Below are 57671 nucleotides of genomic sequence, written 5' to 3'. Positions count from 1 at the left end.
CCGGTGACGTTGTGGTCGCGACCGGCCAGCAGCGCGTACAGCGTGATGGCACGGTGGTGTCCGTGGTGGACCTGGCCGCAAATGCTTCTGCCCGCGCGGGCAACGCAAAAGCTGCCGCTGCCGGTACTGCGCCCGCGGCAGCTGCCGCAACGGCCCCTGCGGCTGCGGCCACGCCGGCCAAAGCTGTGGCCGCCGCACCGCAAGCGCCGCCGGCAGGCCCCAACCCTTGTGGCGTGGTGGTGTCGGAGGCCCCAGGAGCCCTGGTGCCGGTGCGTAGCGTGGCCCCAGCCGAACGCCGCCCGGCCGGCCCGCCAGCGCGCGACCCCGCTTGAGCGGCCGCCGCGCCATAGCCCCCACAGGCCCTTATGCAACTCGCTGAAGTTTCCATACGCCGCCCGGTCTTTGCCACCGTGCTGTCCCTCCTCATCGTGCTGGTTGGCGCGGTGAGCTTCAACCGCCTTTCGGTGCGTGAGTATCCCAAGATCGATGAACCCGTTGTGACCGTGAGCGTGCGCTATGCAGGCGCATCCGCGGAGGTCATAGAAACGCAGGTGACCAAGCCGCTGGAAGATTCCATCGCAGGCATTGATGCTGTCGACGTCATCACCTCCATCAGCCGTGCCGACCAGGCGCAGATCAGCGTGCGTTTCAGGCTCGAAAAAGACGCTGACTCGGCTGCCGCTGAAGTACGCGACCGTACGTCGCGGGTGCGCAACCGGCTGCCTCAGGCGATTGAAGAGCCTGTGATCGCCAAGGTTGAGGCCGATGCCTTTCCGGTCATCCAGGTGGCTTTTTCCAGCGATTCACTGACGCCGCTGCAGATCAACGACCTGGTCAACCGCATCGTCAAGCCGCGCCTGCAGACCGTGACCGGCGTGGCCGACGTGCGCGTCTTTGGCGAGCGCAAGTACGCCATGCGCGTCTGGCTGGATACCGACAAGCTTGCCTCCTACAAGCTGACCACGCAGGACGTGGAAGACGCCATCAGCCGCAGCAACCTCGAGCTGCCGGCCGGCCGCATCGAGTCCCAGCAGCGCGAATTCAGCGTGACCTCGCAGACTGACCTCGTCAGGCCCGCGCAGTTTCGCGAGATCGTCATCAAGAATGTGAACGGCTTTTCCGTCAAGGTGCGTGACGTCGCGCGCGTGGAGGAGGGCGCGGCCGACGAGCGCACGGCGGTCAGGCTCAACGGCCGCTCCGCTGTGGCAGTCGGCGTCATCCGCCAGGCAACGGCCAACCCGCTGGACCTGTCCAGGGGTGTGCGGGAGGCCTTCCCCAAGCTGAAGGCCGACCTGCCGTCCGACATGCTGATTGACGTCGCCAACGACAACTCGGTGTTCATCGACCGTTCCGTGAACAACGTGTACCACACCATCGCCGAGGCGATTGTGCTGGTGGCCCTGGTGATCTTTGTGTTCCTGCGCACCCTGCGTGCCTCCATCATCCCCATCGTCACCATCCCGGTGAGCCTGATCGGCACCTTCGGCATGATGGCGCTGGCGGGCTTCACCATCAACACGCTGACCCTGCTGGCGCTGGTTCTGGCTATCGGCCTGGTGGTGGACGATGCCATCGTGATGCTGGAAAACATTTTCCGGCACATTGAGGAGGGCATGGACCCGTTCTCGGCCGGCATCAAGGGCGCGCGTGAGATCGGCTTTGCCGTGGTCACCATGACGGCCACGCTGGTAGCCGTGTATGCGCCCTTGGCGTTCACGCCGGGCCGCACCGGGCGCCTCTTTGTGGAGTTTGCCCTGGCGCTTGCCGGTGCGGTGGTGGTGTCGGGCTTTGTGGCGCTGACGCTGACGCCCATGATGTGCACCCAACTGCTCAAGCACAATCCCAAGCCCAATCGTTTTGACCGGTTCATGGAACGGGCGTTGACGTCGATCTCCGACCGCTACGGCTCAGTGCTGCGTTGGGTCGTCACCACACGTTACGTGCCCGTGGCGGAGGCTGACCCTGCCGGCCGGCCCTCGCTGGCCCAGCGGCTCAAAGGCATGGCCTTGCAGGCCCGCTGGCTTGTTATCGGCGTGATGGTGCTCAGTGCCCTGGCCATTGCACTGGTTTTCCCGAGCATGAAGCAGGAGCTTTCGCCCATTGAAGACCGCGGGGTAATTCTGGCCAACGTCAATGCCCCTGACGGCGCCACGCTGGACTACACCAACCGCTATGCCAGGGCGCTGGAAAAAATGGGTGAACCCTTTCCCGAGTTCGACCGTATTTTTGCCAACGTGGGCAACCCGACGGTGGCGCAGGCCAGCGTGGTGTACCGCACAGTCGACTGGGACAAGCGTACGCGCTCCACCATCGACATGGCACGCGAGCTGCAGCCCAAATTCAACGCACTGCCCGGTGTTACCGCCTTTCCGATCACACCGCCGTCCCTCGGGCAGGGCTTTCGCGAACGGCCGCTCAATTTTGTGATCCAGACCTCCGACAGTTACCAGAACCTGAACACCGTGGTGCGCCAGATGCTGGAAGAGATCGCCAAAAACCCCGGCATCGTCTCGCCCGACGTAGACCTGCGGCTGAACAAGCCAGAGCTGCGCATTGAGGTAGAGCGGGACAAGGCGGCCGACCTCGGCGTCAGCGTCCAGGTTGTCGCGAAGGCCATCGAGACCCTGCTGGGCGGGCGCAACGTAACGCGCTACAAGCGCGATGCCGAGCAGTACGACGTGATCGTGCAGACCGAAGCCAGCGGCCGCACCACGCCTGAAGACATCGACCGCATTTATGTGCGGGGCCGCAACGACGCGATGATTCCGCTGTCGGCACTGGTGAAGGTGCGTGAAAGCGTGTCACCTCGCGAGTTGAACCATTTCGGCCAGCGTCGCTCGGTGTCCATCACGGCCAGCCTTGCGGGCGACTATTCGCTGGGCGAAGCGCTCAAGTTCATGGACCAGACCGCCGCCAAGGTGCTCAAGACCGGCTACAGCACCGACCTGAACGGCACCTCGCGCGAGTTCAGAAACTCGCAGGGCGCCCTGGCCATTGTGTTTGTATTGGCACTGGTGTTTATTTTCCTGGTGCTGGCCGCACAGTTTGAAAGTTTTATCGATCCGCTGGTCATCATGCTGTCGGTGCCGCTGTCCATGATCGGGGCCTTGCTGGCACTCAAATGGTCGGGCGGCTCTCTCAATGTGTATTCCCAAATTGGTCTGATCACGCTGGTTGGCCTGATCACCAAGCACGGCATCCTGATTGTGGAGTTCACCAACCAGTTGCGCGGGCAGGGCATGGAAATGATCGACGCGCTGGTCAAGGCGTCATCGCAGCGCCTTCGCCCCATCATGATGACGACTGGTGCCATGGTGCTGGGAGCCTTGCCGCTGGCCCTGGCCAAGGGCGCGGGTGCCGAAAGCCGCACGCAGATCGGCTGGGTTATCGTGGGGGGCATGTCGCTGGGCACTTTGCTCACTGTGTTTGTGGTGCCCACCATGTACACGCTGTTTGCCCGCAAGGCGGTCCCAGGGGCCAACAAGGCCATTGCCAGGGAGCAACCCGATGAACACCTTGAACACCCGGAGTACGTGGCGAAATGATCATGAGGAACCGCGTGCCCCAGGCCGGGTCCCTGGCATGCTGATGAGAAAACCGGTTTGACCGCAAACCCAGCGGGCCGAATCCGTACAGTTGCTTCTTTTCTCCTGATTCCGTTCCTGCTTGCGCTGGCCCATACGGCTTCTGCGCAAGCCCAGGAAGCGCCTGGAACGGGCGCATATGGCGTGCAGTTCTTCTGTTCACCGTCCCAGCTGGAGCGGCTCGGCCCCCACATGTTCCGATATCTCCAGCAGCTCGGCATTCCAGCCCGCCTGGTTCAGGAAACTGTCGACAAGCCGCGGGGCACCATGACGTATTCCCTGCTGGGCTCAGGCGCGGCCGTGAGCACCCTGTTTTTGGCGCAACGCCCGGAGCTGGCGATCAAGGACGAGGTAGTGCTGGTGCCGGTGAGAAACAACAAGACACGCAAGCTCAAGACGGTTTCCAAAAAAGAAATCCTGTTGGCCCTTTTGCACCCGGGCCGATTGACCGAATTCAGGGGAAAGGCTTGCGATGTGCAGGCATTGGCCGACCATGTCGGGATTCGCCAGAACACCGTGATCTGGGCAGAGGTGCTGGAATGGGGCTGGCCAGAGGGTGGCCCTGCCAAGTGGAATGCCCGCTATTGGATCAATGGAACGCCCAAGCTTCGTACCCCTTTGCACAAAGCCCTCAATGACATGTTTTTTGAGCAGGGGAAATACGAGATAGGCTGCTACGCCGCGACCAAGGTGGTATTCGCCCAGGGTGCACTGGATTACTTCCGCCGCGTCAAGAAGGACGTGGGCAGGGCGCAAGGCGTGGAGCGGCGATTACTGGCCGACGGTGAGCCGCTGGTTGACCTGGAACCCGGCCGTATGTGGAGTTTTGAAACGGATTTTGATCCGCTGGAGCTTGAACGGCCAGGCAAGGTCTTGCGCATGGTGGGCGGTGTTGCCGCCGGCAACTTTGTCCCGGGCGATTGGGCTTATTTTCTGAACACCGACCAGCGCACCAGCCAGAAAACGGGGTATGAAGGCTCCAATGCCATCTATCTGGGCGGCAACCGGTTTGACGACTATTACAACGACAACGACCACCACTACACCTACGAGGAAAAACTCAGTGAGGTCTATCAGTGGCGTCATGATGTTTTCAGCCGGCAGCGCGATGCCGCAAAAATACAGCACCTGGCCGCGCATGACTACGAACGCCTGAACGCAACGCCGGAAAACGGCGGCTTGCTGATGAGCTTTCGGGTTGTGCCCTATTTTTTCGGCTACGAAGACCTACCCCCGTTAACGGGCACCCGGAACGACTAGGGTCTGCCAGCGCCGTGCATTCAAGGGATTTACAGGGCGCCCTCAAACATGAGGACGTCAACCGGGTCCCCTGCAGCGACATTGCCCTGCGCATGGTGAAGCACCATCAGGCCGTTGGCCTCGGCCATGGAGCGCAAGACGCCCGAGCCCTGGCTGCCGGTGGTCCGGACCTCCAGGGAGCCGTCGGGCGCGGTGGATACCCAGCCGCGCTGGTATTCGGTACGCCCCGGTTTCTTGCGAATGGGCTCCAGGCTGCGTGCCTTGAGCAACGGCGCCGGCGCGGCGCTGGCGCCCATCATCTGGAGCAGGGCGGGGCGCACAAAGGCCAGGAACGTCACCATCACCGCAACGGGATTGCCGGGCAAGCCAAAAAGGATGGCGCCGTTGGGGTTGGGATTTGGGTATGAGTGTGGGGCGCTATCTTTTTCATAGCTGCTTGCGCCTGTAACTATTGGGTTAGAGGTCGATTTCTCTATTGAAATCCGTCCCACGGCCATGGGCCGGCCTGGCCGCATCGCAATGCGCCAGAAAGCCACGTCGCCCAGCTTCTTCATCATGGCCTTGGTGAAGTCTGCTTCGCCCACGCTGACACCGCCGGAGGTGATGACAGCGTCGGCCTCGGTTGCCGCGCGTTTGAATGCGGCCTCCAGAAGCGCCGGCTCGTCACGCACCACGCCCATGTCGATGACCTCGCAGCCCAGCCGGCTGAGCATGCCGAAGACGGTGTAGCGGTTGCTGTCATACACCGCGCCTTCGCGCGGTGCTTCGCCCAGCGACAAAATCTCATCGCCAGTGGAGAAGTAGGCCACCCGCAGCGGCCGCCAGGTGGCCAGTGTTTTAAGGCCCAAAGAGGCTGCAAGCCCAAGGCGGGCGGGCGTAATACGCTCACCTTTTAATAGCGCCGGCCGGCCTTGCATGAGGTCCTCGCCGCGCAGCCGGCGGTTGTCGCCGGGCCGGAGCAAACCCGACGGGATGCTGATGCGCGAGCCCTGGCCATCCTGGTGCAGGGTGACAAACTCCTGCGGCACCACGGTGTCCAGGCCGGAGGGCATGATGGCGCCGGTCATGATCTTGACGCACTGGCCTGGCCCGGCGCTGCCTTGCCAGGCTTTGCCCGCCAGCGCTGTTCCGTCGGCCACCTGCAGCTCGAGCGCCTTGCCTGCAGCCAACTGCCCACCATCGAAGGCATAACCGTCCATAGCAGAGTTGTCGTGCGGCGGCACGTCAAACGGCGAAACCACATCCTGGGCCAGCACCCGCCCGAAAGCCTCCATCAAGGGCAGCTCGAGCTGCTCCTGCACCGGCATAACCAGCCGCGACAGGAAGTCCAATACCTGGTCGGCAGACAGGGCCTGGGGGTCGTAGCCTTGCAGCTCCGCGGCAATCTGGTCGAGTGTTTTCACGGCTGGCGGGATTCCAGCTGGTGCAGCTCGGCCAGTGTGTTGGCGTTGAAGAAGCTGCGGCTGTCGTCGCCGGGTTTGTCAAACGGCACGACGGCTGTTTTATGCTGCGCCGTCCAGGCGTCTATCTTGCGGCCGCCACTGTGGGTGAAGCGCACCAGGCTTTCCAGCATGTGGGTACCCATGAGGCAAAACACCGGTTGGGGCCTGAGCTGCCCATCTTCTTCGGGCGCCGCCGCCACGGCAAAGTCAGCACCGTCCTGCGCAAGTGCTTCGGCAAGCCGTGCCACCAGGTCGTCGGGAAACAGCGGGGTGTCGCAGGGCACAGTCAACAGGTAAGGGGTTTCACAACGCTCCAGGCCCGTCAGGAATCCCGCCAGTGGCCCGGCAAACTCGCCCAGCCCGGTACTGTCGGGCCACACCGGAACGCCGAATGATTCATAAGCGGACAGGTTGCGGTTGGCATTGATCATCACGTCACCGACCTGGGGCGACAGCCGCATCAGCGTGTGCAGGGCGAGAGGAACGCCGTTGAAGTTCTGCAGGCCTTTGTCGACCCCGCCCATGCGCGAACCACGGCCACCGGCGAGGATCACGCCGGTGATGGCCTCGGCGTGGATGGGCATGGTGTTGTGGTCGTGGGTTGTCAAATCAGCCGCCTATGTAGCTCATCTCAACGCGCTTGGCGTTGTTTGAATCGGGTGTGCTGGTGTCAGCGGGCATCGCAGCGCGCAACTCCGAATAGCGGTCATCGCGCCCTTGCCAGATATGGGCCACAGCCGCCGCGATCTGGTCGTCGCCGTAGCCGCCGCGCAGCAGGGCGCGCAAGTCCTGGCCCTGGCTGGCAAACAGGCATAAAAACAGCTTGCCCTCGGTCGATAGCCTTGCCCGGTTGCAGTCGCTGCAAAAAGCCTGGGTCACGCTGCTGATCACGCCAATCTCGCCAGCGCCATCGGCATAACGCCAGCGCTCGGCGGTCTCACCAGCGTAGTTGGGGTCTATGGCTACCAAGGGAAATTCGGCGTTGAGGCGTTCCACCACCTGGGCTGAAGGCAGGACCTCGTCCATGCGCCAGCCGTTGGTGGCGCCCACGTCCATGTATTCGATGAAGCGCAACACCGCCCCGCTGTGGCGGAAATGCCGGGCCATGGGTACGATCTCGGCGTCGTTGGTGCCGCGTTTGACCACCATGTTGACCTTGAGCGGCGCCAGGCCAACCTTTTGCGCCACTTCGATGCCCTTGAGCACGTCGGCTACCGGAAAGTCCACATCGTTCATGCGACGGAAGATGGTGTCGTCCAGCGCATCAAGGCTCACGGTGACGCGCTGCAGTCCAGCATCCTTGAGGGATTGGGCTTTTTTGGCGAGCAGCGAGGCGTTGGTGGTCAGCGTGATGTCCAGCGGCTTGCCCTGCGGCGTTTGCAGCTTCGCCAGCATTTCGATCAGTATCTCCAGGTGCTTGCGCAGCAGCGGCTCGCCGCCCGTCAGCCGGATTTTCTCGACCCCATGAGCCACAAAAATCTTCGCCAGGCGCGTGATTTCCTCAAAACTCAGCAGCGAGGTTTGCGGCAGGAAAGCGTAGTCCTTGTCGAATACCTCGCGCGGCATGCAGTAGCTGCAGCGGAAATTGCAGCGATCCGTCACGCTGATGCGCAAATCCCGCAGCGGCCGGCCCAGCGTGTCGCTCAGCAGGCCCGTCGGGGCAGACAACCGGGCAGGGATATGCGGTACGCGGCTTGCGTAGCGAATATCTGCCAGCGGAATGATTTTGTCGGTCGTCATCGTGAGGAGCCCAAAGGGAGAATTTACCCCATTGGCCCGGCTGGGGCACTAAAACCAGGCCTTATCCCCAAAGAGGGATTGGCTCACCCCCGTCCAGGCTCACTTCGTGTAGCCCGTTCCCCCCTCAAGGGGGCGGCGCCTGGGGCCGGCGAAGCCGAAAAATTGGCACACCCCTATCGGGCTCACTTCGTGTAGCCCTTTTCCCCTTGCAGGGGACGGTGCCTGCGGCCCGGCAAAGCCGGTTCCGCGGCACCCATTGGTGAAATACCTCGCACTGGTTACGCACAGAACTCTTAAACCCAGCATGAGCCGCGGGACTGGCTTTGCCGGGCCGCAGGCGAGCGGCCCCCTCGGGGGGCAGGGAGCTACACGAAGTGAGCGACCGTGGGGGCTCTACACACACCGGGCGCCGTCTACTTCCAGGCATACACCGCTGATGAAGTCCGCTTCGTCGCTGGCCAGGTAAAGCGCGGCATTGGCCACATCCAGCGCGGTCGAAAAACGTCCCAGCGGAATGCTCGCGCGAAACTTCGCCTTGCGTTCTTCATCCAGCGGGCCACCCGCGAATTCGGCCGAGAGGCCTGTGTCGGGGTTGAATACCGGGTTGATGCAATTAACCCGGATGTTATCGGGGCCGAGCTCGGCCGCCAGCGACTTGGAGGTCGTGATGACGGCCCCCTTGGAGCCGTTGTACCAGGTCAGGCCAGGACGGGGGCGTACCCCCGCCGTCGACGCAATGTTGATGAAACTGCCCCCGCCTTGCTCGCGAAATACCGGCGTGGCGTGGATGGTAGCCAGGTAAATGCTCTTGACGTTGATGGCGTAGCACTTGTCGAAATCGTCTTCGCTGACATCAAGTGCTGGCTGGTTGCGGTGCGTCCAGCCGGCGTTGCTGACCATCACGTCGAGCCGGCCGTAGCGCTGCACAGCGGCAGCCACCAGCGCCTTGACCTCGGCGGACTTTGTGACGTCGGCGGCAAAGAACGAAGCTGTGCCGCCGGCCTTGACGATGGCAGCGACGACTTTCTCGCCCAGCGCCACATTGATGTCGTTGACGATGACCCTGGCGCCCTCGGCCGCCAGCCGCCGCGCGATGCCTTCCCCGATACCGCCTCCGGAGCCGGTCACGATGATGGATTTGTCCTTGACCCGCATGATTTTGTCTTTCTCGTAAAGGTTGCTGCCGGCGCACGCTGCCGTACGGTGGCGTGCGGCTTCCATTGCTTATTGTTGCTGATCACGGTGGCGCGGGTTTTCCCTCTGTCTCTCTCGCTTGACGGGATTCGTGAAACATGAAGTTACATCTACAATGCGCTTTATAAAAGGGAGGGATTTCATGAGTTATCAATTTGCCCGCACCGGTGCGGGTGCAGCCTTGTGTGCGCTGGTGCTTTTCGCGGGGACAGCGCACGCGCAACAATCCAGCAAGAACCTGGCACCCGGATTCTCGGAACGCGCAGCGGCCTCGAAGCTGGTTGTCGTGCCCGCAGACCTCGAGCTCTTTTCCATCGGTGCCGGCGGCGTGCAGGAGCCCAGGGCCGACTGGACCATGGCTGCCCAGAAAAACGTCAAGTCCGGTCTGGCTTCGAGCAAGCTCAAGTTGGGTTCTGACGTGATCGGGCTTGAAGAAAAAGACATGGACGAACTCGCGGACATCAACTCCCTGCACGGAGCTGTCGCGCAATCTGTTTTTCTGCACCACATGATTGGTGGTGTACTCAAGCTGCCCACCAAGAACGATGCCCTGAACTGGTCACTCGGAGATGCCGTCAAGCCTCTCAAGGACAAGACGGGGGCTGATTACGCCCTGTTCATCTGGATGCGCGACAGCTATGCCAGCAGCGAGCGCAAGGCCGCGATGATCGCCATGGCTGTGCTGGGCGTTGGGATTGCCGGGGGCGCGCAGATTGGCTATGCCTCGCTGGTCGATTTGAATAACGGGCGGATTGTCTGGTTCAATGATTTGCGCCGGGCCTCAGGTGACCTGAGGGAACCTGAGCCAGCCAAAGAAACCATCGAAGCCCTTCTCAAGGGCTTTCCGGTCGCCAGATGATGGGCATGCCGGCTGGCGGGCGCCGCGCTTTTTTGCGGTCGGCCTGCAAGCACTGCGTGGGCATGGGCGCCCTGTTGCCAGGCCTGTCAGCCTTTGGCCAGGAGAACCCTGCAGCTGCCTCCATCCCGCCTTTGCCCGCAGAGCGCTTTGCCCGCCCCGCGCTGGAAACGGATGAGGGCGGCCTGTGGGGAATGATGGACCGCGAGGAAACGCGCCTGCGGCGCAGTCCATTTACCGTACGTGACCCGCAACTGAGCCAATATCTGCAAGACTTGGTATGCCGTCTTGCGGGAGACCACTGCCCCGATATTCGTGTGCATGTGGTGCGTACGCCGCTCTTCAATGCCAGCATGGCGCCGAACGGCATGATGCAGGTCTGGACCGGCTTGCTGCTGCGCGCGGAGAATGAGGCGCAACTCGCTGCGGTACTGGGCCATGAAATCGGCCACTACATCGAACGGCACACGCTGGAGCGCCTGCGGGACCTGAGAAGCCGGGCCGCCTTTGCCCAGTTCATCGGCATGTTCGGCCTTGTCGGCGCCATTGGCCAGCTTGGTGCGCTGGCCGGCGCTTTCGCTTTTTCCCGGGACCACGAGACGCGGGCTGATCGTCTGGGCATGCGCCTCATGACCCGGGCGGGTTACGACGGCAGGCAGGCTGCGCAAGTGTGGGACAACCTGCTGGGCGAACTCAAGATCACGGGCGGTGAAGACGTTGGCAAACGCAGTCCCATGATGGCGACGCATCCCCCGCTGGAGACGCGCCGTGATGATCTGCTCCGCCTGGCAGGCGACGGCGGCGGTAAAACGGGTGCAGCGGAATATCAGCAGGTTATGTCCCGGCACCGCTTCGGGTGGCTGCAGGATGAAATCCGGCGTGGCCAGTTTGAAGAAAGCCTGGTGCTGTTCAATCGCCTGCTGTCGCGCAATCCCGAAGATGGCCAGGCGCTGTATGCGCGGGGTGAGGTGTATCGGTTGCGGGCAGGCAAGGAAGATCTTCAGGAGTCCCTGAACGACCTGACACGCGTGACCGCTCTTGAACAGGCTCCGGCCGAGGCTTTCAGGGCGCTCGGCCTGGTGCAAAAGCAGCGGACCGACACCGCCTCGGCCGTACAGGCCTTCGAAAAATACCTCACCGTCGCGCCTGAGGCAGCGGATGCGGGTCTTATTAAAAATTACATTGCGGAACTTAAACCATGAAAAAACTCCTGATCCTTCTTGCCTTCGCTTTCCTGTCGGGCTGCATGTCCATCACCAAGGTTGAAGGTGAGCAACTGGTCAATAACCGGCTGGCCGTCAAGGTGACCGACGCCTGGAACAAGGTTTCCCCTCCCGGCACCAAGCAGCCTTTTGACATGTGGACCCAGGAGGGGCTGACGCTTGACCATTTGCGCCTGTGGGCGGCCATCAAGCCAGGCCAGGCACTGCTGGTCAGGCCTGCAGGCAGTGTGCCGGCCGGGCAGAAGGCCGCCCGTGTTCCAACCTATCAGGCAGGTATGCCACTTGACCAACTGGTCAATCTTTTCGAAATCATGTATTCGGCCGACGGTTCCATCGTCAGCATGACCAAGGTTGAGCCCTCGGTATTTGCAGGTGAAAAAGGTGCGCGGTTTGAATTCGCCGTGACGAGAAAGGGTGATGACGTGCAGCTCAACGGTGTCGGCTGGATCAGCCAGCGAAACGGTGAATTATTTGCCGCCACTTTCCTCGCCCCCAAGCTTTCATTCTTCCCGCGGCTTTTGCCAAAAGCTGAAAGCGTTGTGAAGACGGCGCAAATCAAAGGCTGACAGCGCAGAGCCGCCATGGTGGCGGCTTGCAGGTGGGTCGTGAACCTGGCTGGGTGCCGCGGCTCAGCTCAGGTTAACCATGCCGTATGGCCACTGTTTTCAGCGTGGTGAAGCCATGCAAGGCCTCAAAGCCTTTTTCACGGCCGTAGCCCGATGACTTCACGCCGCCGAAAGGTAATTCCACACCACCGCCGGCGCCGTAGTTGTTGATGAACACCTGGCCGCTTTTGACTCGTTTGGCCATGCGGAACTGGCGTGCCCCATCGCGCGTCCAGATGCCGGCGACCAGGCCGAACTGCGTGGCATTGGCAAGTTCCACTGCGTGATCCTCGTTTTTGAAGCTCATCGCGCACAGCACCGGGCCAAACACTTCCTCCTGCGCCAGCCGGTGCATCACCGGCACGTCGCGCAGCAGGGTGGGGGCCTGGTAAAACCCGGTGTCGGGCGCCTCGTCGACGATCTGGCCCTGAGCCACCATGGGAATGTTGGCAACCTGCGCATCGCTTAAAAAGTCCCACACGCGCTGCTGCTGGTTTTGCCGGATCAACGGGCCGACGTCCAGGTCCATGGCGGCGGGGCCGACGCGCAGGTTTTCAAAGGCTTCGCCCAAGCGCAGCAGCAGGGGTTCGTAAATCGCCTGCTCCACCAGCAGACGCGAACCGGCCGAGCAGGTTTGCCCGGCGTTTTGCACGATGGCGTTGATGATGGCCGGGATGGCGGCATCCAGGTCGGCATCGGCAAACACGATTTGCGGACTTTTACCGCCCAGCTCCAGCGTAACGGGGCAATGGCGCTCGGCCGCCACCTGCTGGATCAGCGTGCCCACCGTGGGGCTGCCGGTAAAGCTGATGTGGTCTATGCCCTTGTGGCGGGCCAGCGCGTCGCCGACCTCATGGCCGTAGCCGGTCACGATGTTGATGGCGCCGGCCGGAAAACCCACTTCGGCCGCGAGTTGCGCCACGCGAATCAATGACAGACAGGCATCCTCTGCCGGCTTGACCACGCAGACGTTGCCTGCGGCCAGCGCGCCGCCCACGCTGCGGCCGAAGATCTGCATCGGGTAATTCCACGGAATCACATGGCCGGTGACGCCGTGTGGCTCGCGCCAGGTCATCACGCTGTAGCCGTCCAGGTAGGGAATGGTGTCGCCGTGCAGCTTGTTGCAGGCGCCGGCGTAAAACTCGAAATAGCGCACCAGGGCCGCCGCGTCGGCGCGTGCCTGTTTGGTGGGCTTGCCGCAGTCGCGCTGCTCGATCATGGCCAGTTCTTCGGCATGCTCGGCTACCTTGGCGGAAAGCCGCATCAGCAGCCGCCCGCGCTCGGCGGCGCTGAAGCGGCCCCACACCAGTTCCAGACATTCCCGGGCGCTCTTCACGGCAGTGTCAATGTCGTGCGCGTTGCTGCGCTGGATCTCGTCAAACACCTGCCCGTCGGACGGGTCGATCATCGGGATGGTTTTGCCTGAAGAAGATGCGACGGAGGTGTTGGCGATGTAGTTGAGCTGCATGGCGCTATTGTGCTGAATTTGCCCCTGGCCGGAGGTTACCTCCTCCCACGGGCAGAAATGGGCCATGAGGGCAGGCCGGTCCGCGAGGTAACGCTCCCCAAAACCGTGCGTTTGTCACAGCCTCAGCGTTGTGTCCCGGCCAATTTACAAATCCTTTGCTGCGCCAGGATTGGCATTTATGTAGGATTGAACCTACACATGCACCTTGCCAATTCCTGCAGGGAACGGTGCTCATGTTACGCAGCGGCCCGGCCGTATTGGCGTGACGACAGCGGCAGGCAGCCGGCAACTGCGGGTCCACATTTTTGACGCATACCGCGATGACTGATCCCACCAAAAGCCCAGCCGATGTCCCACCCGGCGACGACGCGCCCACCACCAGCCTGCTGGCCTGGTTCAAAGCCTTTGTGGCCCGTTTGCGCGACTGGTTGTCGATCCAGGCCTTTGGCATGAAGTTCGCCGTTCTGGCCGTGGCATTGATGATTCCGGCAAGTGCTTATTACGCCTGGTCGACCCTGGAGCGGCAGGAAAAAATGGCGCTGGAAGTCAAGGCCATGGCCGCGTCGGGGCCGGGAGTTGAAGCGGCCTGGACTTACAACACCGCATTGCCGGTCGTCTTCGGAAGCGGGTCGGTCCTGAGCTTCCTCGAAGCCCATCCGGTCACGCGCATCACCATCATTTACCGGCCAATTTTGTGGACCGTTTCCGAGCGTTTTGTGCTGATTGAATCGGAGGGCAGGCAGTACGCCTATTACCCCTCGGACTTGGAAACCAAGATACTGGCCGACAAAGCCGTCACAGCGCCCTGGGGCGGCAAGCTCACCTTCGTGCCCCGGGGCGCGCTTGATGATGCGAGCAAGGACATGCTGGCGCGCCTTGAGCAACGTTTCGGTGACGCACGTCCGCAATCCGAACAGGATGCCTGGAAAGGCGGTGCCAGCGCGCTGGTATCAGCGACCTTGACGCTGGGGCTCATCGCCTTCCTCTGGTACCAGACAGGCGGGCAGCGCAAATCCCTCAAGTTCATTTCCCCGGGGCAGATCAGCGGCGACTTGGCGGACCTCGTCGGCATGGACGACATCAAGGCCGAGGTTGCGCAAATCCGCGACCAATATGAGCGCCGCCTCGAGTACGCCGCTTATGGCGTGAACAAGCCTTTCAACGTGATGTTCAGCGGCCCTGCGGGTACCGGCAAAACCAAGCTGGCCAGCTACCTCGCCAAAGAGCTGAACCTGCCGATTCTTTTCCATTCAGCTGCCAACCTTGAAACTGGCTATGTGGCCGGCGGCTCGAACACCTTGTCGCGCATCCTGGCGCTGGCCAAGCGGCGTAAACGCTGCATCGTCTTTCTTGATGAAGCGCAGGACCTTTTCATGCGGCGCGGCGGCAACCGCAAATATGACGACGATACGCAGAACATGTTGCTGGCCATCCTGGACGGTGTGCGGACCAAATCGGATACTGAAATCATCTGGATCGTGGCGTCCAACTTTAATTCGGCCAACCTGCAGATGGACGAGGCCATGCTGCGCCGCTTCCAGATGAAGGTCGACTTCCGCATGCCCAACCAGCAGGAGCGCCTGGCCATCACCGGCCACTACCTGCGCCAGCGTGCCGACAAGGTGCTGCCCGACATGGACCTGCGCCATTTTGTCGAACTGACGGAAGGCTGCAGCCCGGCAGACCTCGAAACCATGGTCAACCAGGCCGGCATCATCGCGGTGCAGGCGGGTCAGATGATAGGCGCGCATACCCTGATGCAGGCCGCCGAGCGTGTGCTGGTGGGCAATGTCAACGACAACACCACCAAAGAGCGCGAGCGTGACCGGCGCATCATCGCCGTGCATGAGTGGGGCCACTTCCTGATGGATTTCCAGCACCGGCGCAAGCTGGCCGGCGACAACTGGAACGCGCTGCTGGCCGACATGACCACCATCAAAATTTCATTGAAGGCCAACCCCCGCAACAATGCCCTCGGCTTTGTACTGCACAAGCAGGACAGCAACCTGCTGCAGACCAAGGGTGACATGGAGCATGAGGTGAGGGTGCTGCTGGGCGGCATGGCGAACGAGGAGATCTTCTTCGGCGAAGACGGAACCACGGGCGGCGCCCACAATGACATCACCCGTGTCACGCGGCTGCTGCACCATGCGGTGGCTGAAATGGGTATGTACCGCAAGACCCGGCTGAATTACGCCGCGCTCCTCAAGGACGGCGGCACGGCACCGCCGGACGAGGAAACCCGCAGCATCATGGAAGCCCAGAGCGAGCGGCTTTACAGTGAAACCAAGGCCACGCTGGCGCAGTACACCGCCTTGACGGAGTATCTGACCGGCTGCCTGATGAATGCCGGAGAGATGACACTGAGCGAAGCACTCCGCGAAATCAGGTACTTTGAAAGCCTGACTGCCGCACCGGATCTGGCGCTGCCTGGGCCGGGTTCCAGCCAGTGGATGCCAGCCTGAGTCAACGAACCTTTGCAGCTTCGTCCTCACCGCCCAAAGAAAAAGCCCTGCAATGCAGGGCTTTTTGCATGGGCCGGAGCGGTCTAGCGTGACGCTGGTGCGGCCGGCGTTGGGGTAGCCGCTGCATTGGGCGCCTGCGTGGGCGCGGGGGCCGGCATGGCGGGTGCAGTCGGTGTGGCGGCCGGTGCACTCATGGCAGCGGGCGCGGCCATGGGTGCTGCCGGGGCCGCCGCGGCTTCACCGCCGTGGAACTTCATCACCAGCGGCACGATCAGCAGCGCCACGATGTTGATGATCTTGATCAGCGGGTTCACGGCCGGGCCGGCTGTGTCCTTGTAGGGGTCGCCCACGGTGTCGCCGGTCACTGCGGCCTTGTGTGCCTCGGAACCCTTGCCGCCGTGATGGCCGTCTTCAATGTACTTCTTGGCGTTGTCCCAGGCGCCGCCGCCGGTGCACATCGAGATGGCAACGAAGAGGCCGGTGACGATGGTTCCCATCAGCAGACCACCCAGTGCCTGGGGACCGAGCGCCAGGCCGACCACGATGGGTACGACCACGGGCAGCAGCGAGGGGATCATCATTTCCTTGATGGCGGCTGTGGTCAGCATGTCCACGGCGGTGTCGTACTCGGGCTTGCCCGTGCCGTCCATGATGCCCTTGATGTCGCGGAACTGGCGGCGCACTTCAACTACCACGGCGCCGGCTGCGCGGCCCACGGCTTCCATCGCCATGGCGCCGAACAGGTAGGGAATCAGGCCGCCGATAAAGAGGCCGACGATGACCTTGGGATTGCTCAAGTCGAAGCTGATCACGTTGCCGTAGGCTTCGAGCTTGTGTGTGTAGTCGGCAAACAGCACCAGCGCGGCCAGGCCGGCGGAGCCGATGGCATAGCCCTTGGTCACGGCCTTGGTGGTGTTTCCCACGGCGTCCAGCGGGTCGGTAACGGCCCGCACCTCGGGGGGCATGTCGGCCATCTCGGCGATGCCGCCGGCGTTGTCGGTGATGGGGCCGTAGGCGTCCAGTGCGACCACGATGCCCGCCATGCTCAGCATGGAGGTGGCGGCAATCGCAATGCCGTACAGGCCCGCCAGCGAATACGCCGTCAGGATGGCGATACAGACAAAAATCACCGGCCATGCGGTCGAGCGCATGGAGACGCCCAGGCCGGCAATGATGTTGGTGCCGTGGCCGGTGGTGGAGGCCTGTGCAATGTGCTGCACCGGCTTGTACTGCGTGCCGGTGTAGTACTCGGTAACCCAGCACAGCGCACCGGTCAGGATCAGGCCGACCGCGCAGGCACCGAAGAGGCGTATCTGCGTGCCGCTTGCCGTGACGGCGTTGTCGGGCATCAACCACATCGTGACGAAGTAGAAAGCGATCAGCGACAGTACGCCAGCAATCGCCAGACCCTTGTACAGGGCCGGCATCACGTTCTTCATGCCGGGAGAGGCCTTGACGAAGAAGCAGCCGATGATGGAGGCGATGATGGACACGCCGCCCAGCGCCAGCGGGTAGACCGCGGCAGTGGCGCCCGCGCCTGAGAGCAGCAGGGCGCCCAGCACCATGGTGGCGATCAGCGTGACCGCGTAGGTTTCAAACAGGTCGGCGGCCATGCCGGCGCAGTCACCCACGTTGTCGCCCACGTTGTCGGCAATCACGGCGGGGTTGCGCGGGTCGTCTTCGGGAATACCTGCTTCGACCTTGCCCACCAGGTCGGCACCGACGTCGGCGCCCTTGGTGAAGATGCCGCCGCCCAGCCGGGCGAAGATGGAAATCAGCGACGAGCCGAAAGCAAAACCAATCAGCGGATTGAGCAGGTTGGCCAGCTTGAGGTCGGGTGTGTAGTTGCCATTGCCCACCAGGAACCAGTAAAAGCCGGTCACGCCCAGAAGGCCCAGGCCCACGACCAGCATGCCCGTGATGGCGCCGCCGCGAAAGGCGACGTCAAGCGCGGGGCCAATGCCTTTGGTGGCGGCTTGGGCGGTGCGCACATTGGCGCGAACCGACACGTTCATGCCGATAAAGCCGCAAGCGCCTGACAGCACGGCGCCGACGACGAAGCCGATGGCGGTTTTTCCGTCAAGGAAAAAGCCGATCAGTACGGTGAGGACGACGCCCACCATGGCGATGGTTTTGTATTGCCGTGCCAGGTAGGCGGCTGCGCCGGTCTGGATGGCGGCTGCAATTTCCTGCATGCGGGCGTTGCCCGCGTCCTGGGAAAGAATCCAGCTGCGAGCCCAGATGCCGTAACCCACGGCGACCAGCCCGCAGACGAGCGCAAGAATAAGCGCTGAGTTGCCTGTCATAGAAATCTCCTACGTTGTTTTTCGCTTGGAGGGGGTTTCAACGCTAGCAAATGGTGTCTTGACCCCCGCTGCGTTGCTTCCTCGTTGCTTGGTCTACGTAGAGACAAGACGATTGGCCAACTCGCGCAATTTACAGTGAAAACATGACAACTTTAAGAACCGTAAGGTGTGAATCAGTAAAATGAGGGTAAATACCGAGCAGTTGGCCTGTGCCACGGCTGCGCAGGTAGCCCATGTGTTTTAAGAATCTTCTTTTCTCCTTTCTTCCCTTCCTTTCTTCTTCCTTCCATAAAGAACTCAAGCGACCATGTCCCTCGATAAAGTTTCCCCCGGCAAAAACGTTCCCGAATCCTTCAACGTCATCATCGAGATCCCGATGAATGCCGACCCGGTGAAATACGAGGTGGACAAGGAGTCCGGCGCGATTTTTGTGGACCGCTTCATGAGCACGTCCATGCACTACCCGACCAATTACGGTTACGTGCCCAAGACCATCAGCGGCGACGGCGACCCGGTCGACGTGCTGGTGATCACCCCGGTGCCCCTGATTCCCGGGGTGGTGGTGACCTGCCGCGCCATCGGCATCCTGAAAATGACCGACGAAGCCGGTGAAGACGGCAAGGTGCTGGCGGTGCCCATCGACAAGAAATGCTCGCTTTACACCCAGTGGCAAAAACCTGAAGACATGAACCCGCTGCGCCTGAAGACGATTGCGCACTTCTTCGAGCACTACAAAGACCTGGAAGAAGGCAAATGGGTCAAGGTGCTGGGCTGGGAAGGCCCGGACGCGGCCAAAAAAGAGATCACGGATGGCATTGCCAACTATGCAAAGGCCGGCAAGGCTTGAAACCCGGGCCCCAGGCCTGAAAATTTAAGCATTTTGGCGCTGTAACTCGCTCAGGCCGTGCGCAAGCAGCTATAAAAAATATAGCAACGGTATTGAGGGACGCGTAAAAAAAGCGCCTGCAGACCACGTTGCAGGCGCTTTTTTACGCTTGGGTGAAATGGTGTGCGGCGGCGCCCGGCGCCACATTGGAACGTTACGCTTTTCGCGCAGGGTCCGGGAACACCAGGCCGTGCAGCTTGCCCTTGTCCTCGCGCGAAAACGGCTTCCATTGGCCTTCGGCCTGTGCCAGGCGGTCGGCCACGGCCCACCAGGCGCTGGGGTTCACGCCCATGCCGATGTGGCTGGCCAGCACTTCGATGTTTTCGGTTTGCGGATGGGCAGCGCTGGCAGCCTGGATGCTGGCCTGCCAGGCGACCACGCCGTCGCTGCGCGAATAAATGCTGGTGGTCGGCACAGGCGGGGCGGCCGGCAGATCGTAGCTTTCGGATTCGCGCTCGACGTTGCGGCCGCTGGTGAGTTCATAGATGCGCCAGGCGTTGGTGGCCTTGTGCGAGCCCGCGAAGGGCGTGCCCAGCGTGATCACGCCGCGCACCATGTGCGGCAGCTCCTTGGCCAGTTCGCGCGCATACACGCCGCCCAGGCTCCAGCCGATCAGGCTGACCTTGCGGCCTGTGGCGTCGAAGGTGCGAGCGAGGCTGTCGCGGGCTTCTTCCAGCACGCCGGCGCGCGGGCCGAAGTTAAAGCCCTGTTCCCAGCCCCAGGGCCTGTAATTGAGCGACTGCAGGTATTGGCGCAGCGGCACCGTGGTGGCGTCATTGGCCGACAGGCCCGGAAACACCATCACCGCATGGCCGTCGCCACGTGGCGCGCGGGCCAGCAAGGGCCAGGCGGGAAGCAATGCGCCGAATTCCCAGAATGCACGCAACTCAAGCGCCAGCAACCACGCGCTGGGCGGAACATCGTGCGGGGACGTTTCTGCTTGATCTTGAGGGGAGGATGAAGACGGATTTCGCCTGGATGACGGGCTTGCCATGGCTTGAAGCATTGATTGTCTTGTTGGAGTTCTGACTAGGGTCTGATAGCGCTGTTTTTGCAAGATGCGTTGCGAGTCAAAAAGGCCATGAGCAAGGCGCAAAACGCAGGCGGGGTGAACCCCGTCAAGGCTTTGCAACGCCGCGCAGGGCCTTTTTGATCGCAACCCGTAGGGAACGGGGTAAAAAAGGCGCCACTCGGCGTTGCGCTCCTAGCTCAGACGCCCGGTCTGAGCGTCGTCGCGCGCCTTGATTGGCGCCTTTTTTACCCCGTTCGCATTTGCAAAAACAGCGCTATTAGACCCTAAGAGTATGGAGGCGCTTACAGGTTTTTACAGAGGGAGGCACCTCTAACTTGAGCGCTTCGCCGTGGTTTTCGTCGCGTTCGTGACAGCGGCTTTGCGGGTTTTTACCGGGGCGGCCTTCACTGCGGTTTTAACTGAGACCTTTTTTGCCCCCTTTTTCGGCGCGGGCGCCGTGGCGGCGGGTGCAACAGGCGCCGTGCTCACCATCAAGGCTTGGGCCTGAGTGAAGGCCTCCTCGATTGCTTTCGCCAGATCCTTCGCATGCGGCAGCGCCTTCTTGTCGGCAACGATGCCGAAATCCACATGGCCGGCGTAAGTCTGGATGGTGATGTTGAGCGCCAGCCCATGCATGACGATGGATAGCGGGTGGAAGGTCAGGAACTTCGCGCCGGCCAGGTACAGCGGCACCGGCGGGCCCGGCACGTTGGAAATCGCCAGGTTGGCTACCATGGGCAGGCGGCTGGCGATGCCGCTTTTGCCGTAGGCGTTCAGCGCCATTTTGGCCGCGCCGCCCACCAGCCACGGCGCCAGCAGCGAAGGGTAGTCGGTCGGCAGCAGGCCCTTCAGGCTTTGCATCGACGTTTTCACCTTGGCGGTCGATGCCATGATGGCGTTCATGCGCTTGAGCGGGTGCGCCAGCTGCGTGCCCAGCTCCACCAGGCTCATGCTGACCTGGTTGCCCAGGTTGCTGGCGTCGGTGGCGCCGGCTTCGCGCAGTGACACCGGCATGGCCGCCACCAGCGATTTTTTCGGCAGGCTGTGGTGCTGCGTGAGGTAGCTGCGCAGCGCTGTTGAGCAGATCCACAACACCACGTCATTGAATGAGCCGCCCACCGCCTTGCCCATGGCCTTGCATTCAGCCAGCGGCAGGGTGGCCGTCACAAAGACACGATCCGTGGTGATGCCGGTATTGAATGGCGTTTGTGGCGCCAGCTTCATCGGCATTTTGGGCTTGATGCCCGTGGCCGAACTGGTGGTGGATTGTTTTGCCAGCGTGCTGCCAAAAGTGCTGGCCGCGGACGGCAGTGCCTTGGCGAGCTTGGCCAATTGGCCCAGCGAACTCGAAAACACCGAACCGATCATCTTGCCCAGCTTCAGGTCGGCCTCGGTTTTGCGGCGGCGGGCAGGGTCGGGCGGTGGCACCTCGCGCGGCACCGGGCTGAAATCGAGCAGGGCATTGGCCAGCATCACGCCGCCTTTGCCGTCCAGCGCCGCATGGTGAATCTTCGAGAAAAACCCCGCCACCACCTTGCCGCCCTGCGATGCGGGCAACTGGATGCGGTCAAAAATATAAAACTCCCAGAGCGGGAAATTGCGGTCGATGACCTCGCTGTGCAGTTGCGCGCACAGCTTGTGCACCTCGGCCAGCGTCATGGGTGCCGCACCTTTTTTGGCGGAGTCCGCGCGGCGGATGTGAAAGTCGATGTCGACCGAATCAGCCTCGACCCAGAGCGGGTGACCCAGATCCAGCGGCATGAACACCAGCTTGCGGCTGAATACCGGCGCCAGGTGCATGCGTTTGGCGATGTGCGCTTTGACCGCCTTGTGAAAGCTGCCCTTGAAGCCCTCCGGCAGTTCGCACAGGTTGAGTGAGCCCACATGCATGGGCATTTCGGGGGTTTCAAGGTAAAGAAAGGTTGCGTCCAGGCCGGTGAGGGATTTCATTGTTGTTGTCTCCGTGAGGGAGACATTAACCGAGCAGGACGGGTTGCGGCACTAGGGTTTGCCGTAGCGGCAGCTGTCACGCCAGGCTCAGCGCGCGGCCGTGATTGCGTTCAAGCTTCGCAGTCGCCGAGCATTCCCTGTTCGTCGTCATTGAGCCCGGCCACCGGTGTCGCCTTGGCCAGCGCCATCCATACGCCGAGCGGCAGTTGCTGGCGCGTGCGCCGCGGCGCGGCCCTGGCAACGGCCAGGCGCGCGTTGTCCAGCACCATCACACCGCATTCCAGCGGCACCTCGCTGGCATCGCCAATCGGCCGGCCCTTCGCATCGCAGCCCAGCACATACCAGCACTCGCCGCCCAGGTCGAGGTAGGCGGCGCGTTTTTCGGGGCGGCGCAGGTCGCCCAGCAGGTCGGAGCGGTGCACCTTGATTTCGTGCACGATCGGCTCGACATATTCCTGCACCGTGGTGTTGCGGATGGAAAACACATCGGGCCGGGCGATGCACCAGCGGACCTTGCCGCCTTCGACCTCGGGCGGCAGCTGGGCGCGCAAGCCCAGGCCGCGCCAGGTGATGCGGCCGGCCCGCACCATTTCGCAGGCCACCTGTTCGACCAGTGCCTCATGCTTTGAAAGCGCCGAGCGGTTGCGCACGAGCACGGTGGCCAGGTAGGCCACGCCGGCATCGGTCACGCGCAGGGTTTCGTGGCCTGCAGGGCCAGCCACGCGCTGCAGCATGCCGGTGGCCAGCAGTTCGATCTCCAGCAGGTCCTGGCAGGGCCAGCCGGCGGAGCGGTAGACCTCACGCAGGCGCCGGGCGTGCGGACGGCCCAGCGGGGGCGCAGGGTCGGCAGTCTGCGTTTCGGGGTTTTCGGGTGTAGCAGTCACGAGAGCATTCATGGGGAAATAGCGGTTTGAGCCGGCGGCAAGGTGGCCGCCGGCGCCTTGAAAACCGTTCGAAAACAGGCGTGAAAGACAGAGCTTAAATCAAGCTGTGGCTTAAGGGAAATGAACCGTTGGCGCAATACTGGCGGACGCAAGCAGCTATCAATACGATAGCGTTACGGCGTTTCCGCGTTCACCGCAGGCGGCGGTGGTTGCCCTGCGAAGCGGGCCGCCGGCCAAGCGGCCCAGGGGGTCAAAGCGGGAGGATCTCGAAGCGCGCGTTGTCCAGGTTGTCGCCCAGCGGCCGCATCGCCGCCAGAATCGCGTCGGTCTCGGCGTGTTGCCAGAGCGCGATGACCTGTTCTTCCGCCTCCGAGGCGTTCTCCAGCGGCAGGCCTTCGTGCAGCGTTTGCGTCAGCATGTAGGCCTGAAGCGAAGGCAGTACATATTCGGGGCCGCCCAAGGCGAATTCAAGCGCCATGCGAAAACGCAGTTCGGCCGCTGCGCGCTCGTCGGCGGTCAGGGTTGGGCATTCGACGAGGTTGACGGTGTACGTACGTTCGTTGGCGCGGTTTTTATTGCTCATGGAAATTCCTTTGAACGGGCTTTATAGCAAATAACGCTTGCCCGTGTGATGACAGGTATGACGGGGTTGCAGGTATGGGTGGGAGCGCGGCCAGTGCATGTTTTGCACAGAATATTTATGAAAAAAGTCCCTGAAACCCAAGATGGACAAGCGCAAGCAGCTATGAAAAACGTAGCACCTGCGGCCGCTGAAAGCCGGCACTTAAGCCGAGGTGCCCGGCGCAGCTTGCCTGAAAGGGCTGCGGCGTTCCAGGTCTTCCATGTAGTTGTCGATGCCGGCGCCTTCGCGCGCCAGGAAGCGCTCGACCGCATCGGCAAACGAAGGATGCGCCAGCCAGTGAGCGCTGGTGGTTTTGACGGGCAGCAGGGCGCGGGCCATTTTGTGCTCGCCCTGCGCGCCGCCTTCGAAACGGTGGTAGCCGTGCTCAATGCACCACTGCAGCGGCTGGTAGTAGCAGGCTTCAAAGTGCAGGCAGTCGACGCGGGCGAGGGCGCCCCAGTAACGGCCGTACGCAACCAGGGACTGGTTTTCGGCACTTTCGTCGCCGTGATCCCTTTCAGGACGGGCACTGACGGCGATCAGGCTTGTCGCGACGGGCCGCCGCTGGCCGTCGGCGTTGTGCTCCGCCACAAACAGCAGCCAGTTCTCCGGCATGGTGTCCTGCATGCGCTGGAAGAAGTCGCGGCTCAGGTAAGGCGCGTTGCCGTGCTCGTAATAAGTACGCTCGTAGCAGCGGTAGAAAAAATCCCAGTCGGCGTTGCTGATGTCCTTGCCCAGCGACCAGCGGAAAGTGATGCCCGCCTCGGCGACCTTGCGGCGCTCCTGGCGGATCTTTTTGCGTTTTTCCTGGCTGAGCGACATCAGGAAGTCGTCGAAGTTGCGGTAGCTGGAAGGTGGTCCAGTCCAGTGGAATTGGACTGTGTGGCGGAGCATTAAACCAGCTTCTTCACACGCCACCACGTCTTCATCGGTCGTGAACAGCAGGTGCAGGGATGAAAGGTCTTCTTCGGTGCACCAGGCCACCAGGGCCTTGATCAGCAAGCTGCGTTCTTCGGCCGCGCGGGCCAGCAGGCGGGCGCCGGGTACGGGTGTGAAGGGCACGGCGACCAGTGCCTTGGGATAGTACTCAAGCCCATGCTGCTGGTAGGCATTCGCCCAGGCGTGGTCGAACACGTATTCACCGTAGGAATGCTCCTTGAGGTAAAGCGCGCAGGCGCCTGCAAGCACCTTGCCCTGCCAGAGGGTGACAAAACGCGGTGTCCAGCCGGTTTCGGGCGTGGCGCTGCCGCTTTCGTGCAGCGCGGCCAGGTATTCATGGCGCATGAAGGGGTTTGCGGGCTCGCCCGGGCTTTGCGCCGCCAGCAGGGCGTTCCACTCGGCCGCATTCACCTCCAGCGGTGAATTCAGCACGCGAATGACATAATCGTTTGAGTTCTTTTTCACGTGTTTTCGGGGTTCTACTTCAACATGCCACTCAAAATCTGCGTTGCCCAATTGAACTATTGCGTCGGCGATATGCCGGGTAATGCGCAAAAGATCATCGACGCTGCCCGCACGGCCTATGAGGGCGGTGCCCGGCTGCTGCTGACGCCCGAGCTGGCCATTTGCGGCTATGCGGCAGAAGACCTGTTCTTGCGCCCATCGTTCATCCAGGCCTGTGATGATGCCGTGAATCTGGTGGCCCGCGAGCTGGCCGGGTTAAAAGGCCTGACAGTGGTGGTGGGCACGCCCACCCACGGCGACAACGGCAAGGGCCTGCGCACCAAAAGTGTGGAAGTGCAGCAGCGCCACAATGCGGCCAGGGTGCTGCGCGAGGGCCGCGTCGTCGACACCTATGCCAAGCGCGAACTGCCGAATTACCAGGTGTTTGACGAACGCCGCTATTTCACGCCGGGGCAGGGCACTTGCGTCTTCCAGGCCGGGGAAGGTGATGACGCCGTCAGCGTCGGGCTGCTGATTTGCGAAGACGCCTGGTTTGAAGAGCCGGCACGCCTGGCCAAAGAAGCGGGTGCCGAGTTGCTGGCGGTCATCAATGCCTCGCCGTTTCATGTCGGCAAAGGCGGCGAACGTGAGCAGATGATGCAGGTCCGGGCCCAAGCCACCGGGTTGCCGCTGATTTATGCGCACCTGGTGGGGGGGCAGGACGAAATCGTTTTTGAAGGGGCGTCTTTTGCGCTGCAGGCCGATGGCGCCCTGGCCGGAAGGGCTGAAAGTTTCAAGGAAAATCTGTTTGTAATTCAGACGGGACGAGCGCAAGCAGCTATTAAATTAATAGCAAGCACGGTGCCTGAACGCAGCCACGAGGCGGACCTGTGGGACGCGCTGGTGCTGGGCGTGCGCGACTACCTCGGTAAAAACGGTTTTCCCGGTGCCATCCTGGGGCTGTCGGGCGGCATTGATTCGGCCCTGGTCTTGGCGATCGCGGTGGATGCGCTGGGCGCCGACAAGGTGCGCGCGGTGATGATGCCTTCGCCCTATACGGCAGACATCTCCTGGATTGATGCGCGCGAAATGGCTGAGCGCGTGAAGGTGCGCTACGACGAGATTTCCATCGTGCCGGAGTTCGAAGCCTTCAAGGCGTCGCTGGCTGGTGAGTTCAAGGGTCTGAAGGAAGACACCACCGAGGAAAACATCCAGGCGCGTATCCGCGGCGTGTTTTTGATGGCGCTGTCGAACAAGTTCGGCTCCATCGTGCTGACCACCGGCAACAAAAGCGAAATGGCGACCGGTTATTGCACGCTCTACGGCGACATGGCCGGCGGCTTTGCGGTCATCAAGGACCTGCTGAAGACCACGGTGTTTCGCCTGGCGCGCTGGCGCAACGAAAACGACCCGTACGGCACGGGCAGCAACCCGATTCCCGAGCGCATCATCACGCGGCCGCCCAGCGCCGAGCTGCGGCCCGACCAGACCGACCAGGACAGCCTGCCGCCCTACGAGGTGCTGGACGCCATCCTGGAGCGCTACATGGAGAACGATCAGGGCGTGGACGCCATCGCCGCTGCCGGGTTTGACCGCGCGCTGGTCGTGCGCGTGGCCCAACTGATCCGCATCAACGAGTACAAACGCCGCCAGGCGCCCGTGGGTATCAGGGTCACCCACAGGAGCTTTGGCAAGGATTGGCGCTATCCTATTACCAGCAGATTCCGGCAATAGGGCCCCCACGCTCCCCACTGCGTGTGGTTCGCTGCCCCCCGAGGGGGCCGCTGCGCCTGCGGCCCGGCAAAGCCGGTTCCGCGGCCCCTGCTGGGTTTGGGAGAGGATGCCCTATGCTGACGATATTTAGAACGAATGGAGATATTCAGTGAAACAAATTACCGCCGTCCTCAAGCCCTTCAAACTCGAAGAAGTCCGTGAGGCCCTCGCAGAATGCGGTGTTACCGGCCTGACCGTCACTGAAGTCAAGGGCTTTGGCCGCCAGAAGGGCCACACCGAGCTGTACCGTGGCGCCGAATATGTCGTCGATTTCCTGCCGAAGGTCAAGGTCGAGGTCGTGGTGAAAACCGAAGACGTGGAACGCTGCGTGGATGCCATCGTGCGCGCTGCGCGCACCGGCAAGATCGGTGACGGCAAGATTTTTATCACCAGCGTCGAGCGGGTGGTGCGCATCCGCACGGGCGAAGAAGACGAAGCGGCGGTCTAGATAGGCCCCCACGCTTAAATAGGCCCCCACGGTCGCTCACTGCGTGTAGCTTCCTGCCCCCCGAGGGGGCCGCTGCGCCTGCGGTCTGGCGAAGCCAGTCCCGCGGCCCCGGCTGGTATGGGGAGGGGACCCCGGGGGTGTTCTCAGATTTGGTCGAGGCGGGTGTTGCCTGGCGTCATGCCGGCTGCCTGTACCAGCGTTTCAAGCAGTGATTCCGCGTCGCTGCTGGTGCGGATCAGGTCCATCAGCCAGTCATTCATGAAGCCGGTTTTCACCGAAGAGGCCAGGAACGCCAGCAGGGCGTCGTAGTAGCCGTTCATGTTGAGCAGGCCGACCGGTTTGTCGTGGTAGCCAAGCTGGCGCCAGGTCCATACCTCAAAAAACTCCTCCAGCGTACCGATGCCGCCAGGCAATGCCAGGAACGCATCGGCATGCTCGGCCATCAGGTATTTGCGCTCATGCATGTTTTCCACGATGTGCAGCTCGGTGCATCCGGTGTGGGCCCATTCTTTCTCTACCAGTGCCTTGGGGATGATTCCCACAACACGCCCGCCGGCCGCCAGCGCAGCGTCGGCCATGATGCCCATCAGGCCGTTGCGGCCGCCGCCGTAGACCAGTTGCCCGCCGCGCTTGCCTATCCAGGTGCCGACGAAGGCGGCAATGGCGGCGAATTCGGGCTGGTTGCCGGGACGGGATCCGCAATAAACGCAGAGGGAAAAAGCAGGTTTGGAGGCGGGTTTGGAGATATCGGTCACTTTATTGATGCTTGCATTCATGCGGCAAATCGCTGGAACAGCGCCAGGGCCCATGTACCGGCGCACAACAGCAGGCTGAGCAGGACGGCGGCGCTGCCCATGTCCTTCGCGCGCTTGGAAAGGTCATGCCATTCGGGGCCGATGCGGTCGATGGCGGTTTCAATGCCCGTGTTGAGAAGTTCCACGATCATGATGAGGATGACCGTGCCGGCCAGGAGCACCGTTTCGACCCAACTGCGGCCCAGCCAGAAAGCGGCGGGGATCAGCACAATCGATGCGATCGCTTCCTGGCGAAAAGCGGTTTCGTGCCAGCCTGCGCGCAGGCCGGCAACGGAATAGCCCGTGGCGTGCCAGACGCGGCTCAGGCCCTTGCGGTGTTTTTGGGGGTTGACGGGCTCATTGGAGCCCACTCGGGAGGTGGCGCCAGCAGGAGCGACATCAGCATCAGATGGCGGCGCTGGCACAGACATGGGAAACGGAACTTGTTCTGACATGGTGCCATTGTCGCGCAGCTTTATGGCACATTGATGTTAGGGCTGATGGGGCGCAGTACTGGCGATACCGGCCTTGTTTTTGGCCTTGCGCCCGGGTTTTTCGGGTGCGACCCAGGTGATGAGCCGCGTGCCTGCCCAGGCGTCGTGCCAAAACTGTTTTTGCGGATGAAAGCGCGCCAGGATGGCCCAGATGGCGACCCATCCCAGCGTCAGTACAGCGCCTTCCCGTCCTGGCAGCGCCATTGCCCAGCTCACGGCCAGGGGTGGCAGAAACCAGAGCCAGCTCAGCGCATAACGCAGCAGGGCGCGTTTCTGGGTGACGGGTTCACCGTTGACGTCGACTACGCGGATGTTCCAGGTTTTCATGGCCAGGGTCTGACCTTTGGCCCAGAACCAGACGAAATAAATACCGAAAATCACAAACACGAACGCCTGCAGGGCATGGCGATTGTCCAGGGCATTTCGGGTCTGGCTCAATGTGCTGAAAAGGTAACCGGCCAGAAAAACCACGCCGAACATCAGCATGCCTTCGTACATCCAGCAGGCCATGCGGCGGGGAATGGACGGAATGGGGAGGGTGTCTGTGACTGTCAAAGATGTCGCGATAAAGGTTGGCCACAGTGAACGGCAGCAGGCATGGGCCAAGCCCAGCCGCTGCGGGTAGCGTTTAGCGTTGGGGCGTAGCGCTTGTTGCGGCACCGCTTGCGGACGGCGCGGCGGGCGTAGCAGCTGAGGCAGGTTGCAAAGCAGTGATTTTAGGGCCAGGTTTGCTGGCTGCCTTGACCGGATGCGGTGTCACGGGCGCCAGCTTTTGCGGCGCCACTGGTTTCACCGCTGTTGCCGCTCCGGTAGGCTTTGGACTGGCCTTGGCGGCCAGCTTCTGCTTTTCTTCGGGGCTGAGGGCCTGGTAGGTCTCCCACTTGGCTTTTTTCTCTTCAGGCGTGAGCTGCTTGGAGAGTTCCTTGGTCTTGCCGAAGTTCAGCCGGGCTTGCGCACGCTGCTGGGGGCTCAAGGTGACCCATTCATTCATGCGGCTGTGCAGGTTAGCCTGCTCTTCCGGTGTGAGGGAGGGGTAATTTTTGGAGATTTCCAGCCATTTGCGCTTTTGCGCCTCGCTGACGGTATCCCAGCTTGAAGCCAGCGGTTTGAGCGCCTGCTGCTGCATGGGCGTGAGTTCGGCCCAGGTCGGTTTGGCCACGACGGGCTTGGCAGGAACGGCAGGCGGCTTCACAGCTGCGCTGGCTGGGGCTACGGGTTTAGGCGCCTGTGCAAGGCCCAGAATGGGCCAGGCCAGCAGGGTAGCCGTCACAAGCCCGAACGACAGCCATTGCAGCCTCAACCGCATTGAGCGGCCATCGACCGATGGGGCGCGTCGGGAGATTGCGCGCGGGATCATTGGGCCGTGGGGACTTGGCGTGTGGTTTTGAGGTACTGGACAAAACCCGGATCGGCAAAAGCAGCGGGCGGGAGTTCGTCCGTAAGCAACGCCACATCGACTTCTGCCAGTTCCTGGGCGCGGTTATCGTTCTGGATCGAATTGATGGCCAGCAGGCCGACAACCAGTGCAACAAGGGGAAGGACCGAACCAATCCGTGCCCACCAGCTCAGGCCGTCATCAGATCCCCATGACAGGGCGGCACTTGTGCCAACGCCGACGACGCTGGTGGCGGTTTGTGTTTTGGCGACTTTACGTTTTGAAACAGCTTGGGCGCGTGCGGCGCGCAAGCGCTCGGAAATGTCGTAAGGCAGGTCTGCAGCTCCTGCGGACAGGTAGGACGCGGTCTTCAGGCCAAAGCGGTCCTGCAGGATTTCGGCTCTTTTTTGTAGTGAGTTAGTCATAGTTTTATACCTTTGGCACTCAGGGCTTTGCTGAGGGCGTGAACTGCACGGGAACAATGTGTTTTGACACTGCCCTCCGAACAGCCCATGGCGGCTGCTGTTTCAGCGACATCCATTTCCTCCCAGTAACGCATCAGAAAGGCTTCCCGTTGACGGCCCGGCAATTCCTTTACCTGCAGTTCGATCTCATGCAATATTTGCGCCCGCTCAGTAGCATCCTGGGCGCTCTCTGTCCCCTCTGAGTTGGTAAGGCTCTCTAAAGTTTCCAGAAGATCGAAATCTCCGTCTTCTCCCTGCGATTCAAAGTCGCTCATGTTCGAGAAAAGCGCGTTCCGGGTCTTGCGGCGGCGGAACCAGTCCAGCGTGGTGTTGGCCAGGATGCGCTGGAACAGCATGGGTAGCTCGGCCGCAGGCTTGTCGCCGTAGTGCTGGGCCAGCTTCATCATGCTGTCCTGAACGATGTCAAGGGCCGCTTCTTCATCCCGCACGTGGTAGATGCTGCGCTTGAAAGCCCGTTTTTCAACGCTTTTCAGGAAATCCGAGAGTTCTTGTTCAGTTGCCAACGGTGTGGGGTTCCGGTTCGTCCAGCGCTGCACAGGGTGGTGGTCTGCGGGTACTCGCAGGGCCGATGCCGATAAGGCATGTGTCCAAGGATACAGCTGGAAAATTATCGCATCCCGGCCGGTCCCGGCTGCGATTTTTCACCGCGTGCAGCCATTGCGCAACGCGAAATGTCATAATACGGCCTGCAATTCAAAAGGCAAACGGGTCATGACTCGGCGGTTTATGTTTCCGCTCATGGTTTTGGCCTCAAGTCTCGACGCTGCTTCACAAGAGTGGGCGAAGAGGCACCCAAGGTATTTCGTTAGAGAAATTCACAAAGGTTCATCATGGAAATCTCCAAAGCGGAAATCGCTTCCGCGGCAGCTGCGTCTGCACAAACAAATTCTCAAGAACTCCGCGGCGCGGAAATCCTCATGAAGTCCCTTCAGGCTGAAGGCGTCAAATACATGTGGGGTTATCCGGGCGGTGCAGTCCTGCATATCTACGACGCCGTCTACAAACAGGACTCGATCCAGCATATCCTGGTGCGTCATGAGCAGGCCGCTGTGCACGCAGCCGACGGCTATGCTCGCGCCACAGGCGAGGTGGGCGTGGCGCTGGTCACTTCCGGCCCGGGCGTGACCAACGCCGTGACCGGCATTGCCACCGCCTACATGGACAGCATCCCGATGGTCATCATCACGGGACAGGTTCCTACCCACGCCATCGGGCTGGATGCCTTCCAGGAATGCGACACCGTCGGTATCACCCGGCCCATCGTGAAGCACAACTTCCTGGTCAAGGATGCGCGGCACATGGCCGAAACCCTGAAAAAGGCGTTTCATATCGCCCGCAGCGGCCGGCCCGGCCCTGTGGTCGTTGATATCCCCAAGGACGTGTCCTTCAACAAGGTGCCTTACAACGGCTATCCGCAAACCGTTGAGATGCGCTCTTACAACCCGGTGCGCAAAGGCCATGGCGGGCAGATCCGCAAGGCCCTGCAATTGCTGCTGGCGGCCAAACGGCCCTATATCTACACCGGCGGCGGCGTGTTGCTCAGCAATGCCTCGCAAGAACTGCGCACGCTGGTCGACATGCTGGGCTACCCCTGCACCAACACCTTGATGGGCTTGGGCGCCTATCCGGCCAGCGACAAAAAATTCCTCGGCATGCTGGGTATGCACGGCACCATAGAAGCCAACAACGCGATGCAGCATTGCGACGTGTTGCTGGCGGTAGGTGCGCGTTTTGATGACCGCGTGATTGGCAACCCCAAGCATTTCGCGCAGAACGAACGCAAGATCATCCACATCGACATCGATCCTTCCAGCATTTCGAAGCGCGTGAAGGTCGACATTCCAATCGTGGGCGACGTGAAGGATGTACTGACCGAACTGATTGCCATGATCAAGGAATCCGGCCTCAAGCCTGACGCGAACGCGCTGGGCGGTTGGTGGGACACGATTGAAGGCTGGCGCAAACGCGACTGCATGAAGTACAGCATGGGCAAAGGCGACGTCATCAAGCCCCAGCATGTAGTCGAAACGCTCTGGAAGCTGACCAAAGACGCGGATACCTACATCACGTCGGACGTGGGGCAGCACCAGATGTGGGCCGCGCAGTACTACAAGTTCGACGAGCCGCGCCGCTGGATCAATTCAGGCGGCCTGGGCACCATGGGCGTCGGTATTCCCTATGCCATGGGCATCAAGCTGGCCAAGCCCGACTCGGAAGTGTTCTGCATCACGGGCGAAGGCTCGGTGCAGATGTGCATCCAGGAGCTTTCCACCTGCCTGCAGTACAACACCCCGATCAAGATTGTCTCGCTCAACAACCGTTACCTGGGCATGGTGCGCCAGTGGCAGGAAATTGACTATGAAGGCCGCTACAGCAGCAGCTACATGGACGCGCTGCCCAATTTCGTGAAGCTGGCCGAAGCCTATGGTCACGTCGGCATGCTGATCGAAAAACCGCAGGACGTGGAGCCGGCGCTTCGCGAAGCCCGCAAGCTCAAGGACCGCACGGTGTTCATGGACTTCCGCACGGACCCGACCGAAAACGTGTTCCCGATGGTACAGGCCGGCAAGGGCATTACCGAAATGCTGCTGGGGTCGGAAGACCTCTAGGCCCCACGCCAACCACACCCATTCATTCACCGTCACCTGACGAATCTATTGTCTGCCGAGCCTGCGCATTACCGTGCGCAGGGGAGGGCAGCGAAAAGAGGAATCTTCTTATGAAACACATCATTGCAGTTTTGCTGGAAAACGAGCCGGGCGCTCTTTCCCGCGTGGTCGGCCTGTTCTCGGCGCGCGGCTACAACATCGAAAGCCTGACCGTCGCCCCGACGGAGGACCCGAGCCTGTCGCGCATGACGATACAGACCACCGGTTCCGACGACGTCATCGAACAAATCACCAAGCACCTGAATCGCCTGATCGAAGTGGTCAAGGTTGTCGACCTGACCGAAGGCTCCTACACCGAGCGTGAACTCATGATGGTCAAGGTGCGCGCGGTCGGCAAGGAGCGCGAAGAGATGAAGCGCATGGCTGATATATTCCGCGGGCGAATCATCGACGTGACGGAGAAAAGCTACACCATCGAGCTGACTGGGGACCAGTCCAAGAACGATGCGTTTCTGGAAGCCATAGACCGCAGCGCGATCCTTGAGACGGTGCGAACCGGCTCCAGCGGCATCGGCCGTGGAGAGCGGATTTTGCGGGTTTGATTTAAGTCGTCCGTGCGCGCGTTTCGACAGGCTCAACGCGAACGGATTTTGAGTGGCGATATGCGTTTACCGTTCGCCCTGAGCCTGTCGAAGGGCATTTTCGCCAATACCTATTCTGGAGAGAAACATGAAAGTTTTTTACGACAAAGATTGTGATTTGAGCCTGATCAAGGGCAAAACAGTCGCCATCATCGGCTACGGCAGCCAGGGCCACGCGCACGCGCAAAACCTGAACGACAGCGGCGTGAAAGTGGTCGTCGGCCTGCGCAAGGGCGGCGCTTCTTGGCCCAAGGTCGAAAAGGCCGGCCTGAAGGTCGCTGAAGTCGCGGACGCGGTCAAGGCCGCTGACGTGGTCATGATCCTGCTGCCCGATGAACAGATCGGCGCGGTTTACAAGAACGACGTGGCTCCCCACATCAAGCAGGGTGCTTCCCTGGTGTTTGCCCACGGCTTCAACGTGCACTACGGCGCCGTGATTCCGCGCGCCGACCTTGACGTCTGGATGGTCGCCCCCAAGGCACCCGGCCACACGGTGCGCAATACCTACGCCCAGGGTGGCGGTGTGCCTCACCTGGTCGCAGTGCACCAGGACAAGTCCGGCAAGGCCCGCGACCTGGCCCTGAGCTATGCCATGGCCAATGGCGGCGGCAAAGCCGGCATCATTGAAACCAACTTCCGCGAAGAAACCGAAACCGACCTGTTCGGCGAACAGGCCGTTCTGTGCGGCGGCACCGTTGAGCTGATCAAGGCCGGCTTCGAAACACTGGTGGAAGCCGGCTACGCCCCCGAAATGGCCTACTTCGAATGCCTGCACGAGCTCAAGTTGATCGTTGACCTGATCTATGAAGGCGGCATCGCCAACATGAACTACTCGATCTCGAACAACGCAGAATATGGCGAATACGTGACAGGCCCGAACATCGTGACCTCGGCCACGAAAGACGCGATGCGCAAGTGCCTGAAAGACATCCAGACGGGTGAATATGCCAAGAGCTTCCTGCTGGAAAACCAGGCCGGCGCGCCAACCCTGCTGAGCCGCCGCCGCCTGAATTCCGAGCACCAGATCGAAATCGTGGGCGAAAAGCTGCGCGCCATGATGCCTTGGATCGCGAAAAACAAGCTGGTCGACCAGACCCGCAACTGATCCAAGCCCGTCAGGGCTTTGTCCTGCAAAAAGCCGCGCAAAGGTCCTGCGCGGCTTTTTTTCTGACCAGGGCAGACTGGATGGGATGAGGTGAAGGTTTCTGCCGGGGCCGATCTTGGTATCCTTGGCGGCTTGAGTCGACGGCTTATTCCTTCAAGGAGGCCCGGCTTCTGGATGGCATCTACAGATGCTATGAATTTGATAGCTGTTTGCGCGCACCAGTTGTGCCTCAGGAGTGTTTTTATGCATGATGGTGAAGATTCGGCGTTCCCTACCGAAGCGGTGGTGATACGCAAGCGACGCAAGGGCATTTACATATTGCCCAATTTATTCACGCTGGCCGCCCTGTTTGGCGGCTTTTACGCCATCGTCATGGCTATGAACGGRCGCTTCGACCAGGCCGCCATCGGTGTGTTTTGCGCCATGATTCTCGACAGCCTGGACGGCCGCGTCGCCCGGATGACCAACACGCAAAGCGCTTTCGGCGAGCAGATGGATTCGCTCTCGGACATGGTGTCTTTCGGCGCCGCACCGGCGTTGATCGCCTACGTCTGGGCCTTGACCAGCCTGGGGCGCTGGGGCTGGATAGGCGCCTTTGTTTACTGCGCCTGCGCGGCGTTGCGTCTGGCTCGCTTCAATGTGAACACGGCCGTGGTTGACAAACGTTTCTTCCAGGGTCTGCCGTCGCCCGCCGCGGCGGCATTGGTGGCCGGCTTTATCTGGCTGATGACCGATGCGGGAGTCAGTGGACTGGAAGTGCGCTGGGTGACCTTCGGCCTCACGCTCTATGCGGGCCTCACTATGGTCACGAATGTGCCGTTCTACAGCTTCAAGGACGTGCAAATGAAGCGCAGCGTGCCTTTCGCGGCCATTGTGTTGATTGCGCTTGGGATCGCCGTTATCAATATCCATCCACCGACCGTGATGTTCGGCCTGTTTGTGCTGTACGGTTTTTCGGGCTACGTGCTGTACGGCTGGCGTAAGGCCAAGGGCCAGCAGACCAGCGTGATCTCGACGTCCACCGACGAACCCGACGAGCGCGGCCTTCACAAATAATTGTGGTACATTGACCGTATGAAACAAATTTCGCTAGCACTACTGCTATCTGCCAACGGGCGGAGACGGTAGCGCACGCGTACACCTGATTCAACGGCCCGTTTGCACCAGCAACGGGCCGTTTTTCTTTGGGTTGCTGGTTTTTTTGTAATCTTTGGGGTTGACGAGATGACCATGTTGAAAACACCTTCCAGCAAATACCAATCCTTCGCGCCAGTTCGACTGGCCGACCGCACTTGGCCCGACGCCGTGCTGACGCAAGCGCCCATCTGGTGCAGCGTGGACCTGCGGGATGGCAACCAGGCGTTGATCGAGCCAATGGATATTTCCCGCAAGCTCAGGATGTTCCACACCCTGGTGAAAATCGGCTTCAAGGAAATCGAGGTGGGCTTTCCATCCGCGTCCCAGATTGAATTCGACTTTCTCCGTCAGCTCATCGACGGTAATTTGATTCCCGATGATGTCACCATCCAGGTGCTGACCCAGGCGCGCGAGCCGTTGATCCGCCGCACTTTCGAGTCGCTCAAGGGCGCCAAAAAAGCCATCGTCCACCTCTACAACGCCACCGCGCCGGTCATGCGCCGCGTGGTGCTGGGCATGAATGAGGACGAGATTGTCCAGCTCGCGACCGACAATGCGCGGCTCTTCCAGCAACTGGCTGCGGCGCAGCCTGAAACGCAATGGACGTTCCAGTACTCACCCGAGATGTGGTCGGGCACCGAGTTGGCGTTTTCCAAGCGCGTTGTCGATGCCGTGACCGAGGTCTGGCAGCCGACGCCCGAGCGCAAATGCATCATCAACCTGCCGTCCACGGTGGAGCATTCCACGCCGAATATTTTTGCCGACATGATGGAGTGGATGCACCGCAACCTGGCTCGGCGCGACGCCATCGTGATCTCGGTTCATCCCCACAACGATCGCGGCACAGGCACCGCGGCCGGCGAGCTGGCCTTGATGGCGGGCGCCGACCGGATTGAAGGCTGTCTCTTCGGCAACGGCGAGCGCACCGGCAATGTGGACCTGGTGAATATCGCGCTCAATCTCTACACGCAAGGCGTGTCGCCCGGACTGGATTTCTCTGAAATCGACGAGATACGCCGCACAGTGGAGCACTGCAACCAGTTGCCCGTGCATCCCCGCCATCCTTATGCAGGCGATCTGGTCTACACCTCTTTCTCGGGCTCCCACCAGGACGCCATCAAGAAAGCCTTTGCCGCACGCAAAGAAGGCGATATATGGGACATGCCCTACCTGCCCATCGATCCCAAGGACCTGGGCCGCAGCTACGAGGCCGTGATCCGCGTCAACAGTCAGTCAGGCAAGGGCGGCATCGCCTACCTGCTGGAAAGCGAGTTCGGCCTCGAGCTCCCGCGCCGATTGCAGATCGAGTTCAGCCAGGTGGTGCAATCGGTGATGGATGCGACCGGCAAGGAGTTGACCGGCAAAGACATCTTTGCGCTGTTTGAGAAGGAATACGGCGTACAGACCGTAGCCGCACCGCAGCGTCTGGTGATTGAGGAAACCGGAAAAGCCGGCGGCGAGTCCTTCCACATCAAGGCCGAGGTTCAGCTTGGCGGCAGACGTCACGCCGTTGAGGGCACAGGCACCGGGCCCATTGATGCCTTCGTGGCCGGCCTGGCTGCGGCGACAGGCCACACGGTTCGCGTGCTGGACTACCACGAGCACGCCATCGGGGCGGGGGCGAGCGCGCAGGCCGTGGCCTACCTTGAGTTGCGCATCAACGACCAGACGCTTTTCGGCGTCGGCATGGATGGCAACATTGTCTCGGCATCGCTCAAGGCCATTGTTTCCGGCCTGCAGCGCAGCAAGGCCGGCCAGCCCGTCGGCGAGGCTACCATTAGCGGTTAACCCGGTTCAAGACCTTTCAAAAAAAAGAGCGCCCAACGCATCAGGAATCCCACCATGACCGACAAACTCATTATTTTTGACACTACCTTGCGCGACGGCGAGCAATCGCCCGGCGCCTCCATGACCAAGGACGAAAAGCTGCGGATTGCCCGCCAGCTGGAGCGCCTGAAGGTCGATGTGATAGAGGCCGGGTTTGCCGCCAGTTCCAATGGTGATTTCGAATGCGTGAAGGCTATTGCGGAGGTGGTGAGGGACTCCACCATCTGCTCGCTGGCACGCGCCAACGACAGGGATATTTCACGCGCCGCCGAGGCCCTGAAGCCCGCGGCCTCGGGACGTTTGCACCTGTTTCTGGCGACCAGCGCCCTGCACATGGAGAAAAAGCTGCGCATGACACCCGATCAGGTATTCGAGCAGGCCAAGCTCTCCGTGCGCTTTGCCAAAAACCTGATGGGTGATATCGAGTTCAGTCCTGAGGACGGTTATCGTTCAGATCCGGACTTCCTGTGCCGTGTGCTGGAAGCCGTGATCAAGGAAGGCGCGACCACTATCAACGTGCCGGACACCGTGGGCTACGCCATCCCCGAGCTCTACGGCAATTTCATCAAAAATTTGCGCGAACGCATACCCAACAGCGACAAGGCTGTCTGGTCCGTGCACTGTCATAACGACCTGGGCATGGCCGTGGCCAACTCTCTGGCCGGTGTGAAGATTGGCGGCGCGCGGCAGGTGGAATGCACCATCAACGGACTCGGTGAGCGTGCCGGAAATTGCTCGCTCGAAGAAGTGGTCATGGCTGTGAAGACCCGCAAAGATTACTTTGGCCTCGAACTCGGTATAGACACGCAGCACATCCTGGCCGCCAGCCGCATGGTGAGCCAAACCACGGGCTTCGTGGTGCAACCGAACAAGGCCGTGGTCGGCGCCAATGCGTTTGCGCATGCCTCGGGCATCCACCAGGACGGCGTGCTCAAGGCGCGCGACACCTATGAAATCATGCGCGCCGAAGACGTGGGCTGGAGCGCCAACAAGATCGTGCTGGGCAAGCTGAGTGGACGCAATGCGTTCAAACAGCGCCTGCTGGAGTTGGGCGTGGCCATGGAAAGCGAAGCGGACATCAACAATGCCTTCGCAAAATTCAAGGAGCTCGCAGACCGCAAGAGCGAGATCTTTGACGAAGACATCCTGGCGCTGGCGAGCGATGAAAGCGCTTCCCACGACAACGAGCAGTACGGCTTTGTGTCCCTGTCGCAGCACAGCGAAACCGGCGAACGCCCCCAGGCCAGCGTCGTGTTCACTGTGGCCGGCAAGGAAGTCAAAGGCGAATCCGACGGCAACGGCCCTGTTGATGCCTCCCTCAAAGCCATCGAGTCACACGTCAAAAGCGGTGCGGAAATGGTGCTTTACTCCGTGAACGCCATCAGCGGGTCGACGGAAAGCCAGGGAGAAGTCACGGTGCGCTTGCAGAACAGCGGGCGGGTGGTGAATGGTGTGGGCGCCGACCCCGACATTGTGGTGGCATCGGCAAAAGCCTATTTGAGCGCGTTGAACAAGCTCCAAAGTAAAGCTGACCGCGTGGCGGCACAGGGATGATGTAACAATTCGGAAAATAAAATCCTTTGTATTCAATGACTTAGCGTTGAATCTGGGTGCAGATGGGGCTTCAGGCGTTAAAAACGTCACAAAGTGATTGTATTTTTAGGAAAGTCGCGCAAGTTTTTGATATTGCGTGACTTTTTCTATTTGTATACACTCCAGCCATCCCATTCATTGCAATCCACGCAGGCAAGACCATCATGTCTCATCAGATTTTCAATCGCGCATTAAAAATCGTTGGATTCATGGCCCTGATCGCCGCCTTTGCAGTGCCAGCCGCGAATGCGGCAACCGCCAAAAAAACCATTGTCAAAAAGCAGCACGCCTCGTCCAAGGCGTCGGCTTCCCAAAAAGTTATTTCCACACGCAAGAGCGTACGTTTTGTTGCAGGTACAAAACGCAGAAGCATCATCCGCGTGTCCATTCCGGCCAAACCATCCTTCGGTCAGATTGCCGGTTTGCACGGCTCGCAAGATCCCCTTGAACTGAAGTCCAGCGTTGCGCTGGTGATCGACCAGGACACACGTGAAGTGCTGTTCAGCAAGAACGATCATGCTGTGTTGCCGATCGCATCCCTCACCAAATTGATGACCGGCGTCATCGTCAGCGGCGCCAAGCTGCCCATGGATGAGCTCATCACGATCACGCAGGACGACGTGGACACCGAAAAGGGAAGCAGTTCACGCCTGAAGGTCGGCACCACGCTCACGCGTGGTGAACTGCTCCACCTGGCCCTGATGTCCAGCGAGAACCGCGCTGCGCACGCCTTGGGCCGTACCTATCCCGGTGGCATGGGCACGTTTGTCAGCCTGATGAACGCCAAGGCCAAAATGCTGGGCATGACGGACACCAGCTATGTAGAACCCACCGGCCTTTCCAGCCGCAATCAGTCCAGTGCGCAGGATCTGGCGACGCTGGTCAACGCTGCACATGGCGACCCGATGCTGCGCGAGCTCTCCACGTCGACGGGTTATCAAGTCGCTGTCGGCACCCGCACGCTGCAGTACAACAATACAAATCGCCTGGTGAAGAATCCCGACTGGGATATCGGCCTGCAAAAAACCGGCTACATCTCTGAAGCCGGCCAGTGCCTGGTCATGCAGACCAAAATCGCGGGCCGCAAACTGATCATGGTGTTTCTGGATTCCGCCGGCAAGCTGAGCCGCTTGGGTGATGCCGAACGTGTACGCCGCTGGGTGGAGTCGAATCCGGTGGCCGAACCCAAGGTGAATGTCAGCACTTCCATCAAGCAGGTGAACGGCTGAGCATTCCCGAGGTGCGCAGCCTGCTATTGTATTGATAGCTGCTTGCGCCGGACCTGATTGGGCTGCAGCCTATTTTTACTTGGGTTTGTAGCCCAGTGCGGCTGAAATCTCATTCGCAGTCGCCTGCAGCTTGGGCAGCCAGTGTTCGTCCAGCCGGTCTGCCGGGGCCGAAATCGACAAGCCCGCTACCAGCTGGTTCTGGTCATCGTAAATACCTGCAGCCATGCAGCGCACTCCCAGCTCCAGTTCTTCGTTGTCGCGTGCGATGCCGTATTGGCGCGCTTTGGAAAGCTCGCGTTCCAGAATTGGCAGCTGCGTGATGCTGTTGCGTGTCTGCCCCGGCAGGCCGGTGCGCGTCGCGTAGGTCCGCAGGCGCTGCGGGTCGTCAAACGCGAGGAACAGTTTGCCCACAGACGTCAAATGCAGCGGCGCACGACCCCCGATGGCCCGCACCACCTGCATGCCGGAGCGTTCACTGTAGGCTCGCTCCACGTACACGATTTCATCGCCTTGGCGCATGCTCAGGTTGACCGGTTGCTGTGTGAGCTTGTGCAACTCGCGCATGGGCAGCAGCGCAGCGTCGCGGACGTCCAGACGGGCCTTGACGAGGTTGCCCAGCTCCAGCAGTCGCATGCCCAGCCGGTAGCTGCCCGCTGCGGGGCGATCCACAAAACGGCCCGTGGCCAGATCGTTCAGGATGCGATGTGCGGTAGAGGGGTGGAGCCCCGACTTCTCGCTGATTTCCTTGAGCGAAAGCGCTTCCTCGCGGTTCGCCAGGATTTCGAGCAGCGTGAACATCCTTTCAATGACCTGAACGGTCGGCGTGGCGGGAAGGGCTGAGTCGGGCTTTTTCATTTGCAGGCTTTCTGCTGCAAATTTTACCCTGTGAAATCCCGATGCGCTGGATGGGGTGCCTGGTTGGCCTATACCTATGCCTGGTCGGATGACCTGCCTGTATTTTCCACCGCAGGCTCTGCGGAAAGCACCCACTGCCCGTCGATCAGCACTTCGTTGGGCCTGAATCCGGCCTTGTAATTCATTTTTGGGCTTTCCGCGATCCAGTAGCCCAGGTACACATAGGGTAAATCGAGGCGCCGGGCCTGCTCGATCTGCCACAGCACGCTGTAGTTGCCGTAGCTTGCGCGGCCATCCGGCTCATAAAACGTATAGACCGCGGAAATGCCGTCTTCCAGCACATCAAGGATGGACACCATCTTCAGGGCGCCCGGTTCGCCGTCAGGCAGGCTTTCACGAAACTCAACCAGGCGCGAATTCACTCGGCTTTGCAGGAGAAACTGTGTGTACTGGTCAATGCTGTCATGGTCCATGCCGCCGCCTGCGTGACGGCCGTTCTGGTAACGCAGATAGAGCTGGTAGTGCTCCGGCATGAAGCAGAGCTTGAGGATGCGGGCCTGCAGCGTCTGGTGCCGCTTCCAGGCGCGGCGCTGGCTGCTGTTCGGGCTGAAGCTGCCAACAGGCACCCGTAGCGGGACGCAGGCCTGGCACCCATCACAGTAGGGGCGGTAGGTGAACATGCCGCTGCGCCGGAAGCCGTTGGTCACCAGGTCCGAATAAGCGTCGTTGTGGATGAGGTGGCTGGGTGTGGCAACCTGCGAGCGGGCCTGCTTGCCCGGCAGATAGCTGCACGGGTAGGGCGCCGTTGCGTAGAACTGCAAGGTTTGCAGTGGCAGGTCTTTGAGATGTGTCACGGTAGGTCCAGGGTTCCCTTCGTTCCCGTCGTCAGTATCTGATTCCAGTATACGGGCTCAAAGCGCCAGCCGGGTCCCGTTTTACCCACGCTTTGCCCGAGGTGGGCAACAAATTCCGCCCGGCTGATTTCCCCCGCGCCCAGGGACGCCAGGTGATGGGTATTTTGCTGGCAATCAATCATGGTGATGTGATGTTCACGGCAAAAAGCCACCAGTGCCGCCAGCGCGATTTTGGATGCATCGGTCTGGTGCGCAAACATCGATTCGCCAAACACCATGCGGCCCAGATTCACACAATACAGGCCACCCGCCAGCTCGCCGTCGATCCAGGTCTCCACGCTGTGCGCATGGCCTGCCTCATGAAGAGCGGTATAGGCCTGCACCATGTCAGGAACAATCCAGGTACCGGGTTGGCCGGAACGCGGCTTGCTGGCGCAGGCGTCGATGACGCGCTCAAAGGCGCTGTCGAACCTGATTTCGCAGCGAGGCTGTTCCTGAAAACGAACTACCGTTTTGCGCAGCGACCGGTGCAGCTTGAAGTGGCGAGTCTGCAGCACCATGCGAGGGTCAGGGCTCCACCAGAGCACGGGCTGGCCGAGGCTGTACCAGGGGAAAATGCCCTGCGAATACGCATGGACCAGGGTCGGCACATCCAGCGCTGCACCAGCCGCCAGCAAACCGGGTGCCGGGTCATGAGGTCCCCACGCGGTATCCAGCGAGGGAAAGTTTTCGCCGGCGGCAAGCCAGGGCACGGGGCGCGGGAGTTTACCCATGGTTTAAAAATGGACAGTCATAAAGCCATTAAAACAGTGGGCCGTGAAGGACATGCGCAAATGGTAGCCGAGCAGGCTACCGCGACATGGCCAACGCGTTGCCGAGATCAGTGATTCATAGAGATGCTATTGATTTGATAGCTGCTTGCGCATATCAAACAAGGGTCAGGGGCCAATAGGGCTTTGTGCTTTTTGCCCGTGCGGGGCCGGCCGCTCGCCATTCAGCAGAAACGGCATTGGCAGAATGCCGCGAGCTCAAAAAGCCAGAAAATTGACGCTATAATCTAAGGCTGTATTCCTCAATAGCTCAGTTGGTAGAGCGCCGGACTGTTAATCCGTAGGTCCCTGGTTCGAGCCCAGGTTGAGGAGCCAATAAATTCAAGGGCCTGCACGCAAGTGCGGGCCTTTTGTCTTTTCAGGCGTTGCGAATGTAATTTCCAGCCTCGTGTTCTGCCGCGGAGTGATCAATCGCCGGGTAGGTACCTAGTACCATCGTGATCATGAAAATCTTCGGACACGCAAGCCAACGAGCAGGACCGGATCAACTATATCCGCCTGTCCAGTTCAAAGTTGATCACTTCCGGACCATGGACAACATGCAAAGCTCCAACATCAAGCAGCGGGTATTCGGCGCCTTTCTGGTGCCTTTGCTATTTGTGTCAGCCAGCCATGCGCAAGTCTATAAGTGGGTAGATGCGAAGGGGCAGACGCACTATTCTTCGCGAAAGGATGATGCGGGAGCGGCCAGGGCGGATGAAGTGAAGCTGCCGCCTCAGCCAGCACCGTCTCCAATAGCCAAACCATCAGCCGAATACTTGCGCGGACAAAACAAGCAAACGCCACCACGCCTGGTGCCGGAGAAGGAGGCTGACAGCCCGCCCACGCCAAAACCGCCTAAATCGCTCTCCGGGGGAAAAGAAGATGGCACCGATGCGTCACGCTGCGCGCTGGCTCGGGACGTCCTTAGCGGCGCTGTAAGGCACCGCAATGGGCAACCCACGGACAAATATGATCGTGACGTTGCCCAAAATGATGTCCGGGCATTTTGCCGCTAGTGGCACCGCTGTTTAATTTTGTGGGTGTACCTTAGGGCTACGAAAACGAATGACTGCACTCGTGACTGAAACCACCTTTGACCACGAATACCCTCGCGTGTTGAGCATTGCAGGGTCCGACAGCGGTGGTGGGGCCGGCATCCAGGCTGACCTCAAGACCTTCGCCGCGCTGGGCTGCTACGGCATGACGGCCATCACCGCGCTGACGGCCCAGAACACGCGCGGTGTTCGCGCCATCCACGGCGTGCCGCCGCAGATGCTGCGCGACCAGATCGACGCTGTCATCGAAGACATAGGTACGGATGCGGTGAAGATCGGCATGCTGCACGCGCCCGACATCGTACAGACCGTGGCCGAGGCGATTGACCGGCATGCGTTGCAGAATGTGGTGCTGGACCCTGTCATGGTCGCCACCAGCGGCGCGGTGCTGATCGACAACCCGGCCATTGCGGTACTGGTGCGGGAGCTGTTTCCGCGTGCCATGGTGGTCACCCCAAATCTCGACGAAGCTTCGCTGTTGGTGGGCCGCCCGCTGGGCGATGAGCAGGCCATGCAGGCCGCCGCACAGGAGTTGCTGACGCAGGGCGCCCGCGCCGTGCTGCTCAAGGGCGGGCATTTGCCCGGCGATGTGGTCAGCGATTTACTGGCCACGCAAAGTGGCGAACTGCACTGGATGCGCGGGCCTCGCATTCCCAGCCCCAATACCCACGGCACCGGTTGCACGCTGTCGTCTGCGATTGCCGCGCACCTGGCGTTGGGGCACCCACTGCTGCAGGCCGTGCAGCTCGCACGTGCCTATGTGCGCGCGGCGCTGGAGGCCGGTGCGCGGGTGCGTACAGGTGCCGGTGGCGGACCGCTGAACCACGGCCACGCGCCCATCGCGATGCGGCTTAAGCTGCTGCGCTAGGGCTTGGATTTCCGGCGCGGGTGAGGCGTGCCAGCACAAAGGTCAGCACCAGTGTTGGCAAAGCCGCTCCCCAATCCGGCGCGAACTTGGCGCACAGGTGATAGCAGGCAATGCCCAGCACCCAGATCGCGACGGCGCTGGGGTTCACCTTGCGTTCGGCTACCAGCGAAGCGATATCGGCCGTGCCGGCCAGCCGTGCCAGGATCACGCCATACAAAGGTACAAACACCGAACTGAGCATCAGCAAAAAAGGCTCCAGGCTGTGCATGGGCAGCACCAGTGCCAGCGCGGTGCACAGCAGTGCCAGCCCCACGCCCCAGCGCCGCACGCTCCAGGCAGGTTTCAGGCTGTGGCCGGCTACCGAGCCCGAATAGAGATCGCCATACGCGTTGTCGACCTCGTCGATCAGGATCAGCCCCAGCGCGATCAGGCCGCCTTGCGCCAGCAGCAATGCGGCGACCAGGTCGGTGCTGGGTGCGGTGATGGCGACCAGCACGCCCAGCGCATAGCACCAGATATTGGCGACGGCGTAGCCCATCCAGGTGCCGCGCAGCGCGGCTTTGCCATCGCGTCCATGGCGCGCGAAATCGGCCACGAGGGGTAACCACGACACCGGCATTGCGATCACCAGGTCGAGTGCGGACAGCGTGCTCATGCCGCCTTCGCCTGGCCGCATCCACAGCGCGCTCAGGCCCTGGGCATTGGCCTTGGCCAGGAATTGCCAGCTCAGCCACAGCAACGAGGCGATGACCAGTGGCAAGCCGTAGCGGCCTATGAATTTGCGCACCAGCTTGACCATGGAGCCCGACAGCAGCGCCAGCAGCACCGCGCCCCACAGCAAAGTGGCCAGAAGCGGCCAGAAGGCACCTGCAAAGTTGCCGGACTGGCGCGCAATAGCCACTGTTCCGTCGCGCATCACCACAAGCTCAAACGTGGTCCAGCCGATGAGCTGCACAATGTTGAGCAGCACCGGCAGGCGCGCAAAGCTGCTGCCGTAGGTGGCATGCATCAGCCCGGCGCTGGAAAGCCCACTGTCGCAGCCGATCCTGGCCGTCCAGGCCAGCAAGCCGGCGCCAAGTACCGAGCCGCAGACGATTACCGTCAAGGCTGTCTGGGTGCCAACGGCCGGTACCAGGTAGGCGCCGATCTGCATGACCAGCAGGCCCACCCCGAGGCTGAGCCACAGTGCGGCATGGTCGCTCCAGCCGAACAGGCGGTCGCTGGAGGGCAACGGCGCAAGCGCGGTGTTGCCGGCGGCAGCAGAAGTAGAAGTCGTGGTCATCAGCAGTTCCGATCATCGATGCCAGGTCGGCCTGCTTGAAGCCCGCAAGAACAGCGGGCATCCGGAACATGCTTCCCTGCGCGAGGATTACCTCAAATCAGGTTCAAAGGGACTTTCTCAGCCGCCGCAACTCGCACGACGAATTGCAGCAACACCCCCAGCGAAAGCGCCTGTGTAGACGCCAGCCAAATTGTAGGGCGATTCCGGGCGGGCCTATTGCGTAAGCCGTACAGGCAACAAAAAGCCCGCACGCGGCGGGCTTTCAGGTGGAAGCGAGCCAGCTCGGCTCAGTCGTCAAACACCGGAGATTCAACGCCCAGCACCTTGTGCAGTTTCGGGCTGGTCGTGGTGTATTGGAGGTGGATCTTCTTGTCCGGGAAGATCAAGGGAGCCGCGCCAAAGGCTGCCAGCGCGCACTCGTGGAAGCCGCTCAGAATCAGCTTCTTCTTGCCGGGATAGGTGTTGATGTCGCCCACGGCAAAGATACCCGGAACATTGGTGGAAAACTTCTCGGTATCCACCTTGAGCTGTTTGCGCTCGATGTCCAGGCCCCAGTTGGCGATCGGCCCCAGCTTGGGTGACAGGCCGAAGAACACCAGCAGCACGTCCAGCGGCACCACGCGCGTGACGCCGTCGGAACCCGTGACCTTGGCACCGGTCAACTTGCCTTCTTTTTCTTCGTAGCCGGTGATCTGGCCCACGATGAACTGCATTTCGTAGGCGTCGCAAAGCTCGCGCATTTTGGCCACGCTGGCAGGCGCCGCCTGGAAGCCGTCGCGGCGGTGAATCAGGATCACGCTCTCGGCCTTGTTCGGGCCTTCGGCGACAAAGTTCAGCGTCCAGTCAAGCGCCGAATCACCGCCGCCCACAATCACCAGGTTTTTTCCGGCAAAGTCGGCCGGGCTTTTCACGCGGTAGAACAGCTGGCTGTCGTCGAACTTCTCCAGGCCTTCGACGCGCAGCAGCTTGGGCTGGAAGGCACCCACACCTGCCGCGATAAAAATCGTTTTGGTCAGAAAGCGCGTGCCTTTGGAGGTCTCGACGAAGAAGCGGCCGTCCTGCTGCTTTTCAACCACGCTGACTTCCTGGCCGAAATGAAAGGTCGCACCAAAGGGCTCGATCTGCTTGAGCAGGTTGTCGGTGAGCTCTTTGCCGGTGCACACGGGCACGGCCGGAATGTCGTAAATCGGCTTGTCGGGGTAAAGCTCAATGCATTGGCCGCCCGGGTAGGCCAGCGAGTCGATCACATGGGCCTTGATCTCAAGCAGCCCCAACTCAAACACCTGGAACAGGCCGACAGGCCCGGCGCCCACAATCACCGCATCGGTTTCGATGGGACCGTCGTGCTGCGCTGCGGTATTGATCACTTCTTGGTTCAGTTGAGGTTCCATGGTTCCTGGGGCGCTTTGCAAAGCGCGTGGCGGCCCGGGGAGGGCGAGGTGCCGGTGGCTTCAGGCCGGATGAACCGGCTTAGCGGACCAATTCGGACAGTTTGCCCGTCTTGTCTTTCCATTCCTCGGCGTCGGGCAGGGCATCCTTGCGCTTGGTGATGCTTTTCCAGCCCGCGGCACGGCTCAATTCCACATTGAGCTGGATGAATGCCACCTGGTCGGCCGGCACGTCTTCCTCGGCGTAGATGGCATTGACCGGGCATTCGGGGATGCAGACGGCGCAGTCGATGCATTCGTCCGGATCGATCACCAGCATGTTGGGGCCTTCCCGGAAGCAATCCACGGGGCAGACATCCACACAGTCGGTGTATTTGCAGCGGATGCACGATTCGGAGACGATGTGAGTCATGTTATTTGGGGCTAATCGGTGGAAACCCTCAATTTTAAGAGGATTCCGTGAGCAGGGTTAAGTCGTTGAAGGGCGCGGGGCTTGGATCCCGGTCAAAGGACCAGCACGGCACCTGAAGTCTTGTTTGAGGCGGTGTCCACCAGGACCAGCGAGCCCAGCATGCGCGAACGGGCATAGGGCAGGGTGGCCAGCGGTTCCTGCAGGCTCAGCTCGATGTGGCCGATGGCATTGGGCGGCAGCTCGCTGGCGTCTTCTTCGGCGAGGGTGTTGACATCGAGCTTGTGAACGATGCGTTTGACCTTGGCCTTGACCCAGCGGTGGCCGTGCAGCGCCCAGTAGATGCGCCCGGCGACCAGCGGCTCATCGTCCATCCAGGCCACGGTGGCCGAGATATCCCGTGAGGGCTCAAAGGTATCCGTGGCCAGCAGCCAGTCGCCGCGCGACACATCGACTTCCCGGTCCAGCACGATGCCTGCACTGTGGCCGGCCAGGATGGCCTTGGGCTGGCGGGCATGGTCCAGCACCTGGGCCACCACGGCCGTCTTGCCGCTGGGGAGTATGGTCACGCTCTGGCCCGGCTGTACGCCGCCCGAGGCAACGCGGCCCCAGAAGACACGCCGGCCCTGGGAGGTATCGGATGAGGACGAAAACTTTTCAACCCATTGCACCGGGAAGGCAAAGGCTTCGGTGGTCTCGGCCGGCGTGACGGGCAGGTGTTCCAGCAACTGCAGCAGCGACAAGCCTTCATAACCGCACCAGCCGGGCTGGGCGTCCACCACGTTAAAGCCCTTGAGGGCAGACACGGGAACGGTCGCTTTCACCGGGATTTTCGCGGCCCGGGCGAATGTTGCCAGCGCTGCTTGAATGTTCCTGAAAGCCAGCGTTGGGTCTTCCACGGCGTCGAGCTTGTTCACGGCGAACACGATGGACGGCACGCGCAGCAGGTTGACCAGCAGCGAATGGCGGCGGGTTTGCTGCAGCAGCTCCAGCGCGGGGTTTTTCCAGTCGAGCTTGGTCGCATCCACCAGCACGACGGCGGCGTCGGCACTGGAGGCGGCCGTCACCATGTTGCGGGTGTATTGCTCATGCCCAGGGGCATCGCCGATGATGAATTTGCGGCTTTCAGTGGCGAAATAGCGGTAGGCCACGTCAATGGTGATGCCCTGCTCGCGCTCGGCCGAAAGGCCGTCCGTCAGCAATGCCAGGTCGGTTTCACCCTGGCGCTGCACGCCGGCCAGGTGGTCCTGCAGCACGGCCTTGCTGTCCACCAGCAGGCGGCCGATCAGAGTGCTTTTGCCGTCGTCGACCGAACCGCAGGTGATGAATTTCAACGCAGGTTTCAGGTCATTTTGGCCTGCAACCGTTTCTGGCTGTGCGCCGTCAGCTATCAAATCAGTAGTGTGGGTACTTGTGGTCATCTCAGTCTCAAAAATGGTGGCAAGGTCTTTATCAGTGGGGGCCGCGGGTCCGGCTGTGCCGGTCCGCAGGCGCCGCCCCCTGGGGGGAGCAGGCGAAGCCTGTCCGGGGGAGAACTAAAAATACCCGTCTTTCTTGCGCTTTTCCATCGAAGCGTCGGAGGTCTTGTCGTCCATGCGCGTTGCGCCGCGCTCGCTCACGTCGGCGGCCAGCGTTTCGATCACGATCTCGGCGGCCGTGGCGGCCGGGCTGTCGACCGGGCAGGTGCAGGTGATGTCGCCGACGGTGCGGAAACGCACGGTCTTTTCAACGATCTGCTCCCCGTCGCGTGCCGGGGTGAGGTCCGTCACCGGTACCAGCAGGCCCTTGCGTTCGACCACCTTGCGCTGGTGCGCGTAGTAGAGCGAAGGCAGTGCGATTTGCTCCCGTTCGATGTACTGCCACACGTCGAGTTCGGTCCAGTTGGAGATCGGGAACACCCGGAAGTGCTCGCCGGGCTGCAGCCGGGTGTTGAACAGCGTCCAGAGCTCAGGGCGCTGGGCCTTGGGTTGCCATTGGCCGAAGCTGTCGCGGTGCGAAAAGATGCGCTCCTTGGCGCGGGCTTTTTCCTCGTCGCGGCGCGCGCCGCCAATCAGGGCGTCAAAGCGGAATTCGTCAATCGCCTCAAGCAGCGTGACCGACTGGTGCACATTGCGCGATTCGCCTGGGTGGGCCAGGCGCACCGTGCCGCGTTTCATCGAGTCTTCGACATTGCGCACGATCAGCTCGGCGCCCAGTTCTTTTGCGCGGAAGTCACGGAAGTCGGTCACTTCGTGGAAGTTGTGGCCGGTGTCGATCATCAGGAGCGGGTAGGGGATGCGGCCCACGCCGAAGGCCTTTTCCGCGCACTTGAGCATCACCAGCGAATCCTTGCCGCCCGAAAACAGCAGGGCCGGGCGCTCAAAGGCGGCGGCTACTTCGCGCAGGATGAAGATGGTTTCCTCTTCCAGCGCATCGAGATGGGAGTTGGACAGCCGCGCGATGGAGATCGCCGGGTCGGCTGGCAGCAGGTGGGATGGTGTGCGGGCGTTCATAGGTCAGTCAGTGCGCAAGGTGCAGGCCGCATTCGCGGTTGTCTTCGCCCTTGGTGGGGTCCACATAGTCAAAATTGTTGGGCAGGCCGTTGATCTCACAGTACTGGTAAAGGTCCTTGGACGACCAGTGCAGGAGCGGCGCGACCTTGATCAGTCCGTCGGGGTTGACGCTGACCGGGTCCATCTGGGCGCGTACCGCGGTGTCGGTGGCGCGCAAGGCCGTGAACCAGACCTGGGGCGCGGTTTCACGCAGGGCGCGGGCAAATGGCTCGAGTTTGACTTCTTCGGTGAAGGCAGCATGGCGTGGATCGTCCAGCGCCGGGGTCAGGCCTTCCACCGCCTCGCGGTGCGCACGGGAGCGGCGCGGCAGGTAAATATGCAGGTCCAGCTTGAGCAGCTTGGTCACTTCGTCGGCGAACTGGTAAGTGGCCTCGGTGTTGTAGCCGTTGTCCATCCAGACCACGGGAACGCGGGGATTGGCGCGCGTCACCATGTGCAGTATCACCGCCTCGAAGGGGCGGAAATTGGTGGTGACGATGGCAGGCCGGCCCAGTCCCACGGCCCAGCCCACCAGGCCCTGTGCGTTGTGGCCGAGTTCTGCGTTGATTTTTGCAAGGTCGAGGCTCATGGTGTTCAGGCGGCAGCCGCCTCCTTGAAGTGGGGTTGCACGTCTACCGCATCGCCCTGGTATTTGCCTGCTTTGTAGCCGGGGTAGCTGCTCAACACACGTTGGGCAACGGCCATGTCCTGGTCAGCACGCAGCACGGCAGTGTCAAAGCCGCTGCGCTCCATCTGGGCGAGCTGGTCCACCAGTACGTCGCCGGTGGCGCGGATTTCACCCTTGAACTCGCGGCGGCGGCGCAGCAGGAAGGCCTGGCTGTAGGCGCGGCCATCGGTGAACTTCGGGAAGTGCAGGTCAATGCGCGCGATGCCGTCGAGTGTGATCTCGAATGGATCGGCATCGTTCGCAAGGACCAGGGTACCGGGTTGTTCGGCGCCGCTTTGTTCGCTGAAAGGCAGTAATTTCATCGTGATTTCCTTTCCAGTGTTCAGTGCGCGACGGTGTTGGGGGCAAAGCGCGCATTCTTGGCGGCGGCCTTGTAGGGTTCGATGCCGACGCGGCGGAAAGTCGCAATGAACGTTTCGCCGTCTTCGCGCAGCTGGCGATAGGTGTCGAGCACTGCTTCAATGACTTCCGGCACTTCGGCGCCGGTGAACGAAGGGCCCACCACCTTGCCAGGCACCGAGGCGCCGCTCAGCGTGGAACCATCGGAGCCGCCCAACGACACCTGGTACCACTCAAGGCCGTCCTTGTCTACGCCCAGGATGCCGATATGGCCGCTGTGGTGGTGGCCGCAGGAGTTGATGCAGCCGCTGATGTGCAGGTCGATCTCGCCCAGGTCGTGCAGCTCGTCCATGTCCTGGTAGCGCTCGGTGATGGCTTCGGCAATCGGGATGGAGCGCGCATTGGCCAGCGAGCAGAAATCACCGCCGGGGCAGGCGATCATGTCGGTCAGCAGGTGGATATTGGGCTTGGCAAAACCGGCCTTGCGGGCGGCGCGCCAGAGTTCGGGCAGCTCGTCGCAACGCACCCAGGGCAGCAGCAGGTTCTGGTCGTGCGTGACGCGCACTTCACCGGCGCTGAACTGGTCGGCCAGATCGGCGGCGATGTCGAGCTGGTCGGCCGTCGCGTCGCCGGGCGCCTGGCCCAGGCGCTTGAACGACAGCGTCACGGCGCGCAGGTCGGGGTTCTGGTGCGGGGCCACATTGCGCTGCAGCCAGCGGCCGAACTCCACGTCGTCTTCGGCGGCGGCGCGCAGGATGTTGGCAATTTTTGTATCGGCGCTCTTGCGGTCGCAATTGAGCGCAGGCGGCACAAAGCAGGCTGTCACGCGGTCGAGTTCTTCCTGCGTGATGGTGTGCGGCGCGCCATCGTGTTCCAGGATCTGCTTGTATTCGGCCTCGACGTCGTCAATGTAGCGCTGGCCTTCGGCTTTCACCAGAATCTTGATGCGGGCTTTGTAGATGTTGTCGCGGCGGCCATAGCGGTTGTACACGCGCACCACGGCTTCCAGGTAATTCATGATCTGGTTCCAGGGCAGGAACTCGCGGATCACCGTGCCGATCACCGGCGTGCGGCCCATGCCGCCGCCCACCAGCACCTTGAAGCCCAGCTCGCCTTCGGCGTTGCGGATCAGATGCAGGCCGACGTCGTGCCAGGCGGTGGCGGCGCGGTCTTCGCGGGCGCCGCTGATGGCGATCTTGAACTTGCGCGGCAGGAAGGCGAACTCGGGGTGCAGCGTGCTCCACTGGCGCAAGATTTCGCCGAAGGGACGCGGGTCGGCAATTTCGTCGACGGCGATGCCCGCGCGCTCGTCGCTGGTGATGTTGCGGATGCAATTGCCGCTGGTCTGGATGCCGTGCATGCTGACACTGGCCAGCAGGTCCATTACCTCGGCGGATTTGTCGAGCGGGATCCAGTTGTACTGAATGTTCTGGCGCGTCGTGAAGTGGGCGTAGCCGGTGGTCAGCTTGGAGCTGACCGACAGGCCGTTTTTCAGGTTCACGGGGCCGAGCTTGTCCTGTTTGGACTGGGCTTCGTTGAACAGCGCGGCGTTGGGCTGGTCGTACTCGCGGGCGATTTTGGCCAGCACGCGCACTTGCGCGCTGGAGAGCTCGCCATAAGGCACCGCCACGCGCAGCATGGGCGCATAGCGCTGTACATACCAGCCGTTTTGCAGGCGCAAGGGGCGAAATTCGTCTTCAGGCAACTGGCCTGCCTGCCAGCGGGTCAGCTGGTCACGGTACTGGTTGGCGCGGGCCTTGACAAACTCGCGGTCAAATTCTGTGTATTGGTACATGGCTGTCGGGATTCAAACGTCGTGGGATTTTTATAAGGAGAGGGTCAGATCGAAATCAGTTTCACGCCGGCATAGGCCAGCAGCACGGACAACAGCGAGCGGATCACGCGGTCTGGCGTTTTGTGCACCAGGTGCGAACCGAGCCAGATGCCGGGCAGGGAGCCTGCCAGCAGCTTGATGAGCAAAGGCCAGTCTACCGAACCGATGGAGGCATGGCCCAGGCCGGCCACCAGCGTCAGGGGCACGGCATGGGCGATGTCGGCCGCCACGATGCGCGGCAGCGGCAGGGTGGGGTAGAGCAGCATCAGCACGATCACGCCGATGGCGCCCGCGCCGACTGACGTCAAAGTGACCAGCGTGCCGATGACCGCACCAAACAGCAGCGGCAGCGACCAGTGGCGCGCACGCGTGGCCTGGCCTATGAGTTCGGGCGCGATGGTGGTCGGGGCGGCCTTGCCGCGCAGCACCTTGTAGGCCGTGGCGCCGGCCGTCAGCAGTAACGCCAGGCCGAGGGTGGTGGTCATGATGGCTTGCGTAGCCGGGTTGGCGGGGCCCATGCGCTGCAACATATACAAGGTCGCCAAGGCAGCCGGAATGCTGCCGGCTGCAGTTTGCCCGACGATTTTCCAGTCGACCACACGGGCGCGGGCCAGGCTGACGGTGCCGCCCATCTTGGTAAAGGCGGCAAACAGCAAGTCGGTACCGATGGCCAGGTGCGGTTTGACGCCGAAAAAGAAGATCAGCAGCGGCGTCATCAGCGAGCCGCCGCCCACCCCTGTCAAACCGACGACGAGGCCGACGGCAAAACCAGCAAATACAAAGGCAAATTCATGCATAGCGGGAGAATGTAAGTGCGCGACTTATAAAAACAAACTACACATTTGTTCTGCCGTTATGCAGATAAGCTTATTCGCCAATAAATATGCGGGTTTCGAACGGTTTTTTCGTGTTGGCGGCATAAGGCTTGCATTCAGGTTGGCCGTTCACCAGCCGACCCGTCACAAAGCGCTGGTACAGTCCCTGCTCTTTCGGATGAGCTGCCCGGTTTTGGGCTTGCCGCACGAACCGAATTGCCCATTTTTGGAGAAAACCCGTGAAATTGATGAAGTCCGCCCTGATGGGCGGTTTGTTTCTGGCCTGCGCCACGGCGGTGACGCTCGCCCAGGGCAGCCCGAAGCCTCCCATCAAGATCGGCGAAATCAACAGCTACTCCGCCATTCCCCAGTTCGCCCAGCCTTACCGGCAAGGCTGGCAGCTTGCGGTCGAGGAAATCAATGTGGCTGGTGGTCTGCTGGGGCGCAAGATCGAAGTCATCTCGCGCGATGACGCCGGCAAACCCGAAGAAGCCCTGCGCCAGGCCGTCGAGCTGACCTCAAAGGAAAGGGTGGATGTGCTGGCGGGAGGGTTTTACTCTAGCGTCGGGCTGGCGCTGGCCGGCCATGCCCAGGCCAGCCGGCGGGTGTTTATCGCCAGCGAATCGCTGGCCGACGCCATTGTCTGGGAGCAAGGCAACCGCTACACCTTCCGCCTGCGGCCTAGTACTTATATGCAGGCGGCCATGCTGGTCGAAGAGGCAGCCAGGTTGCCGGCCAAACGCTGGGCCACGATTGCCCCCAATTACGAATACGGCCAGAGCGCAGTCACTGTATTCAAGGAGTTGCTGAAAGCCAGGCGCCCGGACGTCGAGTTTGTGAGTTACCAGTGGCCGGCCCTGGGCAAGATAGAAGCCGGCCCGACGCTGCAGGCGGCCATGCAGGCAAAACCCGAGGCGATCTTCAACGCGACTTTCGGCGCCGACCTGGCCAGGCTGGTTCGTGAGGGCAACCAGCGCGGCATTTTTTCCCGTATGCCGGTGGTGTCGATGCTTTCGGGGGAACCCGAGTACCTGGATGCGCTGAAAGACGATACGCCGAAAGGCTGGATCGTCACCGGCTATCCGTGGGACCAGATCGACTCCCGCGAGCATGCCAGCTTTGCCGCCAACTACTATCGCCGCTTCAATGAATATCCCAAAGTCGGTTCGGCGGTGGGCTACGCCACCATGCAGGCGATTTTTGCCGCCATCCGCAGGGCCAATTCCACCGACAACGAAAAGCTGGTGGTGGCGCTGCGTGGCCTGAAATTCTCCACGCCTTTCGGCCCCGCCGAATTCCGCGCCATTGACCACCAGTCCACCATGGGCGCCTATGTGGGCAGGCTGGACCTGCGCGGCCACAAGGGCACCATGGTGCAATGGCGCTATGCCGACGGCAAGGCCTATTTGCCAAGCGATGCGTATGTCAAGGCCCGCAGGCCCGCCGCGGCCATGAAGTGACGTTTTGACAACGCAGGCGCTGAATTCCTTGAAGCCTCCCCGGCGATCCCCCCATAATCGGGCGCAATGACGAATACGGGTGGTGAGGCTGTCAAGCGGGTTTTTGTAAAAGTGTTCGGGTTTGATGACGTTGAGCGTCATGCCCTGAACGCGGTGTTTCGCATTTCCGAAACACGACCTATCGCCTACACCCCCTGGACGCCCGACGCGCCCGAAGAGGCCTTGATGGCGCTGATTGACGGCGACAGCTGGGAAGCTGCGCTGGAGCTGGCCAACCCCGCGAATGACGACTTCACTCTGATCTGGATCGGCGACAACCCGCCGGCCAGGGCGCGCCTGGTGATTCCACGCCCGCTGCAGTGGACCGCCGTGATTGACGGCATGGACGAATTGCTGGCCGCTGAACGGCGGCAGGCCGCGCAGGCTCTGCCGCCGGGCAAAACGCGTGGTGAGAAGGACCTGGATCTCGACCTGCTGTCCGAATCCACCGCGCTGCTGGACCTCGATCTCGACTTTGATTCGCAGGCGCCTACCGCGCCGGCGCCGCTGGAAGCCCCGGAGCCCCTGCCGGAGCGCCCTCAAGTGTTGGTGGTGGATGCTGATCGCGACGCGCGTCTTTACCTGCGTGCCAGGCTGGCCATGGCCGGTTTCGTGAAGATAGACGAGGCGACCACCGGCACCGAAGCGCTCAAGCTGATTGACACGCATCTTTACAAGCTGGTGATTCTCGACATGGAGCTCCCCGACATTGAGCCCTGGGAAATGGTCAAGCGGGTGGAGGCATCGCGCCCTGCCATCGCCTATCTGATTTTGACCGGCAACCGTCTCTCCCCGCTGGACACCGTGCGCGGATGGTTCGGCGGCGCGCGCGGCAGCCTGCGCAAACCCCTGCACCCCGGAAAGCTCAAACGCCTGCTGCGCAGCGTGGAGTGAAGGCGCTCATTACGCCCTGAATGCTATCTATTTGATAGCTGCTTGCGCCCGTTCCCCCTTGGTTTCAGCCCTGTTTGGCTTAAAAATCTCAAATATTGACGATCAGCGCGGGCAGGGCATGCTGCGGCATCAGCGCCTCCGCCAGCCGCTGTTCAATCGGCAAAGGTTCGGCGTGCAGCTTCGCCGCCAGCAATTCCCCGCAAAGCGCGGCAAACGTCAGCCCGCGCGAGCCCATGCCGCTGCACACCCACAGGCCCGGGCTTTCTTCCAGCGGGCCCAGTGCGGGCAAGCGGCTGGGCGTGGCACAGCGCACACCCGCCCAGGACTGAACCTTCCCGGGCTCAAACTGTGCGGCCAGTGCACGGGCGGTTTGCGGCAGCAGGGTTTGCAGCCGGCTGAAATTGTGCTGGTCGTCCTGGGGCCGCGTTTCGGCCTGGGTGTTGTCGCGTTCAAAGCTGGAGCCCATGACCCAGGCCAGGCCGCCGGCCTTGCTGGGCAGGGGCACCGCGGGCACCAGGCTGCCATGGCCGTTCACGGGAAAGGGCGGCAGTGCGCTGGCCGCGCCGGGCTCATGCAGGCCCCAGCTCACTTGGCCCCGGATGGCCTGCAGTGCAAGGTCACCAGCCTTGTTCGTTGCGGCGCCGGCAGCCAGTTCGAGGCTGGCATAACCGGCCGCCAGCACCACGAGTTCGGCGCGGGCCAACTCCCGGCCCTGCGCATCCAGAACCTGCCACTGGCCCGAGGCCTGGTTCAGGCGGCTCACCACTGATCGGCCGTGCGATTGCACACCCGGCCCAGCCAGCCAGGCGTCGACCAGGGCGGCCGGCCGGATCCAGCCCGCCCGCGCATGCCACAACGCGGGCGTATCCGGCGGCAGGCCGCATTGCCTGAGCTGGGCAGCGTCGGCTGGCCCTGTCCAGTCCCCAGCGGCGTCGGCCCAGTCCGTTTGCCAGGCCTCGGGCTGTTTGCGCGGGTGCTCCACCGCATGCTCCAGTACGCCGGTGCGGCCCCAGTCGCCGGCCTGCAGCATTGCCTCGGCCTGCTGCAGCGTGGCGCGAATGCCATGGCGCGACAGGCGCGAGAGCGGGTTGTCGTCGGGCGAGACATGCGGCGCCAGCAAGCCGGCGGGCAGGCCGGACGCCCCGGTGGCGGGCTCTT

51 protein-coding genes and 1 tRNA gene (2 of these 52 running past the window's edge) are annotated in these 57671 nt (G+C 61.7%); 22 read left to right on the top strand and 30 right to left on the bottom strand.

The genetic code is table 11. The annotated features are described in order from the left end of the window. The 3 genes in view from ACXJKE_RS00545 to ACXJKE_RS00535 are tightly spaced (at most 57 nt apart) and all read left to right on the top strand, a layout consistent with a single transcriptional unit that may run on beyond the window. Positions 1-332, top strand: partial view of an efflux RND transporter periplasmic adaptor subunit gene (locus tag ACXJKE_RS00545; RefSeq protein ID WP_457278629.1) — the end only. Its footprint begins 1057 nt before the window's first position; only the last 332 of its 1389 coding nucleotides appear in the window; the start codon falls outside the window, past its left edge; it ends in the stop codon at positions 330-332. A 33-nt stretch (positions 333-365) separates the two neighbouring features. After that, positions 366-3545 (top strand): efflux RND transporter permease subunit, encoded by a 3180-nt coding sequence (locus ACXJKE_RS00540; RefSeq protein ID WP_457278628.1) that lies wholly within the window; start codon positions 366-368, stop codon positions 3543-3545. A gap of 57 nt (positions 3546-3602) precedes the next feature. Beyond that, on the top strand, positions 3603-4844 hold the full coding sequence (locus ACXJKE_RS00535) for a hypothetical protein (protein WP_457278627.1): 1242 nt from the start codon (positions 3603-3605) through the stop codon (positions 4842-4844). 29 nt (positions 4845-4873) lie between these two features. Here the strand turns inward: ACXJKE_RS00535 and moeA are convergent, their stop codons facing one another. The 4 genes from moeA to ACXJKE_RS00515 form a co-directional block, all read right to left on the bottom strand. After that, positions 4874-6247 (bottom strand): molybdopterin molybdotransferase MoeA, encoded by a 1374-nt coding sequence (gene moeA, locus ACXJKE_RS00530; protein ID WP_457278626.1) that lies wholly within the window; start codon positions 6245-6247, stop codon positions 4874-4876. Beyond that, a complete protein-coding gene (mobA, locus tag ACXJKE_RS00525; RefSeq protein ID WP_457278625.1) occupies positions 6244-6870 on the bottom strand; it encodes a molybdenum cofactor guanylyltransferase MobA in 627 nt (208 codons plus the stop codon). Before mobA ends, moeA begins: the two co-directional genes overlap by 4 nt. Before the next feature lie 25 nt (positions 6871-6895). Continuing rightward, a complete protein-coding gene (gene moaA / locus ACXJKE_RS00520; protein WP_457278624.1) occupies positions 6896-8026 on the bottom strand; it encodes a GTP 3',8-cyclase MoaA in 1131 nt (376 codons plus the stop codon). 393 nt (positions 8027-8419) lie between these two features. Next, positions 8420-9181, bottom strand: a complete 762-nt coding sequence (locus ACXJKE_RS00515; protein ID WP_457279763.1) for an SDR family oxidoreductase — start codon at positions 9179-9181, stop codon at positions 8420-8422. Between the two features lie 181 nt (positions 9182-9362). Here ACXJKE_RS00515 and ACXJKE_RS00510 point away from each other — a divergent pair, with 181 nt between their 5' ends. From ACXJKE_RS00510 to ACXJKE_RS00500, 3 genes are all read left to right on the top strand, one after another. Further along, positions 9363-10079 (top strand): hypothetical protein, encoded by a 717-nt coding sequence (locus tag ACXJKE_RS00510; RefSeq protein ID WP_457278623.1) that lies wholly within the window; start codon positions 9363-9365, stop codon positions 10077-10079. A gap of 62 nt (positions 10080-10141) precedes the next feature. Further along, entirely contained in the window at positions 10142-11278 is a 1137-nt protein-coding gene (locus ACXJKE_RS00505) for a M48 family metalloprotease (RefSeq protein WP_457278622.1), read from the top strand. Next, positions 11275-11865: a hypothetical protein gene (locus ACXJKE_RS00500; protein WP_457278621.1), complete on the top strand. Its 591-nt coding sequence runs from the start codon at positions 11275-11277 to the stop codon at positions 11863-11865. The genes ACXJKE_RS00505 and ACXJKE_RS00500 overlap by 4 nt, the downstream gene beginning before the upstream one ends. A gap of 73 nt (positions 11866-11938) precedes the next feature. Here ACXJKE_RS00500 and ACXJKE_RS00495 read toward each other — a convergent pair whose 3' ends face one another. Further along, positions 11939-13372: an aldehyde dehydrogenase family protein gene (locus ACXJKE_RS00495; protein WP_457278620.1), complete on the bottom strand. Its 1434-nt coding sequence runs from the start codon at positions 13370-13372 to the stop codon at positions 11939-11941. Between the two features lie 320 nt (positions 13373-13692). On the opposite strand from ACXJKE_RS00495, the gene ACXJKE_RS00490 reads away from it, so the two are divergent. Continuing rightward, on the top strand, positions 13693-15837 hold the full coding sequence (locus tag ACXJKE_RS00490) for an AAA family ATPase (protein ID WP_457278619.1): 2145 nt from the start codon (positions 13693-13695) through the stop codon (positions 15835-15837). Between the two features lie 83 nt (positions 15838-15920). On the opposite strand, the gene ACXJKE_RS00485 is transcribed toward ACXJKE_RS00490, so the two are convergent. Next, positions 15921-18143 (bottom strand): sodium-translocating pyrophosphatase, encoded by a 2223-nt coding sequence (locus ACXJKE_RS00485; protein ID WP_457278618.1) that lies wholly within the window; start codon positions 18141-18143, stop codon positions 15921-15923. A gap of 307 nt (positions 18144-18450) precedes the next feature. Here ACXJKE_RS00485 and ppa point away from each other — a divergent pair, with 307 nt between their 5' ends. Then, the gene (ppa, locus tag ACXJKE_RS00480) at positions 18451-18990 is read left to right on the top strand and encodes an inorganic diphosphatase (RefSeq protein WP_457278617.1); all 540 of its coding nucleotides are present in this window, start codon (positions 18451-18453) and stop codon (positions 18988-18990) included. Between the two features lie 193 nt (positions 18991-19183). On the opposite strand, the gene ACXJKE_RS00475 is transcribed toward ppa, so the two are convergent. The 5 genes from ACXJKE_RS00475 to ACXJKE_RS00455 all read right to left on the bottom strand — a co-directional run bounded on the left by ACXJKE_RS00475 (position 19184) and on the right by ACXJKE_RS00455 (position 24901). After that, a complete protein-coding gene (locus tag ACXJKE_RS00475) occupies positions 19184-20023 on the bottom strand; it encodes an esterase/lipase family protein (RefSeq protein WP_457279762.1) in 840 nt (279 codons plus the stop codon). 348 nt (positions 20024-20371) lie between these two features. Then, positions 20372-21991, bottom strand: coding sequence for a wax ester/triacylglycerol synthase family O-acyltransferase (locus ACXJKE_RS00470; RefSeq protein ID WP_457278616.1), 1620 nt, complete (start codon positions 21989-21991; stop codon positions 20372-20374). 110 nt (positions 21992-22101) lie between these two features. Next, the gene (locus tag ACXJKE_RS00465; RefSeq protein WP_457278615.1) at positions 22102-22887 is read right to left on the bottom strand and encodes a hypothetical protein; all 786 of its coding nucleotides are present in this window, start codon (positions 22885-22887) and stop codon (positions 22102-22104) included. A gap of 238 nt (positions 22888-23125) precedes the next feature. Next, positions 23126-23458 carry a hypothetical protein gene (locus tag ACXJKE_RS00460; protein WP_457278614.1) on the bottom strand — a complete coding sequence of 111 codons (333 nt, stop codon included), beginning with the start codon at positions 23456-23458 and terminating at the stop codon, positions 23126-23128. Positions 23459-23659: 201 nt separating this feature from the next. Further along, the gene (locus ACXJKE_RS00455; protein ID WP_457278613.1) at positions 23660-24901 is read right to left on the bottom strand and encodes a GNAT family N-acetyltransferase; all 1242 of its coding nucleotides are present in this window, start codon (positions 24899-24901) and stop codon (positions 23660-23662) included. A gap of 24 nt (positions 24902-24925) precedes the next feature. Between ACXJKE_RS00455 and ACXJKE_RS00450 the strand changes: the two genes are divergently transcribed. Both ACXJKE_RS00450 and ACXJKE_RS00445 read left to right on the top strand, forming a co-directional pair. Further along, positions 24926-26614, top strand: a complete 1689-nt coding sequence (locus ACXJKE_RS00450; RefSeq protein WP_457278612.1) for an NAD+ synthase — start codon at positions 24926-24928, stop codon at positions 26612-26614. A 148-nt stretch (positions 26615-26762) separates the two neighbouring features. After that, positions 26763-27101, top strand: coding sequence for a P-II family nitrogen regulator (locus tag ACXJKE_RS00445; protein WP_007869659.1), 339 nt, complete (start codon positions 26763-26765; stop codon positions 27099-27101). A gap of 143 nt (positions 27102-27244) precedes the next feature. On the opposite strand, the gene ACXJKE_RS00440 is transcribed toward ACXJKE_RS00445, so the two are convergent. From ACXJKE_RS00440 to ACXJKE_RS00415, 6 genes are all read right to left on the bottom strand, one after another. Next, entirely contained in the window at positions 27245-27856 is a 612-nt protein-coding gene (locus ACXJKE_RS00440) for an LOG family protein (RefSeq protein ID WP_457278611.1), read from the bottom strand. Positions 27857-27873: 17 nt separating this feature from the next. Beyond that, the gene (locus ACXJKE_RS00435) at positions 27874-28350 is read right to left on the bottom strand and encodes a diacylglycerol kinase (RefSeq protein WP_457278610.1); all 477 of its coding nucleotides are present in this window, start codon (positions 28348-28350) and stop codon (positions 27874-27876) included. Between the two features lie 36 nt (positions 28351-28386). Beyond that, complete coding sequence (locus ACXJKE_RS00430; RefSeq protein WP_457278609.1) at positions 28387-28944, bottom strand: RDD family protein; 558 nt, start codon at positions 28942-28944, stop codon at positions 28387-28389. Between the two features lie 73 nt (positions 28945-29017). Further along, positions 29018-29695 carry a DUF3106 domain-containing protein gene (locus ACXJKE_RS00425; RefSeq protein WP_457278608.1) on the bottom strand — a complete coding sequence of 226 codons (678 nt, stop codon included), beginning with the start codon at positions 29693-29695 and terminating at the stop codon, positions 29018-29020. A 47-nt stretch (positions 29696-29742) separates the two neighbouring features. Beyond that, a complete protein-coding gene (locus ACXJKE_RS00420) occupies positions 29743-30189 on the bottom strand; it encodes a DUF3619 family protein (RefSeq protein ID WP_457278607.1) in 447 nt (148 codons plus the stop codon). After that, a complete protein-coding gene (locus ACXJKE_RS00415) occupies positions 30186-30752 on the bottom strand; it encodes an RNA polymerase sigma factor (protein ID WP_457279761.1) in 567 nt (188 codons plus the stop codon). Before ACXJKE_RS00415 ends, ACXJKE_RS00420 begins: the two co-directional genes overlap by 4 nt. A 327-nt stretch (positions 30753-31079) precedes the next feature. Between ACXJKE_RS00415 and ACXJKE_RS00410 the strand changes: the two genes are divergently transcribed. From ACXJKE_RS00410 to pbpG, 7 genes are all read left to right on the top strand, one after another. Beyond that, positions 31080-32858, top strand: a complete 1779-nt coding sequence (locus ACXJKE_RS00410; protein WP_457278606.1) for an acetolactate synthase 3 catalytic subunit — start codon at positions 31080-31082, stop codon at positions 32856-32858. A gap of 110 nt (positions 32859-32968) precedes the next feature. Beyond that, complete coding sequence (gene ilvN, locus ACXJKE_RS00405) at positions 32969-33460, top strand: acetolactate synthase small subunit (RefSeq protein ID WP_011483239.1); 492 nt, start codon at positions 32969-32971, stop codon at positions 33458-33460. A gap of 127 nt (positions 33461-33587) precedes the next feature. Next, positions 33588-34604 carry a ketol-acid reductoisomerase gene (gene ilvC, locus ACXJKE_RS00400; RefSeq protein WP_348050421.1) on the top strand — a complete coding sequence of 339 codons (1017 nt, stop codon included), beginning with the start codon at positions 33588-33590 and terminating at the stop codon, positions 34602-34604. 243 nt (positions 34605-34847) lie between these two features. Continuing rightward, positions 34848-35660: a CDP-diacylglycerol--serine O-phosphatidyltransferase gene (pssA, locus tag ACXJKE_RS00395; protein ID WP_457278605.1), complete on the top strand. Its 813-nt coding sequence runs from the start codon at positions 34848-34850 to the stop codon at positions 35658-35660. A gap of 174 nt (positions 35661-35834) precedes the next feature. After that, positions 35835-37529, top strand: coding sequence for a 2-isopropylmalate synthase (leuA, locus tag ACXJKE_RS00390; RefSeq protein ID WP_457278604.1), 1695 nt, complete (start codon positions 35835-35837; stop codon positions 37527-37529). 54 nt (positions 37530-37583) lie between these two features. Next, complete coding sequence (locus ACXJKE_RS00385) at positions 37584-39122, top strand: 2-isopropylmalate synthase (RefSeq protein ID WP_457278603.1); 1539 nt, start codon at positions 37584-37586, stop codon at positions 39120-39122. Positions 39123-39325: 203 nt separating this feature from the next. Further along, positions 39326-40390, top strand: coding sequence for a D-alanyl-D-alanine endopeptidase (pbpG, locus tag ACXJKE_RS00380; protein WP_457278602.1), 1065 nt, complete (start codon positions 39326-39328; stop codon positions 40388-40390). Positions 40391-40465: 75 nt separating this feature from the next. Here the strand turns inward: pbpG and ACXJKE_RS00375 are convergent, their stop codons facing one another. The 3 genes from ACXJKE_RS00375 to aat form a co-directional block, all read right to left on the bottom strand. Beyond that, complete coding sequence (locus ACXJKE_RS00375) at positions 40466-41245, bottom strand: IclR family transcriptional regulator (protein WP_457278601.1); 780 nt, start codon at positions 41243-41245, stop codon at positions 40466-40468. A gap of 74 nt (positions 41246-41319) precedes the next feature. Further along, entirely contained in the window at positions 41320-42099 is a 780-nt protein-coding gene (locus ACXJKE_RS00370) for an arginyltransferase (RefSeq protein WP_457278600.1), read from the bottom strand. Then, positions 42096-42872, bottom strand: a complete 777-nt coding sequence (aat, locus tag ACXJKE_RS00365) for a leucyl/phenylalanyl-tRNA--protein transferase (protein WP_457278599.1) — start codon at positions 42870-42872, stop codon at positions 42096-42098. The genes ACXJKE_RS00370 and aat overlap by 4 nt, the downstream gene beginning before the upstream one ends. A gap of 296 nt (positions 42873-43168) precedes the next feature. Between aat and ACXJKE_RS00360 the strand changes: the two genes are divergently transcribed. From ACXJKE_RS00360 to thiD, 3 genes are all read left to right on the top strand, one after another. After that, a tRNA-Asn gene (locus ACXJKE_RS00360) sits at positions 43169-43244 on the top strand. A gap of 128 nt (positions 43245-43372) precedes the next feature. Further along, a complete protein-coding gene (locus ACXJKE_RS00355; RefSeq protein WP_457278598.1) occupies positions 43373-43927 on the top strand; it encodes a DUF4124 domain-containing protein in 555 nt (184 codons plus the stop codon). 49 nt (positions 43928-43976) lie between these two features. Next, positions 43977-44834: a bifunctional hydroxymethylpyrimidine kinase/phosphomethylpyrimidine kinase gene (gene thiD / locus ACXJKE_RS00350; protein ID WP_457278597.1), complete on the top strand. Its 858-nt coding sequence runs from the start codon at positions 43977-43979 to the stop codon at positions 44832-44834. Here thiD and ACXJKE_RS00345 read toward each other — a convergent pair. The 9 genes from ACXJKE_RS00345 to ACXJKE_RS00305 all read right to left on the bottom strand — a co-directional run bounded on the left by ACXJKE_RS00345 (position 44818) and on the right by ACXJKE_RS00305 (position 54102). Beyond that, the gene (locus ACXJKE_RS00345) at positions 44818-46116 is read right to left on the bottom strand and encodes a purine-cytosine permease family protein (RefSeq protein WP_457278596.1); all 1299 of its coding nucleotides are present in this window, start codon (positions 46114-46116) and stop codon (positions 44818-44820) included. The genes thiD and ACXJKE_RS00345 overlap by 17 nt on opposite strands. Before the next feature lie 287 nt (positions 46117-46403). Further along, positions 46404-47507 (bottom strand): NAD(P)/FAD-dependent oxidoreductase, encoded by a 1104-nt coding sequence (locus ACXJKE_RS00340; protein WP_457278595.1) that lies wholly within the window; start codon positions 47505-47507, stop codon positions 46404-46406. Positions 47508-47586: 79 nt separating this feature from the next. After that, complete coding sequence (gene fdxA, locus ACXJKE_RS00335) at positions 47587-47916, bottom strand: ferredoxin FdxA (protein WP_457278594.1); 330 nt, start codon at positions 47914-47916, stop codon at positions 47587-47589. 92 nt (positions 47917-48008) lie between these two features. Next, on the bottom strand, positions 48009-49334 hold the full coding sequence (locus ACXJKE_RS00330; RefSeq protein ID WP_457278593.1) for a sulfate adenylyltransferase subunit 1: 1326 nt from the start codon (positions 49332-49334) through the stop codon (positions 48009-48011). 114 nt (positions 49335-49448) lie between these two features. Further along, positions 49449-50405, bottom strand: a complete 957-nt coding sequence (cysD, locus tag ACXJKE_RS00325; protein ID WP_457278592.1) for a sulfate adenylyltransferase subunit CysD — start codon at positions 50403-50405, stop codon at positions 49449-49451. Positions 50406-50412: 7 nt separating this feature from the next. Continuing rightward, positions 50413-51033, bottom strand: a complete 621-nt coding sequence (locus tag ACXJKE_RS00320; RefSeq protein ID WP_457278591.1) for a phosphoadenosine phosphosulfate reductase domain-containing protein — start codon at positions 51031-51033, stop codon at positions 50413-50415. A gap of 5 nt (positions 51034-51038) precedes the next feature. After that, positions 51039-51434 carry a DUF934 domain-containing protein gene (locus ACXJKE_RS00315; RefSeq protein WP_457278590.1) on the bottom strand — a complete coding sequence of 132 codons (396 nt, stop codon included), beginning with the start codon at positions 51432-51434 and terminating at the stop codon, positions 51039-51041. Between the two features lie 20 nt (positions 51435-51454). Beyond that, on the bottom strand, positions 51455-53266 hold the full coding sequence (locus tag ACXJKE_RS00310; protein WP_457278589.1) for a nitrite/sulfite reductase: 1812 nt from the start codon (positions 53264-53266) through the stop codon (positions 51455-51457). A 44-nt stretch (positions 53267-53310) separates the two neighbouring features. Beyond that, positions 53311-54102, bottom strand: coding sequence for a sulfite exporter TauE/SafE family protein (locus ACXJKE_RS00305; protein ID WP_457278588.1), 792 nt, complete (start codon positions 54100-54102; stop codon positions 53311-53313). Positions 54103-54368: 266 nt separating this feature from the next. Between ACXJKE_RS00305 and ACXJKE_RS00300 the strand changes: the two genes are divergently transcribed. Further along, on the top strand, positions 54369-55580 hold the full coding sequence (locus tag ACXJKE_RS00300; RefSeq protein WP_457279760.1) for an ABC transporter substrate-binding protein: 1212 nt from the start codon (positions 54369-54371) through the stop codon (positions 55578-55580). 66 nt (positions 55581-55646) lie between these two features. Continuing rightward, entirely contained in the window at positions 55647-56513 is an 867-nt protein-coding gene (locus ACXJKE_RS00295) for a response regulator transcription factor (protein WP_457278587.1), read from the top strand. Positions 56514-56601: 88 nt separating this feature from the next. Here the strand turns inward: ACXJKE_RS00295 and mnmC are convergent, their stop codons facing one another. Next, on the bottom strand, positions 56602-57671 hold the 3' portion of the coding sequence (gene mnmC, locus ACXJKE_RS00290) for an FAD-dependent 5-carboxymethylaminomethyl-2-thiouridine(34) oxidoreductase MnmC (RefSeq protein WP_457278586.1). It continues 844 nt past the right edge of the window; 1070 of the gene's 1914 nt are visible here — the last part of the coding sequence; its start codon lies off the right edge, out of view — the gene reads right to left on this strand; its stop codon occupies positions 56602-56604.

The organism is Polaromonas sp. P5_D5 (assembly GCF_054049435.1).
The sequence above is the reverse complement of the archived record's forward strand: the minus strand, read 5'-3'. Positions and strand labels throughout refer to the sequence as shown.

Coding starts and splice junctions, on each gene's coding strand:
- ACXJKE_RS00410 (WP_457278606.1), top strand. CDS start 31,080: ATGGAAATCTCCAAAGCGGAAATCGCTTCCGCGGCAGCTGCGTCTGCA.
- ACXJKE_RS00510 (WP_457278623.1), top strand. CDS start 9,363: ATGAGTTATCAATTTGCCCGCACCGGTGCGGGTGCAGCCTTGTGTGCG.
- ACXJKE_RS00420 (WP_457278607.1), bottom strand. CDS start 30,189: ATGACTAACTCACTACAAAAAAGAGCCGAAATCCTGCAGGACCGCTTT.
- ACXJKE_RS00470 (WP_457278616.1), bottom strand. CDS start 21,991: ATGAAATCCCTCACCGGCCTGGACGCAACCTTTCTTTACCTTGAAACC.
- ilvC (WP_348050421.1), top strand. CDS start 33,588: ATGAAAGTTTTTTACGACAAAGATTGTGATTTGAGCCTGATCAAGGGC.
- ACXJKE_RS00345 (WP_457278596.1), bottom strand. CDS start 46,116: ATGACCACGACTTCTACTTCTGCTGCCGCCGGCAACACCGCGCTTGCG.
- ACXJKE_RS00490 (WP_457278619.1), top strand. CDS start 13,693: ATGACTGATCCCACCAAAAGCCCAGCCGATGTCCCACCCGGCGACGAC.
- moaA (WP_457278624.1), bottom strand. CDS start 8,026: ATGACGACCGACAAAATCATTCCGCTGGCAGATATTCGCTACGCAAGC.
- ACXJKE_RS00320 (WP_457278591.1), bottom strand. CDS start 51,033: ATGAGCCTCGACCTTGCAAAAATCAACGCAGAACTCGGCCACAACGCA.
- cysD (WP_457278592.1), bottom strand. CDS start 50,405: ATGAACGCCCGCACACCATCCCACCTGCTGCCAGCCGACCCGGCGATC.
- ACXJKE_RS00465 (WP_457278615.1), bottom strand. CDS start 22,887: ATGAATGCTCTCGTGACTGCTACACCCGAAAACCCCGAAACGCAGACT.
- ppa (WP_457278617.1), top strand. CDS start 18,451: ATGTCCCTCGATAAAGTTTCCCCCGGCAAAAACGTTCCCGAATCCTTC.
- ACXJKE_RS00300 (WP_457279760.1), top strand. CDS start 54,369: ATGAAGTCCGCCCTGATGGGCGGTTTGTTTCTGGCCTGCGCCACGGCG.
- fdxA (WP_457278594.1), bottom strand. CDS start 47,916: ATGACTCACATCGTCTCCGAATCGTGCATCCGCTGCAAATACACCGAC.
- ACXJKE_RS00540 (WP_457278628.1), top strand. CDS start 366: ATGCAACTCGCTGAAGTTTCCATACGCCGCCCGGTCTTTGCCACCGTG.
- thiD (WP_457278597.1), top strand. CDS start 43,977: ATGACTGCACTCGTGACTGAAACCACCTTTGACCACGAATACCCTCGC.
- ACXJKE_RS00425 (WP_457278608.1), bottom strand. CDS start 29,695: ATGCGGTTGAGGCTGCAATGGCTGTCGTTCGGGCTTGTGACGGCTACC.
- ACXJKE_RS00330 (WP_457278593.1), bottom strand. CDS start 49,334: ATGACCACAAGTACCCACACTACTGATTTGATAGCTGACGGCGCACAG.
- ACXJKE_RS00385 (WP_457278603.1), top strand. CDS start 37,584: ATGACCGACAAACTCATTATTTTTGACACTACCTTGCGCGACGGCGAG.
- ACXJKE_RS00305 (WP_457278588.1), bottom strand. CDS start 54,102: ATGCATGAATTTGCCTTTGTATTTGCTGGTTTTGCCGTCGGCCTCGTC.
- ACXJKE_RS00315 (WP_457278590.1), bottom strand. CDS start 51,434: ATGAAATTACTGCCTTTCAGCGAACAAAGCGGCGCCGAACAACCCGGT.
- ACXJKE_RS00310 (WP_457278589.1), bottom strand. CDS start 53,266: ATGTACCAATACACAGAATTTGACCGCGAGTTTGTCAAGGCCCGCGCC.
- ACXJKE_RS00295 (WP_457278587.1), top strand. CDS start 55,647: ATGACGAATACGGGTGGTGAGGCTGTCAAGCGGGTTTTTGTAAAAGTG.
- ACXJKE_RS00505 (WP_457278622.1), top strand. CDS start 10,142: ATGGGCGCCCTGTTGCCAGGCCTGTCAGCCTTTGGCCAGGAGAACCCT.
- ACXJKE_RS00485 (WP_457278618.1), bottom strand. CDS start 18,143: ATGACAGGCAACTCAGCGCTTATTCTTGCGCTCGTCTGCGGGCTGGTC.
- ACXJKE_RS00450 (WP_457278612.1), top strand. CDS start 24,926: ATGCCACTCAAAATCTGCGTTGCCCAATTGAACTATTGCGTCGGCGAT.
- ACXJKE_RS00515 (WP_457279763.1), bottom strand. CDS start 9,181: ATGCGGGTCAAGGACAAATCCATCATCGTGACCGGCTCCGGAGGCGGT.
- ACXJKE_RS00355 (WP_457278598.1), top strand. CDS start 43,373: ATGAAAATCTTCGGACACGCAAGCCAACGAGCAGGACCGGATCAACTA.
- ACXJKE_RS00340 (WP_457278595.1), bottom strand. CDS start 47,507: ATGGAACCTCAACTGAACCAAGAAGTGATCAATACCGCAGCGCAGCAC.
- pbpG (WP_457278602.1), top strand. CDS start 39,326: ATGTCTCATCAGATTTTCAATCGCGCATTAAAAATCGTTGGATTCATG.
- ilvN (WP_011483239.1), top strand. CDS start 32,969: ATGAAACACATCATTGCAGTTTTGCTGGAAAACGAGCCGGGCGCTCTT.
- ACXJKE_RS00500 (WP_457278621.1), top strand. CDS start 11,275: ATGAAAAAACTCCTGATCCTTCTTGCCTTCGCTTTCCTGTCGGGCTGC.
- ACXJKE_RS00375 (WP_457278601.1), bottom strand. CDS start 41,245: ATGAAAAAGCCCGACTCAGCCCTTCCCGCCACGCCGACCGTTCAGGTC.
- mobA (WP_457278625.1), bottom strand. CDS start 6,870: ATGCCCATCCACGCCGAGGCCATCACCGGCGTGATCCTCGCCGGTGGC.
- leuA (WP_457278604.1), top strand. CDS start 35,835: ATGTTGAAAACACCTTCCAGCAAATACCAATCCTTCGCGCCAGTTCGA.
- ACXJKE_RS00475 (WP_457279762.1), bottom strand. CDS start 20,023: ATGGCAAGCCCGTCATCCAGGCGAAATCCGTCTTCATCCTCCCCTCAA.
- ACXJKE_RS00435 (WP_457278610.1), bottom strand. CDS start 28,350: ATGTCAGAACAAGTTCCGTTTCCCATGTCTGTGCCAGCGCCGCCATCT.
- ACXJKE_RS00460 (WP_457278614.1), bottom strand. CDS start 23,458: ATGAGCAATAAAAACCGCGCCAACGAACGTACGTACACCGTCAACCTC.
- ACXJKE_RS00495 (WP_457278620.1), bottom strand. CDS start 13,372: ATGCAGCTCAACTACATCGCCAACACCTCCGTCGCATCTTCTTCAGGC.
- aat (WP_457278599.1), bottom strand. CDS start 42,872: ATGGGTAAACTCCCGCGCCCCGTGCCCTGGCTTGCCGCCGGCGAAAAC.